Source organism: Thauera phenolivorans (assembly GCF_001696715.1).
GTDB classification, from domain to species: domain Bacteria; phylum Pseudomonadota; class Gammaproteobacteria; order Burkholderiales; family Rhodocyclaceae; genus Thauera; species Thauera phenolivorans.
Window position 1 is genome coordinate 206,319 of the sequence record NZ_MBFM01000004.1, and the last position, 52,251, is coordinate 258,569.

A 52,251-nucleotide genomic window follows, 5' to 3' on the forward strand; every position below is an offset into this window, starting at 1 on the left:
TCTTCTTCTTGATCTCGAAGGCCTGCTCGAAGTCCTTGCGGGTGGTCTCGAGACCTTCGCGCACCGCCTCCAGCTGCGAGGCCAGCGCCTCGTCCGCCATGCGGACGTCGAACCAGTGGTAGAACTCGAGGCCGTCGAGGTACTCGCCGGTGATCTCGCTGCCCTTCGCCAGGCGCTTCGGGCCGCCGTTGGCGGTCTGGCCGACGATCATGCGGCGGATACGGGCGAAGGCGTCGCGCTCGACGATGCGCATCTGGTCGGCGAGGTCGGTCTTGAAGCTGCGCAGCTGGTCGTCGATGATCGACTGCGCGCGCTTGTCGCGCTCGAGGCCTTCGCGGGTGAACACCTGCACGTCGATGACGGTGCCGGTCATGCCCGAGGGCACGCGCAGCGAGGTGTCCTTCACGTCGGACGCCTTCTCGCCGAAGATCGCGCGCAGCAGCTTCTCCTCCGGCGTGAGCTGGGTCTCGCCCTTCGGCGTGACCTTGCCCACCAGCACGTCGCCCGCCTCGACCTCGGCACCGATATACACGATGCCGGATTCGTCCAGACGCGACAGCTGAGCCTCGCCGAGCGAGGCGATGTCGCGGGTGATTTCTTCGGCGCCGAGCTTGGTGTCGCGCGCGACTACCGTCAGCTCCTCGATGTGCACCGAGGTGAAGCGGTCTTCGGCGACGACCCGCTCCGAGATCAGGATCGAGTCCTCGAAGTTGTAGCCGTTCCACGGCATGAAGCCGACCAGCATGTTCTGGCCGAGGGCCAGTTCGCCGAGGTCGGTCGAGGCGCCGTCCGCGACCACGTCACCGCGGGCGATGACGTCGCCCACCCGTACCACCGGACGCTGGTTGATGTTGGTGTTCTGGTTCGAGCGGGTGTACTTGATCAGGTTGTAGATGTCGACACCGACCTCGCCCGCCGCCGCCTCCGCGTCATGCACGCGCACGACGATGCGGCTCGAGTCCACGTAGTCGACCACGCCGCCCCGGTGCGCCTTCACCGCGGTGCCCGAGTCGACCGCCACGCGACGCTCGATCCCGGTGCCCACCAGCGGCTTCTCCGGACGCAGGCAGGGCACGGCCTGGCGCTGCATGTTGGCGCCCATCAGTGCGCGGTTGGCGTCGTCGTGTTCGAGGAAGGGAATGAGCGAGGCCGCGACCGACACGATCTGACCAGGCGCCACGTCCATGTACTGCACCATGTCCGAGGTAGCGAGCAGGAACTCACCCTTGTGACGGCAGGACACCAGGTCGCCGGCGAGCATCCCCGCATCGTCGACCTCGGCGTTCGCCTGCGCGATCACGTACTGCCCTTCCTCGATCGCCGACAGGTAGTCGACCTGGTCGGTGACCTTGCCGTCCTCGACCCGGCGGTACGGGGTCTCGAGGAAGCCGTGGCGGTTGGTGCGCGCATACACCGCGAGCGAGTTGATGAGGCCGATGTTCGGGCCTTCCGGCGTCTCGATCGGACACACCCGGCCGTAGTGGGTCGGGTGCACATCGCGCACCTCGAAGCCCGCGCGTTCGCGGGTCAGGCCGCCCGGGCCCAGCGCGGAGACGCGACGCTTGTGCGTGATCTCCGACAGCGGGTTGGTCTGGTCCATGAACTGCGACAGCTGGCTGGAGCCGAAGAACTCCTTGATCGCCGCCGAGATCGGCTTGGCGTTGATCAGGTCGTGCGGCATCAGGTTGTCGGATTCCGCCTGCGACAGCCGCTCCTTGACCGCGCGCTCGACCCGCACCAGGCCGGCGCGGAACTGGTTCTCCGCCAGTTCGCCGACCGAACGCACACGGCGGTTGCCGAGGTGGTCGATATCGTCGATCTCGCCGCGCCCGTTGCGCAGTTCGACCAGCACGCCGACCACCGCGAGGATGTCCTCGTTGGTCAGCACGCCCGGGCCTTCCTCGCCACGCGCACCCACGGTCTGGTAGAAGCGCTTGAGCCAGTCCGGCGACTTGTCGTCGATCTTTTCCGGATAGGCACGACGGTTGAACTTCATGCGACCGACCGAGGACAGGTCGTAACGCTCCTCGGAATAGAACAGGCCCTGGAACAGACCTTCCACCGCGTCCTCGGTGGGCGGCTCGCCCGGACGCATCATGCGGTAGATCGCGACCTTGGCAGCCCACTGGTCGGCGGTCTCGTCGATGCGCAGGGTCTGCGAGATGTAGCCGCCGCGGTCGAGATCGTTGATGTAGAGGGTGGTCAGCTCGGTGACGCCCGCATCCCTCAGCTTGCCGAGCAGGTCCTCGGTGATCTCTTCGTTGGCCCGAGCGAGCAATTCGCCCGTCTCGGGGTCGGCGACGTTCTTGGCGATCACGCGACCGAGGACGAAGTCGTCGGGCACGCCGATCGTGGTCACGCCCGCCTGGTCGAGCTCGCGGATGTGCTTGGAGGTGATGCGCTTGTCACGGGCGACGATCAGACGACCGTCGGCCGTGGTGATGTCGAAGCGGGCGACCTCGCCGCGCAGGCGATCGGGCACCAGCGCGAACTGCGCGCCTTCCGCCTGCAGGTGGAGGGTGTCGGTGTCGTGGAAGATCGCGAGGATTTCCTCGGGCGTCAGGCCGATCGAGCGCAGCAGGATCGTCACCGGCATCTTGCGACGACGGTCGACGCGGAAGTAGAGGTAGTCCTTCGGATCGAACTCGAAGTCGAGCCACGAGCCACGGTAGGGAATGATGCGCGCCGAGAACAGCAGCTTGCCCGAGGAATGGGTCTTGCCGCGGTCGTGCTCGAAGAACACGCCGGGCGAGCGGTGCAGCTGCGAGACGATGACGCGCTCGGTACCGTTGATGACGAAGGAACCGGTCGAGGTCATGAGCGGAATCTCGCCCATGTAGACTTCCTGCTCCTTCACCTCCTTGATCGTTTCCTTCGGCGCTTCGCGATCCATGATCACCAGGCGCACCCGGGCGCGCAGCGGCGCCGCGAAGGTGAGGCCGCGCTGCTGGCATTCCTTCACGTCGAACGCCGGCTCGCCGAGCATGTACTGGACGAACTCGAGGCGGGCGTTGCCGCTGTGGCTGACGATCGGGAAGATCGAGTTGAACGCCGCCTGCAGACCCTGGACGCGGCGCCCTTCGGGCAGCGTGTCGGCCTGCAGGAACTCGGCGAACGATTCGATCTGGGTGGCGAGCAGGAAAGGCGCATCGAGCACGGCCGCGCTTTTGGCGAAGCTCTTGCGGATACGCTTCTTCTCAGTGTAGGAATACGCCATGGATGCTCCGGCTAGGGGTCGAACGTCGGAAAGACAGAACACAGCGCCCGGTTCGGGGACTCGCATCCCCTTGCGAACGGACACTCTGGTCTGGCCTTCCTGCAGCAGCAGAAAGCACGAAAGGGCCGGCGCTCATGCGAGCGCCAGCCCTGCCGGGAAAGCGAGAATTACTTGATCTCGACCTTCGCGCCAGCGTCTTCCAGCTGCTTCTTCAGCGCTTCGGCGTCGGCCTTGTTCGCGCCTTCCTTCACCGCCTTCGGAGCGCCGTCGACCAGATCCTTGGCTTCCTTCAGGCCCAGGCCGGTGACCGCACGGACGACCTTGATGACCTCGACCTTCTTCTCGCCAGCGGCCAGCAGAACGACGTCGAACTCGGTCTTCTCTTCAGCGGCCGGAGCGGCAGCGCCACCGGCAGCCGGGGCGGCCACGGCAACCGCGGCAGCGGCGGACACGCCGAACTTCTCTTCCATGTCCTTGATGAGCTGGGACAGCTCGAGGACGGTCATGTTGCCAATCGCTTCCAGAATGTCTTCTTTCGACACAGCCATTTTCTACTCCTGAATCATGTGATGCATCCCGACCGGGATGCGGTCGAGGAAATTACGCAGTCTCTTTCGAATCGCGCAGCGCGGCAACGGTGCGGACGAACTTGCCCGGCACTTCGTTGAGGGTCTGCACGAACTTGGTCACCGGCGCCTGCATCGTCCCGAGCAGGGTGGCAAGCAGCTCATCGCGGCTCGGCATCGACGCCAGCGCCTTGACGCCGGCGGCGTCCATGACGTAGTTCGGCATCGCGCCGCCCTTGATCACCAGCTTGTCGTTGGTCTTGGCGAACTCGTTGAGCACCTTGGCCGGAGCCACCGGATCCACGGAAATACCGTAGATCAGCGGACCGACCAGGGTCGAGGCCAGACCTTCGAACGGCGTGCCTTCGACGGCACGACGCACCAGGGTGTTCTTCAGGACACGCAGGTAGACACCTTGCTGGCGGGCTTGCGCTCGCAGCGTGGTGATCTTCCCGACTTCGAGACCGCGGTACTCAGCGACGATCACCGCCTGAGCGTTCGCCAGTTCGGCAGACACTTCGGCGACAACTGCCTTCTTGTCGTCAAGATTGAGACCCAAGGTCATCTCCCACTAGTAAAACGTCCTTCCAGCCGGCGTGAACCGGCCTTGGGACAACCAGGCGACCTGTCTTCAGGAGCGGCGGACGTCTTGCGACGCCCGGAATTCCAAATCCTGTTTCGGGTAACGCCATCTGCGTTGGGCACAGCGGTATGCCGCGAATTAAGGCTTGGCCGGAAAACCGGTCTCACCCCCAACGGTCTTTGACAACCTGCCGTCCGTTGCCGGACGACAGCCCAAAGTTCATGGGCGGGACATCCCGCCCGCAACGCCTCAGGCGGCGTTGATGCTCGTCGGTTCGACGCGCACGCCCGCACCCATGGTGCTCGACAGCGCGACGCGACGCACATAGATTCCCTTCGCAGCGGCCGGGCGCGCCTTCACCAGAGCACCCACGAGGGCGTTCAGGTTCTGCTCGAGCGCCTCGACGCCGAACGACGCGCGGCCGATCGTGGCATGGATCAGTCCAGCCTTGTCGGTACGGTACTGGACCTGACCGGCCTTGGCATTCTTCACCGCGGTGGTGACGTCCATGGTCACCGTGCCGACCTTCGGGTTCGGCATCAGCCCGCGCGGGCCGAGGATCTGGCCCAGCTGGCCGACCACGCGCATCGCATCGGGGGTGGCGATGCAGACGTCGAAGTCGAGGTTGCCGGCCTTGACCTGCTCGGCAAGGTCGTCGAAGCCGACCACTTCCGCACCAGCGGCACGGGCAGCCTCCGCCTTCTCGCCCTGGGCGAAGACGGCGACACGTACGCTCTTGCCGGTACCGGCGGGCAGCACGACGGAGCCGCGAACGACCTGATCGGACTTGCGGGGATCGACGCCGAGGTTGACGGCGACGTCGATCGACTCGTCGAACTTGGCGGTCGCGCATTCCTTCACCAGGCCGAGCGCCTCGGCGGCGGTATACACGCGATTACGGTCGACCTTGGCGCGGAGCGCCTGCACACGCTTGGAAATCTTCGCCATGATCAGAGGCCCTCCACGTTCACGCCCATGCTGCGCGCGGAACCGGCGATGGTGCGCACGGCGGCTTCGAGATCGGCAGCAGTCAGATCCTTCATCTTCGTGTTGGCGATTTCCTCGACCTGAGCACGGCTGATGGTGGCGACCTTGTCAGTGTTCGGCTTGGCCGAGCCACTCTTCAGGCCGGCGGCCTTCTTGATCAGCACCGCCGCCGGCGGCGTCTTCATGATGAAGGTGAAGCTCTTGTCGGCGAAGGCGGTGATCACCACCGGAATCGGCAGACCCGGCTCCATGCCCTGAGTCTGGGCATTGAACGCCTTGCAGAATTCCATGATGTTGAGGCCGCGCTGGCCGAGCGCCGGACCGATCGGGGGGCTGGGGTTGGCCTTGCCGGCCGGCACCTGCAGCTTGATGTAGCCAATGATTTTCTTTGCCATCTAGGCTTGCTCCTGTGGAGTGCTAACGCACCGGGACAACCGGCGCTCCTCGTGCGCCCGCGTGAACGGGCGATGGCAGGCGCATCGCGCCCGCCGCACGCTCAGGTCTTCTCGACCTGAGCGAAATCCAGTTCGACCGGCGTGCCGCGACCGAAGATGGTCACCGACACCCGCAGCTTGCTCTTCTCGTAGTTCGCGTCCTCGACCGTGCCGTGGAAGTCGGTGAAAGGACCTTCCTTCACGCGGACGACCTCGCCGATCTCGAACAGCACCTTCGGACGGGGCTTCTCCACCCCCTCCTGCATCTGCTGCATGATCTTGTCGACTTCCTTGTCGGAAATTGGCGCCGGCTTGTGCGCGGTGCCGCCGACGAAGCCGGTGACCTTCGGCGTGGACTTCACCAGATGCCAGGACTCGTCGTTCATTTCCATCTCGACGAGCACGTAACCAGGGAAGAACTTGCGCTCGGTGACGCTTTTCTGGCCGCCCTTCATCTCGACGACTTCTTCCACCGGCACCAGGATCTGACCGAACAGATCCTGCATGCCAGCACGGTTGATCCGCTCGACCAACGCGCGCTGCACGGACTTCTCGAAGCCCGAATAGGCGTGCACAACGTACCAACGCTTCGTCATTTTCACTTCCAGCCCAGGACCAGGTCATAGAGGACCCACTCCAGGCTCTTGTCGGTCAGCCACAAAAAGATCGCCATCACAACGACGAAGGCGAACACGAGACCGGTCGTCTGGAAGGTCTCCTTTCGACTCGGCCACACAACCTTCTTGGTTTCGACAACCGCCTCGCGTGCAAAGTTGACGAAACGACGCCCGGGCTCGGAGAACCAGGCAACGGCGACACCCGCAGCGACGCCAGCGAGCACCGAGAGGACGCGCAGCACGAGCGCCTGCTCGGACAGCAGGTAGAAGCCGACCACGCCGGCCGCAACCAGTGCCAGGGCCAGCGCGAATTTCAACTTATCGGCCATCGGAGCGAAACTTCCGGAAAATTGTGGCAGGGGCAGAGGGAATCGAACCCCCAACCTTCGGTTTTGGAGACCGACGCTCTGCCAGTTGAGCTATACCCCTGCAGCAGAGACTACGGGATGCACCTTGGGGGGCACACCCCGCACTCGAACGATCCGCCAGGCGGATTACTCGATGATCTTGGCGACCACGCCGGCGCCGACGGTACGACCGCCTTCGCGGATCGCGAAACGCAGGCCTTCTTCCATCGCGATCGGCGCGATCAGTTTCACCGTCATCGACACGTTGTCGCCCGGCATCACCATCTCGACGCCCTCGGGCAGCGAGATCGAACCGGTCACATCGGTCGTACGGAAGTAGAACTGCGGACGATAGTTGTTGAAGAACGGGGTGTGACGACCGCCCTCTTCCTTCGACAGCACGTACACCTCGCCGGTGAAGTGGGTGTGCGGCTTGATCGAACCCGGCTTGACCAGCACCTGGCCGCGCTCGACGTCCTCACGCTTGGTGCCGCGCAGCAGCACGCCGACGTTGTCGCCCGCCTGACCCTGGTCCAGCAGCTTGCGGAACATTTCCACGCCGGTGCAGGTCGTCTTGACGGTGTCCTTGATGCCGACGATCTCGAGTTCGTCGCCAACCTTGACGATGCCGCGCTCGACCCGACCGGTCACCACGGTGCCGCGACCCGAGATCGAGAACACGTCCTCGATCGGCAGCAGGAAGGGCTTGTCGATCGCACGCTCGGGAGTCGGGATGTAGGAGTCCAGCGCCGCGGCCAGTTCCAGGATCGCCGGCTCGCCGATCGGCGACTGGTCGCCCTCGAGCGCCTTCAGCGCCGAACCCTTGACGATCGGCACGTCGTCGCCCGGGAAGTCGTACTTGGAGAGCAGCTCGCGCACTTCCATCTCGACCAGCTCGAGCAGCTCCTCGTCGTCGACCATGTCGCACTTGTTCAGGAAGACGATGATGTAGGGCACGCCCACCTGACGCGCCAGCAGGATGTGCTCGCGGGTCTGGGGCATCGGGCCGTCAGCGGCCGAGCACACCAGGATCGCGCCGTCCATCTGCGCCGCACCGGTGATCATGTTCTTGACGTAGTCGGCGTGACCCGGGCAGTCGACGTGCGCGTAGTGACGGTTCTCGGTCTCGTACTCGACGTGCGAGGTGTTGATCGTGATGCCGCGCGCCTTCTCTTCCGGAGCGCTGTCGATCGCGTCGTAGCCCTTCGCCTCGCCGCCGAACTTCTTCGACAGGATCGTGGTGATCGCGGCCGTCAGCGTGGTCTTGCCGTGGTCAACGTGACCGATCGTACCGACGTTTACGTGCGGCTTAGTCCGCTCGAACTTACCCTTAGCCATATCGACTTCCTTAAATCAGAACCAAGAAACCGGAACGGCATCAGATCAGATACCGAGCCAAGCCAGGCAGAATAGCGTGGTGCCCATGACGTGGATTGAACACGTGGCCTCTCCCTTACCAAGGGAGTGCTCTACCACTGAGCTACATGGGCCCTGAAACTTTCTGGAGCGGGTGAAGGGAATCGAACCCTCGTCGTAAGCTTGGAAGGCTTCTGCTCTACCATTGAGCTACACCCGCACTCACCGCACCGTACGACTTGCAGCTGACCGCTTCAACCGCCGCGCCGCCCGCAATCGCTGCGGCACGACTCAAAAACTGTGGTGGAGGGAGAAGGATTCGAACCTTCGAAGGCTGAGCCGGCAGATTTACAGTCTGCTCCCGTTGACCGCTTGGGTATCCCTCCACTCAGGGAAGCCCCGAACTATAGTGGCCGACCCGGCCTCTGTCAAACACTTTTTGCCCGATGCCCGCAGCGTGCCCGGGACCCCGCAGCCGCGCTCATACGCGCGACCCGTTACGGGCGATGAGCACCAGCGCCTGGGCGCGGTTGCTGACGTCCAGCGCGCGGAAGATCGCCGACATATGAACCTTCACCGTACCCTCCGAGATGCCGAGCAGATCGGCGATCTCGCGATTGGTCCGCCCCTCGGCCAGCAGTTCGAGCACCCTCGTCTGCGCCGCGGTGAGACCGTAGCGCTCGCTCACCGGCGAGGCTGGTCGGCGGCCGCCGGGAACCGGCATGCGCGGGGTGTGCACGCCACCGGCAAGGACCTCGCGCACCGCCTGCAGCAACTCCTCGCCCGAGTTGGCCTTCGACACGAAACCCGATGCGCCGCCCCTGATCGCGCGCCGCACCGAAGTCTCGTCGTCCATGGCCGACACGACGATGGTCGGCACGTCGGGGCAGCGCTTCGCGAGTACCGCCAGCAGTGAGAATCCGTTCATGTCGGGCAGCATGAGGTCGATTACCGCGAGATCGAAACCCCCGTCGCGCTCGAGCAGCGCCAGCGCCGTGTCGGCGTCCCTCGCATTGACACACTCCACGCCGCTCTCGAGCCGCGACAGGGTATGCACCATCGCCTCCCTGACCAGAGCGTGATCCTCAACGATCAAGATCTTCGTCACCTTCCTCCCCCCGACTTCCGCCGATATGCCGGCGCCAACCGCGAATAATGCCTTCATCATAGCACCCGGCATCGTGCGGCTGCCCGCCCGCAGCTATCGCCGAGCGCCGAAAGCGGCGAAAATGCCGGCCCGCACTAGCGCAGACCGATGCAATCTCCGATGCCGTCCTCAACCGTCGCCGCTCCGCCCCCAACAATCGAGCGATCGCAATGGGCGTGGCCGCTGGCGCGCGTCCTCGCGCTTTCCGCGGCTTCCGGCCTCTTGCCGGGGAGCGCGCGCGTAGTGCACGAGGCGCGGTCCGAGCGCGCCTTCCTCGGCGCGTTGCCGGTGGTGCTGTCGGCCTCCCGGCTCGCCCAGCCCGTGGGCGAGGCGCCGAGCGCGACCACCGTGATCGATCGCGACATGATAAGGGTGGCGGGCGCCCGCTCGGTCGACGAACTGATGCGTTGGGTGCCCGGCTTCCAGGTCGGCCCGCGCAGCTTCCTGAGCCTGCGACGGGTGCTCTGAGCGGCCTGCATGCGGACGAGGCGCCCGACCTTCCTGCTCTTCACCCTCGCTCTGCTGCTGATGCTGGCAGGCGCGCCGGCGCGCGCGCAGCTCGCAGTCGTCACCAGCGCGGCGAGCGGCGCCCACGCCGAGAGCCTTTCGGCCCTGCGCGCCACGCTGCAGGCGATGCTGCCCGGCACCCGCGTCGAGGCCTTCGACTGGTCCGAACTCTCGCGCGCCCGGCTCAAGGGCAGCCGCGTGGTCGTCAGCGTCGGCACCCTCGCGGCACGCGCGGTCGAGCGGATCGCGCCGTCCCAGCCCGTGCTGCACATCCTGCTGCCGGCCGCCGCCTACCACAGGCTCCCGCCGCGCCCGCCCGGCGCCGGGCCGGTTTCAGCGATCTGGCTCGACCAACCGCCAATCCGCCAGCTACGGCTGATCCGGCTGGCGCTTCCCGAATGGGATCGCGTGGCCGTGCTCGTCAGCGCCGATGGCACCCCGGGGCTCGAAGCGATCCGGGCCGAGAGCGAGCCCCTCGGACTCGAGCTTGCGAGCGCGCGCGTCGGCAGCCACGCCGAACTCTACCCGGCGCTGCGCGAGGCCCTCTCCCAGCCGGCGGTGCTGCTGGCGACGCCCGACCCGCTGATCTTCAACAACTACTCGGTGCAGAACGTCCTCCTCGCCGCCTACGGCCACAAGTCGCCCGTACTCGGCCTGTCGCCCGCCTACGTGCGCGCCGGCGCCCTGCTCGGCCTTTACTCCACCCCCGCGCAGATCGGCACCGAAGCTGCCGTCATCGTGCGCGACCTGCTCCACGGCCACGCGCTGCCGCCGGCCTCGCCGCCTTCGATCTTCGAGGTCGCCATCAACCGTGCGGTCGCGCGCGCGCTCGAGATCGAGCTGCCGCCGGCGGAGCGCCTGACCGCGGCGCTGACCGAGTGGCAGGAGGGAGCCCGATGAAGCTGCGCTGGGGCGTGCGCGCCCGCGTCATGCTCGCCGCGATCCTGCCGATGCTGGTGCTCGCGGTGGTGCTGACGGTGTCCTACACGAGCTCGCGTCTGGCCGATTTTCACAACGAGCTCGAGGCGCGCGGCAAGGCGGTCGCCCGCCAGCTCGCGGCGGCAAGCGAATTCCCGGTGTTCTCCGGCAACCACCGGTCCCTGCAGCAGCTCGCCGGCGGGGCGATGGCGGAGGAAGACGTCGCCGGCCTGCGGATCGTTGACCGCAGCGGCCGCACACTGGCCAGCGCCGGCATCCTCGATCCACTGCTCATGCCGCCGGACGGCCCGCTCGCGCCCGCCCCCTGGGTCGAGCGCCGGGGCGCGACGCTGCGCATCGTCGAGCCGATCCGGCCTCGCCCGCTCGATCTCGACGCCGATCCGACCGCATTCACGGTCGCTGCCGGCACGCAGGCCAGTGCGCCGCCGCTCGGCAGCGTTGTCCTCGATTTCTCCCTCGATCGCCTCTACGCCCGACGCACCGAGCTGCTCTGGCAGAGCGCCTCGATCGGTCTCCTCGTGCTGCTCGGCAGCCTGGTGCTGGCCAGTCATCTGAGCAAGGGCGTCAGTCGGCCGATCCGCCGGGTCGCCGACATCGTGCTCGAGATCGGCGCCGGCGAGATGCACCGGCGCGTCGAGCCACTGGGCGGCGGCAGCCTGCAGAGGCTCGCCGAAGGCGTCAATGAGATGGCCCGTCGCCTAGCCGACGCGCGCGAGGACATGGCACGCGAGATCGAACAGGCCACCGCCGAGCTGCGCACGCGCAAGAACGAGGCCGAGCGGGCGAATCTCGCCAAGTCGCGCTTCCTCGCGGCCGCCAGCCACGATCTGCGGCAGCCGATGCACGCGCTCGGGCTGTTCATCGCCGAACTGCAACAGTACCAGCTGCCGCAACCGACACGGGGCCTGGTACGTCAGATCGCCGCCTCCGCCGACGCGATGGAAAAGCTGCTCGACAGCCTGCTCGACATCTCGCGGCTCGACGCTGGCGTGCTGCGCCCGACCCTGCGCGTGTTCGCGCTCCGCCCGCTGCTGACCCGCATCGTCGCCGCCCACGAACCCGCCGCTGCCGAGCGGGGACTCCGCCTCGGCCTGCGTGCGTCCGAGGTCTGGGTGCGCAGCGATCCGCTGCTGCTCGAGCGGATCGTCTCCAACCTCATCAGCAACGCGCTGCGCTATACCCGCGAGGGCGGCGTGCTGCTCGCCTGCCGCCGCCAGGGCGACGGCCTGGTACGGATCGAGGTGCGCGACAGCGGCACCGGCATTCCCCTCGAGCGACAAGAGGTCATCTTTCAGGAGTTCGTGCAGCTCGACAACGCCGAGCGCTCGCGCGACAAGGGCCTCGGGCTCGGACTGGCGATCGTCAAGCGCCTGGCCGAGCTGCTCGACCACCGCCTCACGCTGCGCTCCGCGCCCGGCCGCGGCTCGGTATTCGCCATCGCCCTGCCGCGCACCGAACCGCTCGACGCGGGCGAGGCCGCCCCCGAGCCGCGGCCGCCCGGCGACCTCGGCGGCGTGCGCATCGCGGTGGTGGACGACGATCCGTTGGTGTGCGCCGGCACCGCCAGCCTGCTCGCCTCCTGGGGCTGCGAGGTCGAGGCGGCGGCCTCGAGCGCGGCGCTGTTCGAGCGGATCGCCAACGCAGACTGGCGGCCGGCGCTGGTGATCAGCGACCTGCGCCTGCAGGGTCCGCTCGACGGCCTGGACGTGGTCCGCGAACTGCGCGAACGGCTGGCCGAGCCGACCCTGCCAGCGGTGCTGATCACCGGCGACACCGGCGCGGACATGCTCGCCCTCACCCGCGACAGCGGGATCCCGGTGCTGCACAAGCCGGTACGTCCGGCGCGGCTGCGCGCGCTGATCAACCGCCAACTGGAGTACGCCGCCGGCGAAGACGACGATGCCTGACCGCGCAGGCGTCGCCCCGACGCAGCGACACACCCGCTGCCTGGCGCATCGGTTAAGATGATTTCACTCAACGGTCAAGGAAGAACGCCCATGGCACAGGACAGCAACGCTCAGGATCCCCTCGACTTCGTGCGCGGCATGTGGAACAGCATGGGCTTCAACCTGCCCGGAATGGTGACGCCGACGCTCGACGTGGATGAGCTCGACAAACGCATCACCGACCTCAAGGCGGTCGAGAACTGGCTGAAGATGAATCTCAACATGCTTCAGATGACCACCCAAGGCCTGGAAATGCAGCGTGCGGCGCTCGCCGCGATGAAGGCGATGAGCCAGCAGGTGCAGGGCGACGAGGGGGTCGCCAAGGCGGAGAATCCGTTCGCCGGCGCCTCGATGTGGCCCTGGAACCTGATGAAGCAGCAGGCCGAGCAGGCGGCGGCGTCCGACACCCAGCCGTCGTCGCCGGCCCCGACCGGCGGCGCACGCCGGAAGACCTCGACCGACAAGTGAGCCGGGGGGCTGAGGCCCCCGTCGTCAGATGACGCCCGCGTCGCGCAGGCCGGCGATCTCGGTCGCGTCCAGTCCGAGCGCGGCAAGCACCTCGTCGCCGTCGTCGCCCGCGCTTGCGGGCGCCGGCCGCGGCATTGCGGGTTCGAAGCCGGCCAGTCGCACCGGCGGCCCGAACTGGGTCACCCCGCCCACGTCGCGCACCATGCCGCGCGCGCGCAGCTGCGGATTCCGCAGGCTTTCCTCGAGCTGCAGCACCGGCGTCACGCAGCAGTCCACCCCGTCGAACACCGCCACCCATTCGGCCTGCGTGCGCGTGCGGAACACGGCCTGCACTTCTGCGCGTGCCCTCGCCCCTGCCTCGCCGGTGGCGAGATGGAGTGGCTTGAGGTCGGGCCGGCCGAGCGCGTCGCAGGTCATCTGCCAGAATTTTTCCTCGAGCGCGCCGACCGCCATGTAGCGTCCGTCGGCCGTCTGGTACACCCCGTAGCAGGGCACCCCGCCGGTGAGCAGGTCCTCGCCGCGCGGGCGCACGCCGCCGTGGGCGAGCACCTCGATCAGCGGAAAGATCGCATGGGCGAAGGCCGCGTCGGTCATCGACACGTCGACGAGGCGGCCGCGTCCGGTAGTCCGTGCCTCGAGCAGGGCCACGAGGATGCCGGTGACCGCCGCCATCGTGCCGCCGAGCAGATCGCCGATCTGCAGGTTCGGCACCGCCGGCGGACCGCCGGCGGTGCCGATCTGGTCGAGCACGCCGGCGTAGCCGATGTAGTTGATGTCGTGGCCGGCGCGCAGCGCATAGGGGCCCGTCTGGCCGTAGCCCGAGATACTGCAGAACACCAGGCGCGGGTTGATCTCCGCCAGCGCCTCGTAGCCGACGCCCAGCTTGTCCATGACGCCGGGCCGGAAGCCCTCGACCAGGCCGTCGGCCTTCGCGACCAGGCGCCGCAGCAAGGCCTTGCCGGCCTCCTGCTTGAGATCGAGACGCAGGCTCTTCTTGTTACGATTGACGATCTGGTACAGGTAGCTGTTCTCGCCGCCCATCGCGCCGAGCGTACGCGCGTAGTCGCCGGCGCCGGTGTCTTCGATCTTGATGACCTCGGCGCCATAGTCGGCGAGGTGCTGGGTCGCCAGCGGGCCGGGCAGCAGGCGGGTGAGGTCGAGGATGCGCAGGCCGGCGAGCGGCGCGCGGGAAGCGTCAGAAGCGATGGCGGTCATGTGCGGGACAATGCGAAAGGAAATGTCGCCCGATTATCCCCTACCGTCGCCCCGCTCGCGAGCCTGCCGCGTCCGACGCATCCCGCCTCACTCGTAGCGGCGCACGTCGTCGATCACCTTGCCGTCGTTGGCGAGCGTGCCGACGGCGAGGAAGGCGACCTCGCCGCGTAGCTTGGTGATCTCGCGCAGACTGGCGCCGATCGCCTCGGCGAGCGCCTCGCTGCCGCCGCCCGCGACCTCGCACATCAGCGTCATGCGGTCGCCGAGCCGGGGATTGTCGACCACCAGCCGCGCCCGCCCGAGCTCGGGATGACGGCGCACCACCTCGGCGACCTGGCCCGGATGCACGAACATGCCCTTGACCTTGGTCGTCTGGTCCGCCCGCCCCATCCAGCCGCGAATGCGCAGGTTGGTGCGGCCGCAGGGCGAGGCGCCGGGCAGCAGCGCGGAGAGGTCGCCGGTGCCGAAGCGGATCAGCGGGTAGTCGGGATTGAATGTGGTCACGACAACCTCGCCGACCTCGCCCGCCGCCACCGGCTCGCCGGTGCCGGGGCGGACGATCTCGAGCACGATATCCTCGTCGACCACCATGCCCTCGCCGTCCGGTGTCTCATACGCGATGAGGCCGATGTCGGCGGTGGCGTAGGCCTGGAGGGCGGTGACGCCGGCGGCGGCGAACTGATCGCGCAGGCTGGGCGGGAAGGCCTCGCCGGATACCAGCGCCTTGCGCAGGCTGATGCCGACACCGGCTTCGGTCGCCTTGTCGAGCAGGATGCGCAGGAAAGAGGGCGTGCCGACGTAAGCGTTCGGCTGCAGATCCGCGATCGCCGCGAGCTGCTGCTCGGTCTGCCCCGTGCCGGCGGGAAACACCGTGCAGCCGAGCGCATGGGCGGCGGTCTCCATCATCGAGCCGGCAGGGGTGAAGTGATAGGAGAAGGTATTGTGCACCAGGTCGCCGGCGCGAAAGCCCGCCGCATGCAGGGCCCGCGCGAGCCGGTAGTAGTCCGGACCCGCCCCTTCGGGCTCGTAGAGCGGTCCGGGCGAGGCGAACACCCGGCGGCAGCCCGCCCCCCAGCGCACGGCAGCGAAACCCCCGAAGGGGCGCGCCTGCTTCTGCCGCTCGAGCAGCTCGGACTTGCGGATCACCGGCAACCCGGCAAGCGCCTCACGGCTGGTCACCGTCTCGGGGTCGATGCCGTCGAGCAGGCCGGCGAAGGCCGGGGTGTTGGCCGTCGCATGCGCGATCTGTGCCGGCAAGCGCGCGAACAGTTCGCGCTCGCGCCCGGCATGGTCGCGCGTTTCCCTCGTGTCGTAGAAGCTCATCCCGCCTCCCTGTTGCGATCCGGTTCCGTACCCTGCGGCCCGCTCACGACAACCAGCGCTTGCGCCGGCGGTAGTGCTTGACCTCGCGGAAGCTCTTGCGCCCCTCGCCCGCCAGGCCGAGGTAGAACTCCTTGACGTCCTCGTTGGCGGCGAGCTCCTTCGCCTCGCCCTCCATGACGATGCGACCGTTCTCCATGATGTAGCCGAAGTCGGCATAGCGCAGCGCCACCATGGTGTTCTGCTCGGCGAGCAGGAAGCTCACCTTCTCCTTGGTGTTGAGGTCCTTCACGATCTCGAAGATCTCCTCGACGATCTGGGGGGCCAGCCCCATCGAGGGCTCGTCGAGCAGGATCATCTCCGGCTTCGCCATCAGGGCGCGGCCGATCGCGCACATCTGCTGCTCGCCGCCCGAGGTGTAGCCGGCCTGCGAGCTGCGTCGCGTCTTCAGACGCGGAAAGTAGTGGTACACCTTCTCGAGGTTCGCGTTGAGCTCGCCGCGCGAGATCTTGCGGGTGTAGGCGCCCGTCAGCAGGTTCTCCTCGATCGACAGGTGACCGAAGCAGTGCCGCCCCTCCATCACCTGGATCACCCCGCGCCGTACCAGCTCGTTGGGCGTCATCTGGTCGATCCGGGCGCCCTTGAATTCGATGCTGCCCTTGGTGACGTCGCCGCGCTCGGCGTGCAGCAGGTTGGAGATCGACTTCAGCGTGGTCGATTTGCCCGCGCCGTTGGCACCGAGCAGGGCGACGATGCTGCCCTGCTCCACCTGCAGCGACACGCCTTTTAGCACCAGGATCACGTGGTTGTAGATCACCTCGACGTTGTTGATCGAGAGATAGGGCGCCGCGGCCTGCGCGGCGGCTTCGGTGGCGGTGTTCATCGTCATCTTCGTCCGTGGTCTCCGTCCCGCCTCCCCGGCCCCGCCGGGAGAGGGTCTGCGCAGGGTTCGCCGGCCGCAGCGGGCGAGCCCTCGGCAGACCGCCCCGTCGCCGGGGCCTCGGTCTGCGCTGCCTGCGCCGGGCGGACTGTCCCGCCCGGCGCTTGCCGCCTCACTCCTTGCTGCAGTCGCGCGGGGTGAGCCCCTTCTCCTTGGCGTACTTCTCGGCACCTGCCTTCACCAGCGGGTTCACCACGCTCATGTCGGCCTCGTACCAGTCTGACGTGGTCTCGTACTTCTGTCCGTTCCAGGTGATGATCCGCGCCCAGCTCGAGCCCATGTGGTCGGCGCACGAAGTCTTCACCGGCCGCATCAGGTTGCCGAAGCCGAGCTCGTCGAGCCGCGCCTGGGTGATGTCCAGGTTCTCCAGGCCCCAGCGCACCTGCTCCGGCGTCACCGGCTTGCCCTTGCCGTACTTCTCCTGCGCGGTGCGGATCGCCTCGACGGTGAGCATCTGAATCATCATGCCGCGGGTATGGGCGACGGTGCCCACCTCGTCACGCGAGTTCGCCGAGCCCTGGTCCTTGTCGTACACGTGCTTGAGGATGTCGTCGTGCGCCTTGCCGCGGTCGGCCGAGCCCTGGATCGCGATCGCGTTGTAGCCTTTCGCGGCGGCGCCGATGTCCTTCACGTCGGACTCGGAGCCGGCCCACCAGATGCCGTACATCTTGTCGCGCGGGAAACCCGTCGCCTGTGCCTCGCGGATCGCGGTGGGCGTCATGATGCCCGCGGCCCACAGGATCACGTACTCGGGCCGCTCCTTGCGGATCTGCAGCCAGGTGGCCTTCTGCTCGACGCCGGGGGCGACGACCGGCAGCGCCATCAGCTCGAAGCCGTATTTCTGCGCCAGCGCCTGCAGCGCCGGGATCGGCTCCTTGCCGTAGGGCGAGTCGTGGTAGACCAGCGCCAGCTTCTTGCCCTTGAGCTTGTCGGCGCCGCCCATCTTCTTGGCGATGTCCTGGACGATGATGTCGGATGCGGTCCAGTAGGTGCCGAGCATCGGGAAGGACCACGGGAACACCGAGCCGTCGGCCGAATCCGACCGGCCATAGCCCATCGTCATCACCGGCACCTTGTCGAGCGGCGCCTTGTCCATCACCGCGTAGGTGATGCCGGTCGACTGGGTGTCGAACAGGCTGCCACCGCCGTTCTTGGCCTTGAGGCGCTCGTAGCACTCGACGCCGCGGTCGGTGTTGTAGGCGGTCTCGCATTCCTCGTAGCTGAGCTTGACGCCGTTTACCCCGCCGTCGCGCTCGTTGACCATCTTCAGATAGTCGAGCTTGCCGTTCGCCCACGGGATGCCGAGCGGCGCGAACGAGCCGGTGCGATACACCAGCAACGGGATGAACTGTTCCGCCTGCGCGGCCGCGATCGACGGCGCGGTGAGTGCGAAAGCCATGGTGCCGGCGACGGCGAGGCCACGAATGCCCTGGGCGATCCTGTTCTGCATGTCTTCATCTCCTCGATGTGGCTAGGTTGCTGCACATTTGCCGGGCACGCCGGCACTGCTTGGGGCCGGTCTGCGCCGGCTCGATCGGGTTGTGTGGGGGCTGCTCAGTAGGGGAAGGGCCACAGGCGCAGCTTCTCGCGGCCGATGCTCCACAGCCGCGCCAGCCCGTGGGGTTCGGCGATCAGGAAGATCACGATCAGCGCGCCGAACACGACGTGCTCCAGGTGCGCGGCGGTGTCGACCGACAGCGGCAAGCCGAAGAGCTCGGGCACGTTGGTCAGCACGATCGGCAGCAGCACGATGAAGGCGGCGCCGAAGAAGCTGCCGGCGATCGAACCCAGGCCGCCGATGATGATCATGAACAGCAGCTGGAAGGAGCGGTCGAGGCCGAAGGCGAGCGGCTCCCAGGCGCCGAGATGGACGAAGCCCCACAGCGCCCCGGCGACGCCGACGATGAAGGAGCTCACCGCGAAGGCGGTCAGCTTGGCGTAGGCCGGACGGATGCCGATGACGCCGGCGGCGATGTCCATGTCGCGGATCGCCATCCACTGGCGGCCGGTGCCGCTACGCACCAGGTTCTTCGCGATCACCGCGAAGACGACGACGAAGCCGAGGCAGAACAGGTACTTCTGCGCCGCGCTCTCGACCGGCAGACCGAAGAAGGACAGAGAGCCGACCGAGACCGAGCCCGAGGTCGAGTAGTTGGTCAGCGCCGGGATGCGCAGGAAGGCCCAGTCGAGGAAGAACTGCGCCGCCAGGGTCGACACCGCGAGGTAGAGGCCGCGCAGGCGCAGGCTGGGGATGCCGAACAGCACGCCGATCGCGGTCGCGCACGCGCCGCCGGCGAGGATCTGCAGCAGCAGCGGCGTCTCCGGCACGCGCACGCCGAGGTTCCACGCCGCGTAGGCGCCGACCGCCATGAAGGCGCCGGTGCCGAGCGAGATCTGGCCGCAGTAGCCGACCAGGATGTTCAGCCCGATCGCCGCCAGCGACAGGATGAGGAAGGGAATCAGCAGCGCGCGCAGCAGGTAGTCGCTCGCCAGCATCGGTACCAGCAGCGCGGCGATCGCCACGATGGCGATGATCGCCACCCGGTCCTGCTGCACCTTGAAGATGCGCTGGTCCTCGACGTAACTCGCCTTGAACTGTCCGTTTTCGCGATAGAACATGAATGGATCTCCGGGACGGGCGCGCTCAGACGCGGTCGATGTGCTTTTCGCCGAACAGGCCTTCGGGCCGGAACAGCAGGAAGACCAGGGCCAGGACGTAGGCGAACCAGACCTCGATCCCGCCGCCGACGAAGGGCCCGAGATAGACCTCGGACACCTTCTCGCCGACGCCGATGATCAGCCCGCCGATGATGGCCCCCGGCACCGAGGTGAGCCCGCCGAGGATCACCACCGGCAGCGCGCGCAGGGCCACGGTCGACAGCGAGAACTGCACGCCGAGCTTGGAGCCCCAGACGATGCCGGCGACGAGGGCGACGATGCCCGCCACCGCCCACACGACCACCCAGATCCGCCCGAGCGGGATGCCGACCGACTGGGCCGCCTGGTGATCGTCGGCCACCGCGCGCAGCGCTCGGCCGACCTTGGTGTATTGGAACAGCAACGCGAGCGTGGCGACCAGGGTGGCGGCCACGCCGGCGGCGATGAGGTCGTCGGGGTTGATCAGCATGCCGCCCTCGAACACGCCCTCGAACAGGAACAGGGGCTCCTTCGGCATGCCGACGTCGATCGTATACACCGAGCTGCCGAACACCATCTGGCCGAGGCCGTCGAGCACGTAGGTGATACCGAGCGTGGCCATCAGGAGCGTGGTCAGCTCCTGGTTCACCAGGTGACGCAGCACCAGGCGCTCGATCACGATCGCCACCGCGATCATGAAAGCCACGCTCATCAGGAAGGCGAGCACGTTGCCGAGCACCATGCTGCCGAGCGCCTCGGTGGCCCAGCCGGAGAAGCGCGCCATCGCCAGCGCGGCGACCAGCACCATCGCGCCCTGGGCGAAGTTGAACACGCCCGAGGCCTTGAAGATCAGCACGAAGCCGAGGCCGATCAAGGCATAGAGCAAGCCGGTCATCAGGCCGCCCAGAAAGGTTTCGAGAAAAAAGCCCATCGTTGTGTCCTTCCCGTCTCAGTGGCTGGTGCCGAGGTAGGCAGCGATGACGTCGGGGTTGTTCTTGACTTCGTCCGGCGCGCCGTCGCCGATCTTCTTGCCGTAGTCGAGCACCACCACGCGGTCGGAGATGTCCATCACCACGCCCATGTCGTGCTCGATGAGCACGATCGTGGTGCCGTACTCGTCGTTCACATCGAGGATGAAGCGGCACATGTCCTGCTTTTCCTCGACGTTCATGCCGGCCATCGGCTCGTCGAGCAGCAACAGCTCGGGCTCGGCGGCAAGCGCACGGCCGAGCTCGACCCGCTTCTGCAGGCCGTAGGGCAGGCGCCCCACCGGGGTGTTGCGGATGCTCTGGATCTCGAGGAAGTCGATCACCTCCTCGACCTTGATGCGGTGCGCAATCTCCTCCTTCTGCGCCGCCCCCCAGAACAGGGCGTGCTGGAAGAGGTTGCACTTCATCTTCAGGTTGCGCCCGGTCATGATGTTGTCGAGCACGGTCATGCCCTTGAACAGCGCGATGTTCTGGAAGGTGCGGGCGATGCCCTGGGCGGCCGCGACCTGCGGCTCCATCTTCTCGCGCAGCGCGCCGCGGAACAGGATCCTGCCCTCCTGCGGGTGATAGACGCCGTTGATGACGTTCAGCATCGAGCTCTTGCCGGCACCGTTGGGGCCGATGATCGAGCGGATCTCGTGCTCGCGCACATCGAAGCTGATGTCGGTCAGGGCCTTCACCCCGCCGAAGCGCAGCGAGATGTTCTGCAGGTCGAGGATCACCCCGCCGATGCGCTCGCGACCGGCGACGGGCGTTTCCAGCGTTTGCGTCATGTCGTTCATCCTCATCTCTCCGGCCTCAGGCGGCACGACGGCCGGCGTCCGGCTCGAAGGTCCTGACTTCCTCGATGCGTACGTCGGCGCTGACCGTGCCCGTGCGGCCGTCCTCGTACTTGACCTGGGTCTCGATGAACTGGCGGTCGCGCCCCGCGAACATCGCCTCGACCAGCACGCCGTAGCGCTCGGCGACGAAATTGCGCCTCACCTTGCGGGTGCGGGTCAGCTCGCCGTCGTCGGCGTCGAGTTCCTTGTGCAGGATCAGGAAGCGGCGGATCTGCGAGCCGCTCATCTTGGGGTCGGCGGCGAGGTCGGCGTTGACCTGCTCGATGCACTCGCGGATCAGCGCATAAACCGCCGGCTGCGAGGCGAGGTCGGTATAGCCGGCGTAGGCCATGCCCTTGCGCTCGGCCCAGTTGCCCACCGCCTCGAGCTCGATGTTGATGAAGGCGGTGACGCAGTCGCGGCCGCTGCCGAAGGCGACCGCCTCCTTGATGTACTGGAAGAACTTGAGCTTGTTCTCGATGAAGTTGGGCGCGAACATCGAGCCGTCGGCCAGCTTGCCGACGTCCTTGGCGCGGTCGATGATCTTGAGGTGGCCGTCCTCGTCGAAGTAGCCCGCGTCGCCGGTCATGAAGTAGCCGTCGGCGTTGATTGACTCGGCGGTGGCGTCGGGTCGCTTGTAGTAGGCCTTCAGCAGCATCGGCCCCTTGACCAGGATCTCGCCGTTGTCGGCGAGCTTGACCTCGACCTCGGGCGCCGGCTTGCCGACCGAGTCGAGCTTGATTTCGCCGTCGGGCTGCAGACAGACGTAGGCGCAGGTCTCGGTCTGGCCGTAGAACTGCTTCAGGTTGATGCCGAGCGAGCGGTAGAAGCGGAACAGGTCGGGGCCGATCGCCGCGCCGGCGGTGTAGGCGACACGGATCCGACCCATGCCGAGCACGTTTTTCAGCGGACCGTAGATCATCAGGTCGCCGATCCGGTAGTGCAGGCGGTCGACGGCGGACACCGGCTTGCCGTCGAGGATGTCGGCGCCCACGCGGCGGGCGAGCGCCATGAAGTGCTCGAACAGCTTGCGCTTGATCGCGCCGGCGTCCTCCATGCGAATCATCACCTGGGTGAGCAGGTTCTCGAACACCCGCGGCGGGGCGAAATAGTAGGTGGGGCCGATCTCGCGCAGGTCGGTCATCACGGTCTCGGCCGACTCGGGGCAGTTGATCGTGAAGCCGGCCACCATCGCCTGGGCGAAGGAGAACAGGTGGTCGCCCACCCAGGCCATCGGCAGGTAGGACAGTATTTCCTCGCGCTCGCTGAGGCGATCGACCCGGGTACCGCCGCGCGCGGCGGCGATGAAGGCGCCGTGGGTCTGACAGACGCCCTTCGGCTTGCCGGTGGTGCCCGAGGTGTACAGCATCACCGAGATGTCGTCGCCCGCCCCCTTGCCGATCTCGCCGTCGAGGAAGTCCGGATGGGCGCGATCGTAGGCGCGCCCTTCCTCCTCGAGCGCGTCCAGGCTCAGGAGCATCGCCTGCCCGTAGTCGCGCATGCCACGCACGTCGTGATAGATCGCATACTCGAGCAGCGGCACCTCGTCGCGGATCTCGAGCAGCTTGTCGACCTGCTCCTGGTCCTCGACCACCGCGAAGCGGACCTCGGCATCCTGCAGGACGTAGGTCATCTCCTGCGCCACCGCGTCCTGGTACATCATCACCGGAATGCCGCCGAGGCACTGGCAGGCGGCGACCGACCAGTACAGCCGCGGACGGTTGTCGCCGACGATCGCCAGCCGGTCGCCGCGCCGGAAGCCCCGCGCCGCCAGGCCGCAGGCGATCGCACGCACATGCTCGGCGACCTGCGCCCAGGAATAGGTCTGCCAGATGCCGTATTCCTTCTCGCGCATCGCCGGCCGTTGCGGCCGCACGCTGGCGTGATGCATCAGCAGCCGCGGAAACGTGTCCAGCGCAGCGCCGGACGCGGCCTGCCCATGAGTGTCGGCCATGCCCCTCCTCCTCCAGTCCGAACCTGTCTGTCTCCATGCCCGTCGCCTGCTTGTGCTTGTGTATCGCGGCGGGAGGGGCGCCCTCGGGGGCGCACTACAGTCCTCGTGGGGAAGGAGTTTCGCAACTCATGTTTGCGCAACTGTTTGCGAAATGTAGTGAATTGTTGCAGTTGGGACGAACGGGGAGGCGGAGAGGCGGGTGCTCAGTCTTCCAGGTAGGGACCGACGCCGAGGCCGACCGGTGCCGGCGCGGCCGCCACGAGCTTGGCGAAGATGCGCGCGAACTCGTCCTCGCGCGCCGCGTCCCGGGTACCTTCAAGCGGGTCGGCGCCGGCGCGGAAGCCGGCCGCGGCAGCCGCCCAGTCCTCCTCGGTGAAATGCCTGACCGCCAGCGGCAGGATCTCGCGCTCCTCGAGCTGGAGATGTGCATGGTAGAAATTGCGGTAGGCCTCGAAGGCATCGACGAAGCCGTAAAACCCTCCCGGCGCACCCTCGGCGTAGGCGCACAGGGCGCGCTTCAGGCTGCGGATCCGGCCCTCGCTCTCGGCATGCTCGCGCTCCAGCGTTGCCAGCGCGGCGGCGCCCTCGGCGGTGCGCAGCTTCAACGGCGCGAACAGATAGCGGTCTTCCTTGGGATGGTGGCTTTGTTCCGGATAGGCCTCGAGGTAATGGACGAGCGCCCGCATCAGCGCGAAATCCGGCGCCAGCCGGCGGGCGCCGATCTCACCCAGGATGTAGCGGACGGCGCTCAGGATCGCTTCCAGCGATCTGTGCTCGTCCATGATGATGCGCATCGCTTCCATTGCGTCCCCTCCTCCCGCGCCTCGCCCGCCGGCGGCTGGCGCTGGGCCAATGCGCAGCGGCGCAACCGTGCCGACCCCTTTCGAAGGCCGCCATTATCCACCCTCGGCCGTCGTTGTCACCGGGGATGGCGCGGCGATTCCGCTCTCCAAAAGCAAAACGGCGCCGAAGCGCCGCCTGCCGGTGAGCGTGGGGCCGTCGCCGGCCCCGCGATCACATGCTGCGCCGGTACTGGCCACCGACCTTGTAGAGCGCGTCGGTGATCTGGCCGAGCGAGCAGTAGCGCACCGCATCGACCAGCACCTCGAACACGTTGGCGTTGTCGATGACGGCCTGCTGCAGCTTGGCCTGCCACTTGGGCGCCTCGGCCTTGTTGCGGGCGTGGAAGTCGGCGAGTCGCTTGAGCTGGCCCTGCTTCTCTTCCTCGGTCGAACGCGCCAGCTCGATCTCCTGCTGGGCTTGGCCCTTCGGGTTGAGGAAGGTGTTCACGCCGATGATCGGGTAGGAGCCGTCGTGCTTCTTGTGCTCGTAGTAGAGCGACTCCTCCTGGATCTTGCCGCGCTGGTAGCCGGTCTCCATGGCGCCGAGCACGCCGCCGCGGGAGGCGATGGCCTCGAACTCCTTGAGTACCGCCTCTTCGACGAGGTCGGTGAGCTCCTCGATGATGAAGGCGCCCTGGTTGGGGTTCTCGTTCTTGGCCAGGCCCCACTCGCGGTTGATGATGAGCTGGATCGCCATCGCGCGCCGCACGGACTCCTCGGTCGGCGTGGTGATCGCCTCGTCGTAGGCGTTGGTGTGCAGCGAGTTGCAGTTGTCGTAGATCGCGATCAGCGCCTGCAGCGTGGTGCGGATGTCGTTGAAGTCCATCTCCTGCGCGTGCAGCGAGCGGCCCGAGGTCTGCACGTGGTACTTCAGCTTCTGGCTGCGCTCGTTGGCGCCGTACTTGTTCTTCATCGCCACCGCCCAGATGCGGCGGGCGACGCGGCCGATCACCGAATATTCCGGATCCATGCCGTTGCTGAAGAAGAAGGACAGGTTGGGCGCGAAGTCGTCGATGTGCATGCCGCGCGCCAGGTACGACTCGACGTAGGTGAAGCCGTTCGACAGCGTGAAGGCGAGCTGGCTGATCGGATTCGCGCCGGCCTCGGCGATGTGATAGCCCGAGATCGACACCGAGTAGAAGTTCTGCACCTTGTTATGGACGAAGTACTCCTGGATGTCGCCCATCATCTTGAGTGCGAACTCGGTGCTGAAGATGCAGGTGTTCTGGCCCTGGTCTTCCTTCAGGATGTCGGCCTGCACCGTGCCGCGAACGGTCGACAGCGTCCATGCCTTGATCTTGGCGTACTCGTCCTCGGTCGGATCGCGGCCGTTGTCGGCCTTGAACTTGGCGATCTGCTGGTCGAGCGCGGTATTGAAGAAGAAGGCGAGGATGATCGGCGCCGGGCCGTTGATCGTCATCGACACCGAGGTGGTCGGCGCGCACAGGTCGAAGCCGTCGTACAACACCTTCATGTCGTCGAGCGTGGCGATCGACACGCCCGAGTTGCCGATCTTGCCGTAGATGTCCGGACGCAGGTCGGGGTCGCAGCCGTACAGCGTGACCGAGTCGAAGGCGGTCGACAGGCGGTGCGCCGGCATGCCCTCGGACACCTTCTTGAAGCGGCGGTTGGTACGGAAGGCGTCACCCTCGCCCGCGAACATGCGGGTGGGGTCCTCGCCCTCGCGCTTGAAGGCGAACACGCCGGCGGTGTAGGGGAAGGAGCCGGGGACGTTCTCCTTCATCAGGAACTTGAGGGTCTCGCCCTCGTCCTCGAAGTTCGGCAGCGCCACCTTGCGGATCTTGCTGCCCGACAGCGACTGGCTCGTAAGCTGGGTGCGGATCTCCTTGTCACGGATCTTCACCACGTACTCGTCAGCGGCGTAGAGCGCCTTCTCGGTCGGCCACTGCTCGAGGAGCTTCTTCGCCACCGGGGTCAGCTCGCCGTCCTTCCAGTTGATCAGCTCATCGAAGTTCTGTGCAGGCTTGCCGCACTGCTCGAACAAGCCCTTGGCGATCCTCAGCGACTGGCGCTCGCGGGCGACGCGGGCCTGCTGCTCGATGTGCTTGTGATAGCCGCGCACGGCGTCGGCGATCTCGGCGAGGTAACGGGTGCGGTCGGCGGGGACGATGGCGCGCCCTTCCGAGGAGGCCCTGACCTTCGCCGCCGGCAGCTTGCTCTTGGCGACCTTCAGGCCCTTGCCCACCAGCGCGGGCAGCATCGCCTGGTAGAGCGCGGTGACGCCGTCGTCGTTGAAGCGCGCCGCCATGGTGCCGAACACCGGCATCTCGTCCGGGCTCTGGTTGAACAGCTCGCGGTTGCGCTGGTACTGCTTGGCCACGTCGCGCAGCGCGTCCTGCGCGCCCTTGCGGTCGAACTTGTTGATCGCGACGAAGTCGGCGAAGTCGAGCATGTCGATCTTCTCGAGCTGGCTCGCGGCGCCGAACTCCGGCGTCATCACGTACAGCGACAGATCGACGAAGGGCACGATCGCGGCGTTGCCCTGGCCGATGCCGGAGGTCTCGACCACCACCAGGTCGAAGCCCGCCAGCTTGCACGCGGCGATGACCTCGGGCAGCGCGGCCGAGACTTCCGAACCGGTGTCGCGGGTGGCGAGCGAGCGCATGTAGATGTTCTCGTGCTCGATCGCGTTCATGCGGATGCGGTCGCCGAGCAGCGCGCCGCCGGTGCGCTTGCGCGAGGGATCGATGGAGACGATGGCGAGCTTGAGCTTGTCGTCCTGGTCGAGGCGGAAGCGGCGCACCAGCTCGTCGGTGAGCGAGGACTTGCCGGCGCCGCCGGTGCCGGTGATGCCGAGCGTCGGCACCTTGGTCTTGGCCGCGGCGTCGATCAAGGCCTTCCTGACGTCGTCGCCGTAGCCGCCGTTCTCGAGCGCGGTGATGATCTGCGCCAGCGCGCGGCGATCGCCGGCGGCGAGCGCCTTCAGCACCTCGGCGGCCTTCTGCGGCGCGGCCTTGGTCACGTCGACGTCGCAGCGCTCGACCACGCTGTTGATCATGCCCTGCAGGCCCATCTTGGCGCCGTCTTCGGGCGAGAAGATATGGGTGACGCCGTATTCGTGGAGCTCCTTGATCTCGGCCGGCACGATCACGCCGCCGCCGCCGCCGAACACCTTGATGTTCTCGCCGCCGTTGGCCTTGAGCAGGTCGATCATGTACTTGAAGAACTCGACGTGGCCGCCCTGGTAGGAGGTGATCGCGATGCCCTGCACGTCTTCCTGGAGCGCGGCGTTGACGATCTCGCCCACCGAGCGGTTATGGCCGAGGTGGATGACCTCGGAGCCGGTCGCTTGCAGGATGCGGCGCATGATGTTGATCGAGGCGTCGTGGCCGTCGAACAACGCGGCGGCGGTGACGAAGCGCACCTTGTTCTTGGGCTTGTAGGTTTGCAGCTTGTGGGCAACGCTCAGGTCGGTCATGTCGGTCTTCCCCTCGTTATTCGGTGATCGGGATGATTCTAGAGGTGTGCGCCGCGCTTGGCCATTGTCCGAGCCGACGTTGATCGTGCAAAATCCGCCAATGCCCCGTGCCTCCCGCTCCATCCCGCAGCGCGCTGCGTCGCAAACACCCGCTGCCGCCGCGCCTGGTGCAGTGCCGCGCAGCCGCGCGACCGTGGCGATGGGTTTCGTCACCGGCATGCTCGCCGCGATCCGTCGCCGCGGCCACGACCCCGCCCCGCTGCTGGCCGCCGCCGGCATCGACCTTGCAGACCCTGCCACCCGCATTCCGGTCGCGCGCTACGCCACGCTCTACAACCTGCTCGCGGCCGAGCTCGCCGACGAGGGCTTCGGCATGTTCTCGCAGAAGATGCCGCCGGGCAGCTTCGAGTTCCTGTGCCGCGGCATGCTCGGCGCCCCCACCTTGGCCGAGGCGCTGGCGCGCGCCGCGCGCTTCCTGCGCCTGGTGCTGCCCGATCTCGCGGTCGATATCGCGCGCGAGGGCGCGCGTGCCGAGCTGCGCATCGCCGAGGTCCGTCCGTTGGCCGCTGCCGACGACGATCCGGCGCGGGTGTTCGCCTTCGAATGGCTCTTGCGCCTGCTCCACGGCGTCGCCTGCTGGTTCGCGGGGCGCGGCCTCGCCCTCGACGCGGTGCAATTTCCCTATCCACGCCCCACCCATGCCGATGACTACGCGCTCGTCTACACCGAACATTCGAGCTTCGGCGGCGGGGCCCTGGTCGCTTCCTTCCAGGCCAACCTGCTCGACCTGCCGCTGCGTCGCGACGACGCCTCGCTCGCCGGCTTCCTCGAAGGCGCCCCGGGCAAGATTTCGATGCTGTACCGGCGCGACCGCGAGATGGTGTCCCGCGTGCGCGACATCCTGCGCGCGGCCCTGCCCGCCAACACCAGCCTCGAGCAGGTCGCGGCGCAACTGCACCTTTCGCCACGCACCGTGCACCGCAGGCTGGAAGAGGAAGGCTCGGGCTTCAGAACGATCAAGGACGCCCTCCGGCGCGACATCGCGCTTGCCCGTCTGACCAAGACCCGTCAGCCGATCGCCCGGCTCGCCGCCGATCTCGGCTACGCGGACACCTCGGCCTTCTACCGCGCCTTCGTCGGCTGGTGCGGCATGTCGCCCGATCGATTCCGCAACGAACTCGCGCGCCGCGACGAGCGCACACCGCCGGCCGACGCGGGAGCCGCCCACTCTCGTTGACGTTAACGTCAGTTATTGCGGAGGATGGGGACCGTGCATCCGCCTCCGCTGCGGCAAAGCTGGCACACTAGGATCACGACTCTGGACCGAACCCACCCCCGTCGGGAGACCCGCACCGCCATGCCGCCCCACGCCGATCACGCCTCGCCGCCCGCGGCCGGGCAGACGCCCGAGCAGCGCCGGCGCTACGACCTGTTGCTCGCGGGCCTCGACCTGCTCGACCAGGCGATCGCGGTGTTCGACTCCACGCCCAAGCTGGTGACCTGGAACAAGGCGATGCTGCGTCTGCTCGACTTTCCCGAATCGATGGTCCGGGTCGGCACGCCGTTCGAGGACTTTGCCCGCTTCAACGCCGAGCGTGGCGAGTACGGCGCGGGCGACGTCGACACCCTGGTGCGCGCGCGGGTGGCAGCGGCGCGCGCCTTCCAGCCCCACTACGCCGAGCGCGCACGGCCGAACGGCAAGATCCTCGCGATCCGCGGCGTGCCCATCCCCAACCTCGGCTTCGTCTCGCTGTGGACCGACATCACCGAGCAGCGCCGCACCGAGGCCCTTATCCAGGAACAGAACGCCCTGCTCGAGGCCCGCGTCGAGGCACGCACCGCCGAGCTCCAGGCCTCCAACCAGCGCCTCGCCCAGGCCAAGGCGGAAATCGACGAGATCGCCGGTGCGTTGCGCCGCAGCGAAAACCGCCTCCAGCTGATCTTCGACTCGATCCCGGCGCTGATTGCCCATATCGACGCCGACGAGGTCTTCCATTACGCCAACCGCGCCTATGCCGACTGGTTCGGGCGCGACAAGGAGTCGCTGATCGGCCGCCCGGTGCGCGAGATCTTCGGCGAGGCGGCCTACGCCCAGATCCAGCCCCAGCTCCAGATCGCTCACCGCGGCGAGCGCGTCAGCTACGAGTACGCCCGGCGCAACGAACAGGGTCGCACGGTGCATGCGCGCAGCGTGATCGTGCCCGAGACCGACGCCGAAGGCCGCACCGCCGGCTTCTTCGTGATGTCGATCGACATCACCGAACAGAAGGCCAACCAGGCGGCGCTGGTGCAGGCGCAGAAGATGGAGGCGGTGGGTCAGCTCACCGGCGGGCTCGCACACGACTTCAACAACCTGCTGACGATCATCATCGGCAACCTGTCGGTGCTGCGGGAGCGGCTCGGCGGCGGCGCCGGCGCCGAATACGTCGAGCCCTCGCTGCAGGCCGCCCGCCGCGGCGCCGAGCTGATCAAGCACCTGCTGACCTTTTCGCGGCGCCAGGCGCTCGAACCCAGCGCGGTCGAGGTCGGTAGCCTGGTGCAGAACCTCTCCCACCTGCTGGTGCGCACCCTGGGCGAGACGATCAGGGTGCGCCTGCGCCTGCCGCCCGAACCGCTGCACGCCCTGGTCGACCCGCACCAGCTCGAGAACGCCCTGCTGAACCTCGCGCTCAATGCCCGCGACGCGATGCCCGAGGGCGGCGAGCTGACGATCGGCGTCGCGCGCCGCCGCTTCGATCGCGAGCTCGCCCGCGCCGCCGAACTGGCGCCGGGCGACTATGTGCAGATCGACCTCAGCGACACCGGCTGCGGCATCCCGGCCGAGCTCCTGACGCGGGTGTTCGAGCCCTTCGTCACCACCAAGCCCTTCGGTGGCGGCAGCGGCCTCGGGCTGTCGATGGTCTATGGCTTCGTGCGCCAGTCGGGCGGCAATGTGCGCATCCAGAGCCGCCCGGGCGAGGGCACCAACGTGCGCTTCGTGCTGCCCGCCACGCCACCGCCCGCGCCGGACACCGGGCAGAGCCCGGCCCCCTCGCCGGCCGGCCGGCTGGCTGGTCTGCCGGTGCTGCTGGTGGAGGACGAACCCGCGGTGCGCAAGGTCATCCGGCTGCAGCTCACCGCGCTCGGCCATCCGGTGCTCGAGGCCGCCAACGGGGTCGAGGCGATCGCGCTGCTGCGCGACGTCGAGGACATCGCCTTCCTGGTCAGCGACACCGTGATGCCGGGCGGCATGGACGGCCGCGAGCTCGCCCGCCAGGCCCGCGCGCTGCGCCCGCGACTGCCGATCCTGCTGATCACCGGCTATACCAGCGAACCCACGACCGCCGACGGCATCGACGACATCCCGGTGCTGCGCAAACCTTTCGACCAGCCGGCGCTCGCCGCCGCGCTGGCGGCACTGGACACGAACGAGGACCCTGAACAGCCATGAGCCCGCACCGTGCCGACCCCGCCGGAGCGAGGATCTTCGTGCTCGAGGACGAGCCCGACATCGCCCGCCTGATCTGCGCCAGCCTGTCCGAGTACGGCTTCCATTGCGAACATCTCGCCACCGGCGCCCAGCTCCTCACGCGCGCACGCCAGGCCGCGCCCGAGCTGTGCATCGTCGACCTCGGCCTGCCCGACATGGACGGCATGCAGGTGGTTCGCGAGCTGCAGGACGGCAGCCCGTGCGCGGTGCTGATCCTGACCGGCCGCAACGACGTCACCGACCGCGTGCTCGGCCTCGAGCTGGGCGCCGATGACTACATCGTCAAGCCCTTCGAGCCGCGCGAACTTGTCGCGCGGGTACGCTCGATCCTGCGCCGCTACCAGCGCGCCGCGCCCGCCGAGCCCGCCGAACGCACGATCGCGCGTTTCGCTGGCTGGAGCTTCGACACCGGCCGCCACGCGCTCACCGCACCCGACGGCCGGGAGATCGCGCTTTCGGCCGCCGAGGCCGGGTTGCTGGCGACCATGCTGCGGCGGCCGAACAAGATCCTGTCGCGCGAGCAGTTGCTCGGCGAGCGCGATGTCGACCCCTTCGACCGCAGCATCGACGTGCGCATCTCCCGCCTGCGCCGCAAGCTTGACGACGACCCGCACAACCCACGACTGATCAAGACGGTATACGGCGCGGGCTACCTGCTGTCGGCGCAGGTCGGGTGGGAATGAACGGCTGCCGCGGCGAGGACGGCGCGCAAGCGCGCGGGCGCATCGCTATAATTATGAATTCTTGATTCATCAACACGACAACAGGAAGCCACGCCATGTCCCAGCGTCCCTTCAAGATCCTCGGCATCCAGCAGATCGCCATCGGCGGCCCGAGCAAGGATAGGCTCAAGACCCTCTGGGTCGACATGCTCGGTCTCGAAGTCACCGGCAACTTCGTGTCGGAACGCGAGAACGTGGACGAAGACATCTGCGCGATGGGGGCCGGCGCATTCAAGGTCGAGGTCGACCTGATGCAGCCGCTCGACCCCGAGAAGAAGCCCGCGGTGCACACCACCCCGCTGAATCACGTCGGCCTGTGGGTCGACGACCTGCCGAAGGCGGTCGAATGGCTCGGCGCCAATGGCGTCCGCTTCGCCCCCGGCGGCATCCGCCGCGGCGCCGCCGGCTACGACATCACCTTCCTTCACCCGAAAGGAAACGATGCGTTCCCGATCGGCGGCGAAGGCGTGCTGGTCGAGCTGGTGCAGGCACCACCCGAAGTGATCGAGGCCTTCGCCCGCCTCGCCAGCGCCTGAGCGCAGCGGCGGGATAGCGCTCAGAGCTCGGCCGCGCCGAAGGTATCGCAGGCCTGCAGCTGGCCGCTCTCGAGTCCGCGACGGAACCAGCGCATGCGCTGCTCCGAGCTACCGTGGGTGAAGCTGTCGACCATCACCCGGCCGCGGGTCTGCCGCTGCATGTGGTCGTCACCGACGGCCGCAGCGGCACGCAGCCCCTCCTCGATGTCCCCCTGCTCGAGGATCTGGCGGCTACGATGGGCATGGTTCGCCCATACGCCGGAAAGGCAGTCGGCCTGCAGCTCCATCCGCACCGAAAGTTGATTGGACACCCGCTCGGACGCGCCCTGGCGCGCCTGCTGCACTTTGTCGGCGATGCCGAGCAGGTTCTGCACGTGGTGTCCGACCTCGTGTGCGATCACGTAGGCCTGGGCGAAGTCCCCGGGCGCGCCGAAGCGCTGGTGGAGCTCGCCGAAGAAGGACAGGTCGAGATAGAGCTTGCCGTCCGCCGGGCAGTAGAAGGGCCCCATCTCGGCCTGCCCGACGCCGCAGGCAGAGCGCGTCGCGCCGGTAAACAGGACCAGCTTCGGCGCCTGGTAGCGCTGGCCGCCGGCGGCGAAGATCTCGCCCCAAGTGTCCTCGGTGTCGGCCAGCACCAGCGAGGCGAAGCGCGCGAGCTCGTCCTCTGCCGCCGAACGCGGCTGTTGCAACTCGATCGCCGGCGGCGACACCACCTCCGCGGTGTTGAGCACCAGCCCGGGGTCGATGCCGAAATACATCGCGACCAGCGCCAGTACGATCGTGCCGATCCCGATCTTGCCGCCCGTGCGGATGCCCCGGCGACCCTGACCGCGGCGGTCCTCGACGTTGCTGCTCTGCCTGCCCCTGCGAAAATCCATCACGGCTCTCCCGCTGCGAGATTCTGTCGCCATCTTAACGCGCGGTGAACGCAAACGGGCCCGCCGTAGCGGACCCGCATTGCCGACTTGCTGCCCGGATCAGGCGGCGTCGGAGAGGCGCTCTTCGCGGATCGCCTCGTACTCGTCCTCCCAGAACCACTTGTCCTCACCGAAGGCCGGCTCGAGGTGGTGGAGCCAGGTGGCGCTCTCGTCGTATTTCGCGAAGAAGGGGCGCTGAACCCAGTCGGGATCGCGGCCCTGGATGAAGCGCAGCACGAAGACCTTCTCGCCGGCGATCTCGGTCACGCCCTGCACCTCGACCTTGCCGGGGCTCGCGCTCATGCTCGGGCCGCGCGCGGTACGGGCGAGGCCCGAGACCTGTTGCATCGCCTCGCGGTAGATCTCCCACGCACGCACCAGCGGCACCTCGAAGTAACGACGCGCGCCGGTGTCGCGCTCGACGAAGAAGTAATAAGGCACGATGCCGAGGCGGACCTGCATCTTCCACATCTTCGCCCATACCGCGGGATCGTCGTTGATGTGCGCGATCAGCGGCCCCTGCGCGCGGATCACCACGCCGGCGGCACGGATGCGGCGAATCGCCGCCTGCGCGATCTCGGTGTCGAGCTCCTTCCAGTGGTTGTAATGCGCCATCAGCGCGACATGCTTGCCGGCGCGCACCATGCGCGCAAGCAGGTCGATCAGTTCTTCGGCATCCTCGGCATCGAGGAAGCGGTGCGGCCAGAAAGTGAGCGCCTTGGTACCGATGCGCACGGTCTGGATGTGGTCGAAGGCCGGCTCGAGCAGGGGTTCGAGGTAATCGCGCAGGTGGCGGGTCTTCATCACCATCGGGTCGCCGCCGGTGAACAGGAGATCGGTCACCTCGGTGTGCTGGCGCAGGTAGGCATGCAGGGTGTCGGCCTCGGAGGCCGAAATGCGCAGCTCCTTGTCGCCGACGAACTGCGCCCAGCGAAAGCAGAAGCTGCAGTAGGCGTGGCAGGTCTGGCCCTGGCTGGGGAAGAACAGCACGGTCTCGCGGTACTTGTGCTGGATGCCGTCGAGGCGCTCGCCTTCGTCGTCGAGCGGGATGTTCATCTGCATCTGGTCGGCCGGATGCGGGTTGAGCGCCTGCCGGACCTCGGCGACCGCCGCCTCGAGCACCGCCTTGTCCGCGCCTTCGCGCAACAGCGCGGCGATGCGGTCGAAGTGTTCGGGCGCGAGCATGCCGCGCTGCGGGAAGGTGAGCTGGAAGATCGGGTCGGCGGGGATGTTGTCCCAGTCGATCAGCTCGTCGATGACGTACTGGTTGACGCGGAAGGGCAGCACGGAGGAGACGACCTTCATCTCGAAGCGCTGCTCGGGCGTCAGGCGCGCGAGCTGTTCGATGCGGTCGAGATCGCGTTGGGTAAAGACCTTGAACGGCACCGGCTTCGCATGCTCGGCGCCGGCCTCCGCGATCGGCCAACGGCGGGTCAGCGGCTGGACTTGAGCGCTCATGGGGAATCCTCCTGCTTGTCGGGTATGGCGTTGATTTGCGGACCTGCCCGCCGCCCACACGTCGTCCACCGCGCCCGAAGGGCCGGAAGCACGCACGCATGGTCAGGACTGGAGCCGGGACAGGAAGCGCGGCCGGTTGGGAGCCGCAACGCCCGCATGAATAGCGCCGCCGCGAACGCGGACGGCAAGGACACCGCTATCTTATGTCACGAATTATGTTTGTGCAAATGAGACAAGCGCGGCGGTGCCGAGTTCCCGAGCGCGGCGCACGAAAAAAAGCGGGCCTGCATCTGCAGGCCCGCGTGCCGTCAGGCATCCGCCGCGAGGCGACGGATCTCCCTCCCCGACGTCAAAACCGGATCATTCGAACTCGATGATCACCTCGTCCACCGACAGGCTGGCGCCCGGGCTGGCGACGATCTTCTTCACCTTGCCATCGTTGTCGGCCTTGAGGACGTTCTCCATCTTCATCGCCTCAATCACCGCGAGCTTCTCGCCCGCCTTCACTTCCTGCCCTTCGGCCACCGCGATCTCTCGCAGCAGGCCGGGCATCGGCGACAGCAGGAACTTCGACAGATCCGGCGGCAGCTTCTCGGGCATCAGCGACAGCAGGTGGGCCGCGCGCTTGGTCATCACCACCGGCTCGACCTGCAGGCCGAAGTGAGAGATGCGATAGCGCAGGCCGCGCCGCTCGAGCTGCAGGCAGACCTTCTCGCCATTGACCGTGCCCTCGAACACCAGGTCGCCGAAGCGCCATTCCGACAGGATACAGTAGGCCTTGTCCTCGCTGCGCATGACCATGCCGCCGTCGACCTTCTCGACCGAGAACGGGTAGAACTTGCCCCCCATCACCACCACCCACTCGGTGGCGACATTGCGGCCATGGCCCGGCAGCTGGCCCTCGATCTGCACCGCGCGCTCGATGTAGCGCAGACGGGCGAAGGCGGCGAGCGCCGCGAGCAGGGTCGGATCGGCGTGCGGCACCATCGAGGCGTCGAAGCCGTGCGGGTACTCCTCGGCGATGAAGCCGGTGTTGAAGTGGCCCGAGCAGAAGCGCGGATGCTGCAGCAGCGCCGCCTGGAAGGGGATGTTCGAGCTGATGCCGCGGATCACGAAGGCATTGAGCGCATCGCGCATGCGCTCGATCGCTTCCTGGCGGTCCTTGCCGTGCACGATCAGCTTGGCGATCATCGAATCGTAGAACATCGAGATCTCGCCGCCCTCATAGACGCCGGTGTCGACCCGCACCTGGCCGGGAATTTCTTCCGGCGGCTGGAACTTCACCAGGCGGCCGGTGGAGGGCAGGAAGCCGCGGAACGGATCCTCGGCGTTGATCCGGCATTCGATCGACCAGCCGTCGAGCCGGATGTCGTCCTGCGCGAACGCCAGCTTCTCTCCCGCGGCGACGCGGATCATCTGCTCCACCAGGTCGATGCCGGTGATGTTCTCGGTCACCGGGTGCTCGACCTGCAGGCGGGTGTTCATCTCGAGGAAGTAGAAGCTCTTGTCGGCGCCGACGACGAACTCGACCGTGCCGGCCGACTGGTAGTCCACCGCCTTGGCCAGCGCCACCGCCTGCTCGCCCATCGCCTTGCGCGTGGCCGGGTCGAGGAAGGGGCTCGGCGCCTCTTCGATGACCTTCTGGTGGCGGCGCTGGATCGAGCACTCGCGCTCGTGCAGGTACACCACGTTGCCATGCGCGTCGCCCAGCACCTGGATCTCGATGTGGCGCGGCTCGACGACGAATTTCTCGATGAAGACGCGATCGTCGCCGAAGCTGTTGCGCGCCTCGTTGACGCAGGAGGCGAAGCCCTCGTGCGCCTCCTTGTCGTTGTAGGCCACGCGCAGGCCCTTGCCGCCACCGCCGGCCGAAGCCTTGATCATCACCGGATAGCCGATCGTGCGGGCGATCTCGACCGCCTCGTCGGGTCCGGCAATCGCGTCGTTGTAGCCGGGAATGGTGTTGACGCCGGCTTCCATCGCCAGCTTCTTGGACTCGATCTTGTCGCCCATCTTGCCGACCGAGTAGTGCTTCGGTCCGATGAAGACGATGCCTTCGTCTTCCAGCCGGCGCGAGAACTCCTCGTTCTCCGACAGGAAACCGTAGCCGGGGTGCACCGCTTCGGCGCCGGTCTGCTTGCAGGCGGCGATGATCTTGTCCATCACCAGATAGGACTCTTTCGACGGCGCCGGGCCGATGCAGACCGCTTCGTCGGCGAGGTCGACATGCAGCGCGTTCCTGTCCGCCTCCGAGTACACCGCTACCGTCTGGATGCCCATCTTGCGGGCGGACTTGATGACGCGGCAGGCTATTTCACCGCGGTTGGCAATCAGAATCTTCTTGAACATATTGGGTTTCCTCGTGCGCCGATCAGAGCGGGATGTTGCCGTGCTTGCGCCACGGGTTCTCGAGTTCCTTGTTGCGCAGCATCGCCAGCGAACGGCACACGCGCTTGCGGGTGTTGTGCGGCATGATCACGTCGTCGATGAAGCCGCGGTGCGCCGCCACGAAGGGGTTGGCGAAGCGTTCCTTGTACTCCGCCTCGCGCATGGCGAGCTTCTCGGGGTCGTTCTTCTCCTCGCGGAAGATGATCTCGACCGCGCCCTTGGCGCCCATCACCGCGATCTCGGCGCTCGGCCACGCGAGGTTGACGTCGCCGCGCAGGTGCTTGGAGCTCATCACGTCGTAGGCGCCGCCATAGGCCTTGCGGGTGATGACGGTGACCTTGGGCACGGTGCACTCGGCGTAGGCGTAGAGCAGCTTGGCGCCGTGCTTGATGATGCCGCCGTATTCCTGCGAGGTGCCCGGCATGAAGCCCGGCACGTCGACCAGGGTCACCACCGGAATGTTGAAGGCGTCGCAGAAGCGCACGAAGCGCGCCGCCTTGATCGAGCTCTTGATGTCGAGGCAGCCGGCCAGCACCAGCGGCTGGTTGGCGACGATGCCCACCGGCGAGCCTTCCATGCGCCCCAGGCCGATGATGATGTTCTTGGCGTAGTCCGGCTGCAGCTCGAAGAAGTCGCCGTCGTCGACCATCTTGACGATCAGCTCCTTCATGTCGTACGGCTGGTTGGGGTTGTCCGGCACCAGGGTGTCGAGCGACATCTCGATGCGGTCGGCCGGATCGTAGGACGGCATCACCGGCGGCTTCTCGCGGTTGCTCGCGGGCAGGAAGCCGACCAGGCGACGGGTCATCATCAGCGCCTCGACGTCGTTCTCGAAGGCGAGGTCGGCAACGCCCGACTTGGTGTTGTGGGTGATCGCGCCACCCAGTTCCTCGGCGGTGACCTCCTCGTGGGTCACCGTCTTCACCACCTCGGGGCCGGTCACGAACATGTACGACGAATCCTTCACCATGAAGATGAAGTCGGTCATCGCCGGGCTGTACACCGCGCCGCCGGCGCAGGGGCCCATGATCAGCGAGATCTGCGGGATGACGCCCGAGGCGAGCACGTTGCGCTGGAACACGTCGGCGTAGCCGCCGAGCGAGTCCACGCCTTCCTGGATGCGGGCGCCGCCCGAGTCGTTGAGGCCGATCACCGGCGCGCCGACCTTCATCGCATGGTCCATGACCTTGCAGATCTTCTCCGCATGGGTCTCGGACAGCGAACCGCCGAACACGGTGAAGTCCTGCGAGAAGATGAACACCAGCCGGCCGTTGATGGTGCCGTAGCCGGTCACCACGCCGTCACCGGGCACGTGCTCGGCATCCATGCCGAAGTCGGTGCAGCGGTGCTCCTTGTACATGTCCCATTCCTCGAAGCTGTCGTCGTCGAGGAGCAGTTCGATGCGCTCGCGCGCGGTGAGCTTGCCCTTGCGATGCTGGGCGTCGATGCGCTTCTGGCCGCCGCCGAGGCGAGCCTGCTCGCGCTTCTCCTTCAGCTGGCGAATGATCTCTTGCATTGATGATCTCCTTGAGTATTGCCGCATTGCCCGCCCGCGACGCGGACGGACCAGTGATTCGGTTCAAAGATGGGCGAGCAGGCGCTGCGCCGCGGCCGAAGGCGTGCTCTCGCCCCCCTCCACCGCGCGGCTGAGCGCGGGCAACTCCGCGCGCACCCGCGGGTTGGCGCGGAAGCGGCTGCGCAGCCCGGCATCGATCAGGTCCCACATCCATGCGAGCGCCTGGTGACGGCGCTTGGCCTCGAACTCGCCGCTCGCGGTCAGCGCGGCACGATAGTCGCAGACCGCGCGCCAGAACTCGGCGACCCCCTCCTTCTTCAGCGCCGACAGGGTCAGCACCGGCACCGTCCAGTTCGGGCTCGCCGGACGCAGCATGTGGAGCGCGGTCTTGAGCTGCGACTTGGCCCGTACCGCCGCGGCCGGGTCGATGTCGGCCTTGTTCACCACGATCAGGTCGGCAAGCTCCATGATTCCTTTCTTGATCCCCTGCAGGTCGTCGCCGGCGTTGGGCAGCTGCAGCAGGCAGAAGATGTCGCTCATGCTCGCCACCGCGGTCTCGCTCTGACCGACGCCGACGGTCTCGACGATGATGACGTCGAAACCGGCCGCCTCGCACACCAGCATCGTTTCGCGCGTCTTCTCGGCCACCCCGCCGAGGCTGCAGGCCGACGGGCTGGGGCGGATGAAGGCCGCCGGGTTCTGGCTGAGCAGCTCCATCCGCGTCTTGTCACCGAGGATCGAGCCGCCGGTCACCGACGAGGACGGATCCACCGCGAGCACCGCGACCCGCAGGCCCTGCTCGATCAGATACAGCCCGAGCGCCTCGATGAAGGTCGACTTGCCGACCCCGGGCACACCCGAGATGCCCACCCGCATCGCCCGCCCGGTGTGCGGCAGCAGCGCCTCGAGCACCCCGTGCGCGCGCGCCTGGTGGTCCTCGCGCTGCGATTCGATCAGGGTGATGGTCTTCGCCAGCGGACGCAGCCGGCGTGCGAGCACGCCGTCGACCAGGCCCTGGTCCGCGGCGTCGAGGGGGTAAGAAGTGGCTGGAAGCATGGTGTCTGTCACTCGACATCTTGCCCGGTCCGACCTGCTGGCGCCGCGTGCGCCGCGATGCTCACGGGGCGCACGGTGCGCCCAGGCGCGCGCCCGCGATCGCGGCCGAGGCCGCGCCTGCAGGGGACCGGGGCGCTATCGTCAGGCGGCCTTGCGCGCGGCGCGGATCTGCTTGAGCACTTCGCGCGCGGCCTTCGGAATCGGCGTGCCTGGGCCGAAGATGCCCTTCGCGCCCGCCTTATAGAGCGCGTCGTAGTCCTGTGCCGGGATCACCCCGCCGACGAAGACGATCACGTCGTCGGCACCGAGCGCTTTCAGGCCCTTGATCACCGCCGGCACCAGCGTCTTGTGGCCGGCCGCGAGGCTGGAGCAGCCCACCGCATGCACGTCGTTCTCCACCGCGTGGCGTGCCGCCTCCTCCGGGGTCTGGAAGAGGGGGCCGACGTCGATGTCGAAGCCGAGGTCGGCGAAGGCCGAGGCGACCACCTTGGCGCCGCGATCGTGCCCGTCCTGGCCGAGCTTGGCGATCATCACGCGCGGCCGGCGGCCTTCCTCCGCGACGAAGGTCTCGATCTCGGCCTTGAGCGCCTTCCAGTCCTCGTCGTTCTCCACCACCGCGCCGTACACCCCGGACACCGCCTGCGGGTTGGCGCGATAGCGGCCGAACACCACCTCGAGCGCGTCTGACACCTCGCCCATCGTGGCGCGCGCGCGCATCGCGTCGACCGTCAGCGCGAGCAGGTTGCCCTCGCCGCCCTTCGCGCATGCGGTGAGCGCGGCGAGCGCGGCATCGACCGCCGCCTGGTCGCGGGTGGCGCGGATGCGGGCGAGACGCTCGATCTGCGCCTCGCGCACGACGTGGTTGTCGATGTCGAGGATCTCGATCGGGTCTTCCTTGGCCAGCCTGTACTTGTTGACGCCGACGATGACGTCCTTGCCCGAGTCGATGCGCGCCTGCTTGTCGGCGGCGCACTCCTCGACCTTCATCTTCGCCCAGCCCGACTCGACCGCCTTGGTCATGCCGCCCATGGCCTCGATCTCCTCGATCAGCGACCACGCCTTGTCGGCCATGTCCTGGGTGAGCTTCTCCATCATGTAGGAGCCGGCCCAGGGATCGACCACGTTGCAGATGTGGGTCTCTTCCTGGATGACGATCTGGGTGTTGCGCGCGATGCGGGCGGAGAACTCGGTGGGCAGGGCGATCGCCTCGTCGAGCGCGTTGGTGTGCAGCGACTGGGTGCCGCCGAACACCGCCGCCATCGCCTCGATCGTGGTGCGGATCACGTTGTTGTAGGGATCCTGCTCGGTGAGCGACCAGCCCGAGGTCTGGCTGTGGGTGCGCAGCATCATAGACTTCGGGTTCTTCGGCTCGAACTGCTTCATGATCCGCCACCACAGCAGGCGCGCGGCGCGCATCTTGGCGATCTCGAGGTAGAAGTTCATCCCCACCGCCCAGAAGAACGACAGGCGGCCGGCGAAGGTATCGACGTCCATCCCCGCCTTCAGGCCGGTGCGGACGTACTCGAGGCCGTCGGCCAGCGTGAACGCCAGCTCGATCGCCTGGTTCGCGCCCGCCTCCTGGATGTGGTAACCCGAGATCGAGATGCTGTTGAACCTCGGCATGTGGGCCGAGGTGTACTTGAAGATGTCCGCGATGATCCGCATCGAGGGTTCGGGCGGATAGATGTAGGTGTTGCGGACCATGAACTCCTTGAGGATGTCGTTCTGGATGGTCCCCGACAGCTGCTCCTGCTTCACCCCCTGCTCTTCCGCGGCGACGATGTAGCCGGCGAGGATCGGCAGCACCGCGCCGTTCATCGTCATCGACACCGAGACCGTGTCGAGCGGGATGTCGTCGAACAGGATCTTCATGTCCTCGACCGAATCGATCGCCACGCCGGCCTTGCCGACGTCGCCGGTGACGCGCGGGTGGTCGGAGTCGTAGCCGCGATGGGTGGCGAGGTCGAAGGCCACCGAGACGCCCTGGCCGCCGGCGGCGAGCGCCTTGCGGTAGAAGGCGTTGGATTCCTCGGCGGTGGAGAAGCCGGCGTACTGGCGGATCGTCCACGGCTTGACTGCGTACATCGTCGGCTGCGGGCCGCGGAGGTAGGGCTCGAAGCCGGGCAGGGTGTCGGTGTGGGGAAGGTCTGCGATGTCGGCCGCGGTGTACAGCGGTTTCACCGCGAGGCCTTCGGGCGTGATCCAGTTCAGGTTATCGACCTCGCCCCCGGGCGCGTGCTTGGCTGCTGCCTTCTTCCAGGCCCCGAGGTCGGGCCGCGGATACTCGGGCAGTTTGGCATTCGACATGACTCATCCTCTCTCGACACTTGGGCCACCGGCAGGCGCCCCGGCTGTTTGGGTGGCGGACGCAGCGGTCCGGATTCCGGCTCCGACGACGAGACCGTCCGCGGCATCGGCTGCGGACGGTCGCCGGCGGTCCGCGACGCGGCGTAGCCCCTCTCCTGTACCTCGCGACGCTGCGCGAAGTCCTCCTATGCTACGCCTCGTCAGGGAACTTGACTTGTTGCTCGGGCGAAATAATACTTTATCCATAATTATGAATGCAACGAGGAAAAACGTCCGCCGCCCGGCTCGCCCGCTTCGACGCGACCCGGGCGGCGTGCGTATCCGCCAATGAACGCCTCATCCCGCATCGCCCCGCTGGCCCTGTACCAGGAAGTCGCCGAACGCCTGCGCGAACGAATCTTCTCGCACGAGCTGCCGCCCGGCACCTGGGTGGACGAGCAGGCCCTCGCCCTGCAGTACGGCATCTCGCGCACGCCGCTGCGCGAGGCGCTGAAGGTGCTCGCCTCGGAGGGGCTGGTGAAGCTCAAGCCGCGTCGCGGCTGCTACGTGACCGAGATCTCCGCGCGCGATCTCGACGAGGTGTTCGTGGTGATGGCCCTGCTCGAGGGAGAGTGCGCCGCCACCGCCGCCCGCACCGCCGACGCTGCCGCGCTGCAGCACCTGCAGGAGATCCACGCCGAACTCGAGGCCGCCGCCGCCGCGCCGGACATCAACCGCTACTTCGAGGCCAACCAGGCCTTTCACGTCGCGCTGCAGCAGATCGCCGACAACCGCTGGTTGATCCACGTCGTGGAGGACCTGCGCAAGGTGATCAAGCTTTCGCGCCACCATTCGCTGTCGGCCGAGGGGCGCCTCGAGGCCTCGCTGGCCGAGCACCGCGAGATCCTCGACGCCCTCCTCGCCCGCGACGCCGGCCGCGCCGAGGCGCTGATGCGCAGCCACATCCGCAGCGGCCGCGAGGCGCTCGCCCGCATCGACGACGGCCGCGAACGCGCCGGCTGAGCCCGCGGCGGCCGCTCACTCCGCGGTTTCGGGCCGCTCCTCCGCCCGCGTCGCCAGCACCTGGTCGATGCGGTAGCTGTCGATGTCGACCACCTCGAACTTGTAGCCGGCGTAGATGACGAAATCGGTTCGCCGCGGCACCTTGCGCAGGGTATACATGAGGAAGCCGGCGATCGTCTCGTAGTTCTCGAAGCCCTCGAACTCGGCGATCTCGAGCGCGCTCATGACGTCCTCGATCGGGGTCGAGCCGTCGATCAGCCAGGAATGGTCGTCGCGGCGCACGATCATGTCCTCCTGATAGGGCGCGGACAGGCCGCCCATCACGGTGTTCATGACGTCCTGCAGGGTCAGCAGGCCGACCACCAGGGCGTACTCGTTGACCGCCAGGGCGAAGTCCTCCTTGGCATCGCGGAAGCGCTCGAGCGCCTCGAACAGGCTCAGCGTGTCGGGCAGCACCAGCGCGTTGCGCACGATCGGCTCGGTGCGCAGGCCGAGCGGCTTGCCCTCCAGGATGCGCGGCAGGATGTCCTTCGAGTCCACATAGCCGATGAGTTGGTCGATGCCGTCGCGGCACACCGGGTACTTGCCATGGGGATGCGCGGCGATCTTGCGCCGGATGCTCTCCTCGCTCTCACCCAGGGTCAGGAAGACGATGCTGTCGCGGTTGGTCATCGCCGAGGGCACGATGCGCTCGTCGAGTTCGAACACCTTGCTGATCATCTGCTGCTCCTGCTTGAGCAGCATCCCCGACTGGGCGCCGGCATCGGCCATCGCCATGATGTCCTCGGCGGTGATCTGCTCGATCCGCACGGTGGGCAGCCGCGTCACGCGGAACAGCCAGTTCGCCAGCCCGTTGAAGATCCACACCAGCGGCCCGAACAGCCACATGCAGGCCTGCATCGGCCGCACCACCGCCACCGCGATGCGCTCCGGCGCGGCCATGCCGATGCGCTTGGGCATGAGGTCGGCGAAGAGCACGAAGACCGAGGTCACGAGCGCGAAGGCGATCAGGAAGCTGGCGGTGTCGAGGCGGGGCCCGTCGTAGAAGGGCTGCAGCGCGTTGCGCACGTAGGGCGTCAGCGACTGTTCGCCGACCACGCCGCCCAGGATGGCCACGGCGTTGAGGCCGATCTGCACCACGGTGAAGAAGTAGCCGGGGCTGTCCTGCAGGGCGAGCACCCGCGCCGCGTTTTCGTCGCCGCCCTCGGCGAGCACGCGCAGCTTGGTCTTGCGCGAGGCGGCGAGGGAGATTTCGGAGATCGAGAAGAAGGCGCTGATGACGATCAGCAGGAAGATGATGAACAGGTGTTCGGCGAACGCCACGACGAGCCTCTGGCGAAAGACGGGCACGCGGCCCGGGCGAGCGGGAGTCTACACCACGACATGGAAAAGCCCCCGGGGCCGCGGAGGCGCCAGGGGCTCGTCTTCGACCCGCGGCCCGCCGGGCGGCGGGCTCGGGATCGATCAGTGCGAGGAAGCGGTCGCCGCGCCGACGCCGGTCTGCGCCCGCACGTACTGGTCCTCGAAGGCGTCCTTCTCGGCCGCCGCCCGAGCGCTGCTGTCGAGTACCGAGAACAGCCAGGTCATGAAGAAGGCGATCGGCATCGAGAACAGCGCCGGCTGGGTGTAGGGGAAGATCGGCGAGGCGTTGCCCAGCACGTCGACCCACACCGACTTCGACAGCACGACGAAGGTCACCGCGCTGAACAGGCCGGAGTAGCCGCCCACCAGCGCGCCCTTGGTGGTGAGGCCCTTCCAGTACATCGACAGGATCAGCACCGGGAAGTTGGCCGAGGCCGCCACGCCGAAGGCGAGCGCCACCATGAAGGCGATGTTCATCTTCTCGAACGCCATGCCGAGCAGCACCGCGACGATGCCCAGACCGATGGTGGCGAACTTCGACACCCTGAGCTCGGTCGCCTCGTCGGCCTTGCCCTTCATGATCACCCGCGAGTAGATGTCGTGCGAGATCGCCGAGGCACCGGCCAGCGCCAGGCCCGCCACCACCGCGAGGATGGTCGCGAACGCCACCGCCGACAGGAAGCCGAGCAGCAGGTTGCCGCCGACCGCGTTGGCGAGGTGCATGGCGATCATGTTGCCGCCGCCGATCACCGGGCCGCCGATCTGGCCGCCCTCGAAGAACTGCGGATTCTGGCCGACGATGATGATCGCGCACAGGCCCATGATGGCGATGACGTTGAAGAAGTAGGCGACGATGCCCGAGGCGTAGAGCACCGACTTGCGCGCTTCCTTGGCGTCGGTCACGGTGAAGAAGCGCATCAGGATGTGCGGCAGGCCGGCGGTGCCGAACATCAGGCCGAGGCCGAGCGAGATCGCGGTCACCGGGTCGGCGAGCAGGCTGCCCGGGGCGAGCAGTCGGTCGCCGAGCTTGTGCACCTCCATCGCGCGGGTCGTCAGTTCGTCGAAGCTGAAGCCGAACTGGCTGAAGGCGAGCACGCCCACCGCGGTGCCGCCGATCAGCAGCATGCAGGCCTTGATGATCTGCACCCAGGTGGTGGCGACCATGCCGCCGAAGGTCACATACACCATCATCAGCGCGCCGACGACGACGAGCGCGATGTTGTAGTCGAGACCGAACAGCAGCTTGATCAGCTGGCCGGCACCGACCATCTGCGCCACCAGGTAGAAGCACACCACGGTGAGCGAGCTGATCGCCGCCATGGTGCGCACCTTGCCCTGGTCGAGGCGGTAGGCGGTGATGTCGGCGAAGGTGAACTTGCCCAGGTTGCGCAGGCGCTCGGCCATCAGGAACAGAATCACCGGCCAGCCGACGAAGAAGGCCAGCATGTAGATGTAGGCGTCGACGCCCTGCACGTACATCATCGCGGTCAGACCGAGCAGGGTGGCCGCCGACATGTAGTCGCCGGCGATCGCCAGGCCGTTCTGGAAGCCGGTGATGCCGCCGCCCGCGGTGTAGAAATCGGAGGTCGACTTGGTGCGGCTCGCCGCCCAGTAGGTGATGCCCAGGGTCATCAGCACGAACACGAAGAACATGCCGATCGCGCTGAGGTTCAGCGGCTGCTTCTCGGCGGCGTCCATCGCCGGACCGGCGGCGAACACGGCGGCCGGCGCGAGCAGCGCCAGGCCGGCGGCGAGACGGGAAAGTCTGGTGGTGCGCATCACTTCTCCTCCTTCCAGGCAGCCTTCACGATCTCGTTGTTGATGTCGTCGAATTCGCCGTTGGCGCGACGGACATACACGAGGGTGAGAACCCAGAAGACGATGAACTGGACCAGGCCGGCGAGGATGCCGAAGGTGAGGTTGCTGCCTTCGAACAGGCGCATCGCGATCACGTCGGGCGCGAAGGCCACGAGCAGCACGAAACCGTAGAAGACGACGAGCACGATGATCGCCAGCGTGGTGGCGAAGCTCGTGCGCTTGCGCACGAGCTCATCGAAGCGCGGATTGCGCCTGATGTGGGCGTAAACTGAACTGGACATTTTCTCCCTCCTCTTGGAAATGCAACGTTCGGGTACGTCGACACCTCCACCCTCCTCGACGCCGGCCTTTCCGTCTGTCGCGGTCCGTTCCGGCGGGCGAGATCATACCCCAGTCCATAAGCTCCATACGTGTAAGTATGGGAAATTTTTATCGTTTCCCGAAGCAACCAATCCATGAAGACCAGAATCGATCTCGAGTTCAGCGACAGCGGCGTCGCAACCGTGTCGCTGTGCAATCCGGCCAAGCTCAATGCGGTGAATGCGGCGATGTGGCGTGGCCTGTCGGCGGCGATGCGGCGCATCGCCGAGACGCCCGAATTGCGCTGCGTGATCGTGCGCGGCGCGGGCGAGGACGCCTTTGCCGCCGGCGGCGACATCGAGGAGTTCGTCAGCGTGCGCGCCACGGTGGACGACGCCCTGCACTACCACGACGAACTGGTGGCGAACGCGCTGAACGCGGTTCGTGACTGCACGATCCCCACGGTGGCCGCCATCCGCGGCGCCTGCGTCGGCGGCGGGCTGGAGATCGCCGGCTGCTGCGACATCCGCATCGCGGGCGAGTCGGCGCGCTTCGGCGCGCCGATCAACCGCCTCGGCTTCTCGATGTATCCGGGGGAGATGGCCGGCCTGCTGGCGCTCGTGGGACCGGCGGTGGTGCTCGAGATCCTGCTCGAGGGGCGCATCCTCGACGCGCGCGACGCCTTGCACAAAGGCCTGCTGAGCCGGGTGGTCGACGACGAGATGGTGTTCGAGGAGGCCGCCGCCTGCGCCGCGCGCATCTGCGCCGGCGCCCCGCTGGTGGCCCGCTGGCACAAGCAGTGGGTGAGACGCCTGACGAGCGGCGCGCCGCTGACGGACGCGGAAAAGCGCGAGGCCTTCGCCTTCCTCGACACCGAGGACTACCGCGAAGGCCTGGACGCCTTCCTCGCAAAGCGCAAGCCGGAATTCAAGGGCCGCTGAGCGGCCTGCCGCGCCAGACGCGACGACGCCCGCGCGCGGCGGGCGCCCCGGGCGGCGAGCCTGACGCCCTCAGCGTGCGCTGCCCGCCGCGCGCATCGCCTCGGCGAATACCGCATCCTTGTCGATCTGCAGCGGCTGCGGCGCCTCCGGCGGGCACACCGACCGCGGGTCGATGCCGCTGCGGTCCTGACCGAGCGAGGCGGCGGTCGGCAGATCCTCGCGCGCGACCTCGAGCGCCGGCATCAGCCGGCCGATGCCCGCCAGCGTGCGCGCCTCGGCGATGCGCTGGTCGTAGGCCGCGTTCACATAGGCGCGCCGCGCCTGGAAGTACTCGTTCTCGGTGTCGAGCAGATCGAGCAGGGTGCGCTGGCCGATGTCGAACTGGCGCCGGTAGGCCTCGCGCGCCTTGGCGATCGACAGCTGGTGCTGGTCGAGGTAACCGAGCTGCTCTTTCAGCCGCTGGGAGTCGTGCCATGCGATCGACAGGCTCTGGCGCAGGTCGCGGCAGGCCTTCTCGCGCAGGTCCTTCGCCAGGTTGAGGCCCTCGGCCGCCTGGCGCAGGCGCGCGTCGTCGGCGCCGCCGCGGAACAGGTTGTAGCTCGCCACCAGTTCCACGACGCTCTCGCGCGTGTTGCCCGGCACGCCGTCGAGGTTGCGATCGAGCGCATGACGGGCGCGCAGGTCGAGCCGCGGATGGTAGGCGGCGCGGCGCGCCTCGACCTCGGCCTGCCCGGCGCGCACGCTTTCCACCGCGGCGTTGAGCAGCGGACTCGACGCGAACGCCTCGCGCAGTGCCGCATCCGCGCCGGTCGGCAGGCCATCGCTGCCCAGCCGCTCGCCCATCGGCGGCAGCGCCTCGGCGGGGCCCTCGCCGACCACGCGCAGATAGCGGGCGCTGACGTCGTGTAGGTTGGAGATCTCGGTCAGCAGGTTCGACTCGGCGAGCGCGAGGCGGCCGCTCGCCTGCTCGAGGTCCACCCGGCGGCCCACGCCGGCCTCGGCGCGCTCGGCGATCTGGTCGTGTACCTGGCGGTGCTCCACGTAGTTGTCCTGCGCCAGCCGCACCAGCTCGCGGTAGCGCCGCACGTCGGCATAGGCGCGGACGGCCTCCAGCGCGGCGCCCTCGGCGGCATCGACCAGCTCGTAGTAGCGCACCAGGCGGGCATAGCCGAGGCGCGACACCTCGCTGCGGGTGAAGAAGCCGTCGTAGACCATCTGGTTGAGCGACAGCGTCGCGTTGCGGTGGGTGAAGCTGTCGACCCGCTCGTTCGGCGTCTTCAGGCGTTCGCTACCCACGCTGCCGTAGACGTCGAGCTCGGGCAGATAGCCGCCGCGGGCGGCATCGCGCTCGGCCTCGGCGGCGCGGAAGGCGTGCCAGCGCGACTGCACTTCGGGATTGCTCACCACCGCCTTGCGTGCCGCCTCGCGCAACGCCTCGGGGGTGGCGGCCGCCACCGGCCCCGCCTGGAGGGCGGACAGCACGGCGAGACAGACAAGGGTGCGAAGGGTTTTCATGACTGCTCCAGGATGATAAGGGCCGGGACGGAGCGCGCTCGCGATGCGCCCGCGCGCCGGCCGGTAGCTATGCGGAAATGGTAGCGAGCGCCCCCGCCGGGCGCCGCGAACTAGCTAACGGAGGCGCCCACAAAGGCGGCGGCCGCGTCGCGCATGCGCCGCGCCGAGGACTAGCGCACGGCGGCGCGAGGAAGGATTTCCGATAATGCGGGCCACGCCAGTACAGGCCTTCGATGTCAAGCATCCGCCCTCCCCCGCCGCGCCGCTTCCTCACCGCCCTGCGTCGGCTCGCCGGCGCGCTGTGCGTCGGCGCGTGCGCGGCCGCGCGGGCGATGCCGGACGCCGGGGACGTGGAACGCCTGACGCAGGCGCGCCACGACGCGATGGGTGCGAGCAGGGTGGCCGACTGGCGGCGCCTGATCGCGGAGGCGGGCGGCTTGTCCGCAGGCGAGCGACTGGAGCGGGTGAACACCTTCCTCAACCGGCAACTGCGCTTCGACGATGACAAGGTGATCTGGCGCCAGCCCGACTACTGGGCGACGCCGATCGAAACCCTCGGCCTGGGGGCGGGCGACTGCGAGGACTTCGCCATCGCCAAGTACGTGAGCCTGCGCCTGCTCGGCATCCCGGCCGCACAGCTGCGCCTGATCTACGTGCGTGCGCGGATCGGCGGCCCGCGCAGCGGCCACTCCCAGGCCCACATGGTGGTGGGCTACTTTCCCGCGCCCGGCGCCGAGCCGCTGTTGCTCGACAACCTGATCGGCGAAATCCGCCCGGCGAGCCGGCGGCCCGACCTCTTCCCGGTCTTCAGCTTCAACGGCGAAGGCCTGTGGGTGGGCGGCGAGGTGGCCGCCGATCCGAGCGCCCGCCTGTCGCGCTGGCGTGATGTCCTCGATCGCATGCAGCGCGAAGGCCTGCAGTTCAACCCCTGATGCAAGTTCCCAAGGCACGTCCATCATGACCCTGACCAAACAGCTCTGGATCGCCATCACCCTCGTCACCACGGTCGCCCTCGGCGGCAGCCTCGCGGTGAGCCTGGAAAACGCGCGCCACTACCTGGAGCAGGAACTCCGGGTGAAGAACATCGACAATGCCGGCGCGCTCGCGCTGTCGCTGTCGCAGCTCGACAAGGACCCGGTGACGGTCGAGCTGCTGATCGCGGCGCAGTTCGACACCGGCCACTACCGCCGGATCCGCCTCGTCGACCCCGAGGGCAGCATCCTGGTCGAACGCAGCCGCCCCGCAACACCGGCAGAGGTGCCCGCCTGGTTCGTGGACCTGGTGCCGATCGCGACCCAACCGGGCCTCGCCCAGGTGCAGGACGGCTGGCAGCAGTACGGCACGCTCACGGTCGACAGCCATGACCGCTACGCCTACGCCTCGCTGTGGGCGGGCGCCGGGCGCCTGCTCGCATGGCTGTTCGGCCTCGCGCTGGCGTGCGGGGCGATCGGCACCCTCGCCCTGCACCGCATCACCCGCCCGCTGAAGGCGATGGTCGGCCAGGCCCGCGACATCGGCGAGCGCCGCTTCACCACCATCGCGGAACCGGCGACCGCCGAGTTCCGCAGCGTGGTGCGCGCAATGAACACCCTTGCAGAACACATCCACAAGCTGCTCGACGAGGAGGCGCAGCGGCTCGAAGCGCTGCGCCGCCAGACCGAGCACGATGAACTCACTGGCCTGTCCAACCGCGCCCAGTTCCTGCGCCAGCTCGACAGCGCGCTCGCGCGCGACGACGACGCGGCCGGCGGCAGCCTGGTGCTGGTGCGCGTGGCCGGTCTCGATGCGCTCAACCGCCGGCTCGGCCGCAAGGCGGTGGATGAGGCGCTGGCACGGCTGGCCGCGCAGCTCGCGGCGAGCGCCGAGACACGTGCCGACGCCAACTGCGGCCGTCTCAACGCGAGCGACTTCGCCCTCCTGGCGGCCGGCGCCGGCGAGGCGGCCGCCCTCGCCGACGCGCTGCGTGGCCGACTGCAGGAGGCGCTCGGCGCCGAGGCCGCGGAGAGCCTGCGCCTCGCCGCCTGCGCCTACCTGCCGGGCGAGACCCCGGGGATGGTGCTGGCGCGCGCGGACGCGGTGCTCGCCGCCGCCGAGCTCGGCTTCGGCCGCACGGTCGACGCCGGCCCGACCGACGCCCTGCTGCCGTACGCCAGCGCGGACGCCTGGCGCGCCGGAATCGGCGCGGCGCTGGACGCCGACCACCTCGAGCTCGCCGCCTTCCCTGTGCTGCGCGAAGACGGCAGCCTGCTGCACGAGGAGGCGCCGGTGCGCCTGCTGCTGGAAGGCCGCTGGCGCACCGCGGCGCAGTTCCTGCCGTGGGCGGCCCGGCTCGACCTGCTGCCGGCGATCGACGCCCGCGTCATTCGCGCCGCGCTGCAGCAGCTGGAGCAGCACCGCAGCCGCCAGCTCGCGATCAACCTGTCGGCCGCCGCGCTGCGCGACGCCGGCTTTCGCGCCACCCTGCACGAGGCCCTGCGCCATCGCCCCGGGCTCGCCCGCCGGCTGTGGATCGAGGTGCAGGAGGCGGCCGCGCTGCGCCACCAGGTGGAGTTCCGCAGCCTCTGCCTCGCGCTGCGCCCGCTCGGCTGCCGCATCGGCCTCGACCACGGCGGCAAGGAGTTCTCGCGCTTCGCCGGCCTGCACGAACTCGGGCTCGACTACCTGAAGATCGACGCCGCCTTCGTGCGCGGCATCGACACCTCGGCGGGCAACCAGTCCTTCGTGCGCAGCCTGTGCTCGCTGACCCACGCGCTCGGCCTGCTCGCGATCGCCGAAGGCGTGTGCAGCGAAGCGGAGCGACGCTGCCTGGTCGGGCTCGGGGTGGACGGCATCACCGGGCCGGCGGCACGCAGGATGGCGAAAAGCCCGCTCCCGCTGAACTGAGGGAATCAGCCGCAGTTGCCGCCCGAGCAGCAATCGCCCGCGCGAACCGGCTGCAGGGTCGGCTGCGCGAGCCCCGCCCAGCGTGCGAGCTCGCCGCGCGTGGGATAGCGCCCCGTCAGCGCCATCTCGCCATCGACCAGAACCAGCGGCAGCGCGTCCTGCCCGGCGTGCTCGAGAAAGCTCTTGACGACGGCGTTCTGCGCGAACTCGAGCGGCTGCTGCGCGAGGTCGAAGCGTTCGATCGGCGCCCCCTGCTGACTCGACCAGTCGACGTCGGCCGTGAAGTCGACCAGCGCCGGGTCGATCCTGGTGCCGCTCTGCGCGGGCTCGAACACTTGTATGCTTTTCATGCGGGGTCTCCGTTGTCCGCCACCATGGCGGGTCTGCGCAAGCCTAATCGGTCCGGTCTCGGCCGACCTTCGCACGGATCAAGTCCGCCGCCCGCGCGGCACTTCGGTCAATCGACGATCAGCTTGCCGTCGTTGAGCAGCTTGCCGACCAACGCGGCCGAATCGCCGCTGCCGGCGTAGGCGAACAGGTCGACCCCCTCGAGCACGATCACCTGGTCGGGGGTCCCGACCAGGCTGCCGTCGTCCGCGTGGGCGAACCCGCCGGCGCCGCTGACCTTGAGCACGGTCGAGGCCGCAGCGGGATCCGCCTCGAAGTGCAGGTAGCGCTCCAGGCTGCTCTCCGCCACCGTCCCCGGCAGCAGATCGGCCAGGTCGAGCACGTCGCCCTGCGCCAGGCTGAAGTCCCTCACCGTGTCGGTCGCGGGTGCCGCACCGGTATC

Annotated in this window: 43 protein-coding genes and 4 tRNA genes; 12 read left to right on the forward strand and 35 right to left on the reverse strand. The window is 67.8% G+C overall.

Translation table 11 applies throughout. The annotated features are described in order from the left end of the window. From rpoB to BB334_RS10970, 13 genes are all read right to left on the reverse strand, one after another. Window positions 1-3,217, reverse strand: a 3,217-nt coding sequence (rpoB, locus tag BB334_RS10910) for a DNA-directed RNA polymerase subunit beta (RefSeq protein ID WP_068808920.1), incomplete at its 3' end; no start/stop codon positions are given. Between the two features lie 167 nt (window positions 3,218-3,384). Then, entirely contained in the window at window positions 3,385-3,765 is a 381-nt protein-coding gene (rplL, locus tag BB334_RS10915) for a 50S ribosomal protein L7/L12 (protein WP_068808465.1), read from the reverse strand. A gap of 52 nt (window positions 3,766-3,817) precedes the next feature. Continuing rightward, the gene (gene rplJ / locus BB334_RS10920) at window positions 3,818-4,342 is read right to left on the reverse strand and encodes a 50S ribosomal protein L10 (protein WP_068808921.1); all 525 of its coding nucleotides are present in this window, start codon (window positions 4,340-4,342) and stop codon (window positions 3,818-3,820) included. A 273-nt stretch (window positions 4,343-4,615) separates the two neighbouring features. Continuing rightward, window positions 4,616-5,314 (reverse strand): 50S ribosomal protein L1, encoded by a 699-nt coding sequence (rplA, locus tag BB334_RS10925; protein ID WP_068808468.1) that lies wholly within the window; start codon window positions 5,312-5,314, stop codon window positions 4,616-4,618. Between the two features lie 2 nt (window positions 5,315-5,316). Continuing rightward, a complete protein-coding gene (rplK, locus tag BB334_RS10930; protein WP_068808470.1) occupies window positions 5,317-5,748 on the reverse strand; it encodes a 50S ribosomal protein L11 in 432 nt (143 codons plus the stop codon). Between the two features lie 101 nt (window positions 5,749-5,849). Continuing rightward, window positions 5,850-6,383, reverse strand: a complete 534-nt coding sequence (gene nusG, locus BB334_RS10935; RefSeq protein ID WP_068808472.1) for a transcription termination/antitermination protein NusG — start codon at window positions 6,381-6,383, stop codon at window positions 5,850-5,852. Between the two features lie 2 nt (window positions 6,384-6,385). Continuing rightward, window positions 6,386-6,733, reverse strand: a complete 348-nt coding sequence (secE, locus tag BB334_RS10940) for a preprotein translocase subunit SecE (protein WP_068808474.1) — start codon at window positions 6,731-6,733, stop codon at window positions 6,386-6,388. A 24-nt stretch (window positions 6,734-6,757) separates the two neighbouring features. Beyond that, window positions 6,758-6,833, reverse strand: a tRNA-Trp gene (locus BB334_RS10945). A gap of 65 nt (window positions 6,834-6,898) precedes the next feature. Beyond that, window positions 6,899-8,089 carry an elongation factor Tu gene (tuf, locus tag BB334_RS10950; protein WP_068808475.1) on the reverse strand — a complete coding sequence of 397 codons (1,191 nt, stop codon included), beginning with the start codon at window positions 8,087-8,089 and terminating at the stop codon, window positions 6,899-6,901. Window positions 8,090-8,166: 77 nt separating this feature from the next. Then, a tRNA-Thr gene (locus BB334_RS10955) sits at window positions 8,167-8,241 on the reverse strand. 12 nt (window positions 8,242-8,253) lie between these two features. Further along, window positions 8,254-8,327: transfer RNA gene (locus tag BB334_RS10960), tRNA-Gly, on the reverse strand. Window positions 8,328-8,408: 81 nt separating this feature from the next. Further along, window positions 8,409-8,493: transfer RNA gene (locus BB334_RS10965), tRNA-Tyr, on the reverse strand. A gap of 95 nt (window positions 8,494-8,588) precedes the next feature. Next, entirely contained in the window at window positions 8,589-9,215 is a 627-nt protein-coding gene (locus tag BB334_RS10970; protein WP_068808479.1) for a response regulator transcription factor, read from the reverse strand. A 282-nt stretch (window positions 9,216-9,497) separates the two neighbouring features. Here BB334_RS10970 and BB334_RS10975 point away from each other — a divergent pair, with 282 nt between their 5' ends. From BB334_RS10975 to BB334_RS10990, 4 genes are all read left to right on the forward strand, one after another. Next, complete coding sequence (locus BB334_RS10975; protein WP_068808481.1) at window positions 9,498-9,722, forward strand: TonB-dependent receptor plug domain-containing protein; 225 nt, start codon at window positions 9,498-9,500, stop codon at window positions 9,720-9,722. Between the two features lie 9 nt (window positions 9,723-9,731). Further along, window positions 9,732-10,661: an ABC transporter substrate-binding protein gene (locus BB334_RS10980; RefSeq protein ID WP_068808483.1), complete on the forward strand. Its 930-nt coding sequence runs from the start codon at window positions 9,732-9,734 to the stop codon at window positions 10,659-10,661. Further along, complete coding sequence (locus BB334_RS10985) at window positions 10,658-12,607, forward strand: hybrid sensor histidine kinase/response regulator (RefSeq protein WP_068808485.1); 1,950 nt, start codon at window positions 10,658-10,660, stop codon at window positions 12,605-12,607. Before BB334_RS10980 ends, BB334_RS10985 begins: the two co-directional genes overlap by 4 nt. A 90-nt stretch (window positions 12,608-12,697) precedes the next feature. Further along, a complete protein-coding gene (locus BB334_RS10990; protein ID WP_068808488.1) occupies window positions 12,698-13,114 on the forward strand; it encodes a PhaM family polyhydroxyalkanoate granule multifunctional regulatory protein in 417 nt (138 codons plus the stop codon). A 24-nt stretch (window positions 13,115-13,138) separates the two neighbouring features. On the opposite strand, the gene BB334_RS10995 is transcribed toward BB334_RS10990, so the two are convergent. The 10 genes from BB334_RS10995 to icmF form a co-directional block, all read right to left on the reverse strand. Then, window positions 13,139-14,329: a CaiB/BaiF CoA transferase family protein gene (locus BB334_RS10995; protein ID WP_068808494.1), complete on the reverse strand. Its 1,191-nt coding sequence runs from the start codon at window positions 14,327-14,329 to the stop codon at window positions 13,139-13,141. A gap of 87 nt (window positions 14,330-14,416) precedes the next feature. Next, window positions 14,417-15,652, reverse strand: a complete 1,236-nt coding sequence (locus tag BB334_RS11000) for a phenylacetate--CoA ligase family protein (RefSeq protein WP_068808497.1) — start codon at window positions 15,650-15,652, stop codon at window positions 14,417-14,419. A gap of 43 nt (window positions 15,653-15,695) precedes the next feature. After that, on the reverse strand, window positions 15,696-16,538 hold the full coding sequence (locus BB334_RS11005; protein WP_068808500.1) for an ABC transporter ATP-binding protein: 843 nt from the start codon (window positions 16,536-16,538) through the stop codon (window positions 15,696-15,698). A gap of 163 nt (window positions 16,539-16,701) precedes the next feature. After that, complete coding sequence (locus tag BB334_RS11010; protein ID WP_068808503.1) at window positions 16,702-18,039, reverse strand: ABC transporter substrate-binding protein; 1,338 nt, start codon at window positions 18,037-18,039, stop codon at window positions 16,702-16,704. 104 nt (window positions 18,040-18,143) lie between these two features. Next, on the reverse strand, window positions 18,144-19,208 hold the full coding sequence (locus BB334_RS11015; RefSeq protein ID WP_068808506.1) for a branched-chain amino acid ABC transporter permease: 1,065 nt from the start codon (window positions 19,206-19,208) through the stop codon (window positions 18,144-18,146). A gap of 25 nt (window positions 19,209-19,233) precedes the next feature. Continuing rightward, a complete protein-coding gene (locus BB334_RS11020) occupies window positions 19,234-20,157 on the reverse strand; it encodes a branched-chain amino acid ABC transporter permease (RefSeq protein ID WP_068808509.1) in 924 nt (307 codons plus the stop codon). Between the two features lie 18 nt (window positions 20,158-20,175). Next, complete coding sequence (locus BB334_RS11025) at window positions 20,176-21,003, reverse strand: ABC transporter ATP-binding protein (protein WP_083200395.1); 828 nt, start codon at window positions 21,001-21,003, stop codon at window positions 20,176-20,178. 10 nt (window positions 21,004-21,013) lie between these two features. Continuing rightward, window positions 21,014-22,990 carry an AMP-dependent synthetase/ligase gene (locus BB334_RS11030; protein ID WP_068808513.1) on the reverse strand — a complete coding sequence of 659 codons (1,977 nt, stop codon included), beginning with the start codon at window positions 22,988-22,990 and terminating at the stop codon, window positions 21,014-21,016. Between the two features lie 203 nt (window positions 22,991-23,193). Next, window positions 23,194-23,793, reverse strand: a complete 600-nt coding sequence (locus BB334_RS11035) for a hemerythrin domain-containing protein (protein WP_068808515.1) — start codon at window positions 23,791-23,793, stop codon at window positions 23,194-23,196. Between the two features lie 211 nt (window positions 23,794-24,004). Then, window positions 24,005-27,271 carry a fused isobutyryl-CoA mutase/GTPase IcmF gene (gene icmF / locus BB334_RS11040; RefSeq protein ID WP_068808518.1) on the reverse strand — a complete coding sequence of 1,089 codons (3,267 nt, stop codon included), beginning with the start codon at window positions 27,269-27,271 and terminating at the stop codon, window positions 24,005-24,007. A gap of 199 nt (window positions 27,272-27,470) precedes the next feature. Here icmF and BB334_RS11045 point away from each other — a divergent pair, with 199 nt between their 5' ends. The 4 genes from BB334_RS11045 to BB334_RS11060 all read left to right on the forward strand — a co-directional run bounded on the left by BB334_RS11045 (window position 27,471) and on the right by BB334_RS11060 (window position 31,998). Next, window positions 27,471-28,508 (forward strand): AraC family transcriptional regulator, encoded by a 1,038-nt coding sequence (locus BB334_RS11045; protein ID WP_198531239.1) that lies wholly within the window; start codon window positions 27,471-27,473, stop codon window positions 28,506-28,508. Between the two features lie 120 nt (window positions 28,509-28,628). Further along, window positions 28,629-30,701 carry a PAS-domain containing protein gene (locus BB334_RS11050; RefSeq protein WP_068808524.1) on the forward strand — a complete coding sequence of 691 codons (2,073 nt, stop codon included), beginning with the start codon at window positions 28,629-28,631 and terminating at the stop codon, window positions 30,699-30,701. Then, complete coding sequence (locus BB334_RS11055; protein WP_068808528.1) at window positions 30,698-31,423, forward strand: response regulator transcription factor; 726 nt, start codon at window positions 30,698-30,700, stop codon at window positions 31,421-31,423. Before BB334_RS11050 ends, BB334_RS11055 begins: the two co-directional genes overlap by 4 nt. A gap of 95 nt (window positions 31,424-31,518) precedes the next feature. Then, window positions 31,519-31,998: a VOC family protein gene (locus BB334_RS11060; RefSeq protein WP_068808529.1), complete on the forward strand. Its 480-nt coding sequence runs from the start codon at window positions 31,519-31,521 to the stop codon at window positions 31,996-31,998. 20 nt (window positions 31,999-32,018) lie between these two features. Here the strand turns inward: BB334_RS11060 and ypfJ are convergent, their stop codons facing one another. From ypfJ to scpA, 6 genes are all read right to left on the reverse strand, one after another. Further along, window positions 32,019-32,876: a KPN_02809 family neutral zinc metallopeptidase gene (ypfJ, locus tag BB334_RS11065; RefSeq protein ID WP_068808532.1), complete on the reverse strand. Its 858-nt coding sequence runs from the start codon at window positions 32,874-32,876 to the stop codon at window positions 32,019-32,021. Window positions 32,877-32,975: 99 nt separating this feature from the next. Next, complete coding sequence (locus tag BB334_RS11070) at window positions 32,976-34,373, reverse strand: KamA family radical SAM protein (protein ID WP_083200397.1); 1,398 nt, start codon at window positions 34,371-34,373, stop codon at window positions 32,976-32,978. A 360-nt stretch (window positions 34,374-34,733) separates the two neighbouring features. After that, complete coding sequence (accC, locus tag BB334_RS11075; RefSeq protein ID WP_068808534.1) at window positions 34,734-36,722, reverse strand: acetyl-CoA carboxylase biotin carboxylase subunit; 1,989 nt, start codon at window positions 36,720-36,722, stop codon at window positions 34,734-34,736. A gap of 22 nt (window positions 36,723-36,744) precedes the next feature. After that, the gene (locus tag BB334_RS11080; protein WP_068808538.1) at window positions 36,745-38,277 is read right to left on the reverse strand and encodes an acyl-CoA carboxylase subunit beta; all 1,533 of its coding nucleotides are present in this window, start codon (window positions 38,275-38,277) and stop codon (window positions 36,745-36,747) included. Window positions 38,278-38,340: 63 nt separating this feature from the next. After that, complete coding sequence (gene meaB / locus BB334_RS11085) at window positions 38,341-39,333, reverse strand: methylmalonyl Co-A mutase-associated GTPase MeaB (RefSeq protein ID WP_068808541.1); 993 nt, start codon at window positions 39,331-39,333, stop codon at window positions 38,341-38,343. A gap of 141 nt (window positions 39,334-39,474) precedes the next feature. Beyond that, window positions 39,475-41,640, reverse strand: coding sequence for a methylmalonyl-CoA mutase (scpA, locus tag BB334_RS11090; RefSeq protein WP_068808542.1), 2,166 nt, complete (start codon window positions 41,638-41,640; stop codon window positions 39,475-39,477). Between the two features lie 327 nt (window positions 41,641-41,967). On the opposite strand from scpA, the gene BB334_RS11095 reads away from it, so the two are divergent. Further along, on the forward strand, window positions 41,968-42,642 hold the full coding sequence (locus BB334_RS11095) for a GntR family transcriptional regulator (protein WP_068808545.1): 675 nt from the start codon (window positions 41,968-41,970) through the stop codon (window positions 42,640-42,642). Between the two features lie 15 nt (window positions 42,643-42,657). On the opposite strand, the gene BB334_RS11100 is transcribed toward BB334_RS11095, so the two are convergent. The 3 genes from BB334_RS11100 to BB334_RS11110 form a co-directional block, all read right to left on the reverse strand. Then, a complete protein-coding gene (locus BB334_RS11100; protein ID WP_068808547.1) occupies window positions 42,658-43,965 on the reverse strand; it encodes a hemolysin family protein in 1,308 nt (435 codons plus the stop codon). A 141-nt stretch (window positions 43,966-44,106) separates the two neighbouring features. After that, the gene (locus BB334_RS11105) at window positions 44,107-45,783 is read right to left on the reverse strand and encodes a cation acetate symporter (RefSeq protein ID WP_068808554.1); all 1,677 of its coding nucleotides are present in this window, start codon (window positions 45,781-45,783) and stop codon (window positions 44,107-44,109) included. Then, window positions 45,783-46,103 (reverse strand): DUF485 domain-containing protein, encoded by a 321-nt coding sequence (locus BB334_RS11110; protein ID WP_068808556.1) that lies wholly within the window; start codon window positions 46,101-46,103, stop codon window positions 45,783-45,785. The genes BB334_RS11105 and BB334_RS11110 overlap by 1 nt, the downstream gene beginning before the upstream one ends. 174 nt (window positions 46,104-46,277) lie before the next feature. Between BB334_RS11110 and BB334_RS11115 the strand changes: the two genes are divergently transcribed. Next, complete coding sequence (locus tag BB334_RS11115) at window positions 46,278-47,063, forward strand: enoyl-CoA hydratase/isomerase family protein (RefSeq protein ID WP_068808558.1); 786 nt, start codon at window positions 46,278-46,280, stop codon at window positions 47,061-47,063. 69 nt (window positions 47,064-47,132) lie between these two features. On the opposite strand, the gene BB334_RS11120 is transcribed toward BB334_RS11115, so the two are convergent. Continuing rightward, on the reverse strand, window positions 47,133-48,578 hold the full coding sequence (locus BB334_RS11120) for a TolC family outer membrane protein (protein ID WP_068808560.1): 1,446 nt from the start codon (window positions 48,576-48,578) through the stop codon (window positions 47,133-47,135). Between the two features lie 233 nt (window positions 48,579-48,811). On the opposite strand from BB334_RS11120, the gene BB334_RS11125 reads away from it, so the two are divergent. Together BB334_RS11125 and BB334_RS11130 are read left to right on the forward strand one after the other, a co-directional pair. After that, window positions 48,812-49,510, forward strand: a complete 699-nt coding sequence (locus BB334_RS11125; RefSeq protein WP_068808563.1) for a transglutaminase-like cysteine peptidase — start codon at window positions 48,812-48,814, stop codon at window positions 49,508-49,510. Window positions 49,511-49,535: 25 nt separating this feature from the next. Beyond that, complete coding sequence (locus BB334_RS11130; protein WP_068808565.1) at window positions 49,536-51,461, forward strand: bifunctional diguanylate cyclase/phosphodiesterase; 1,926 nt, start codon at window positions 49,536-49,538, stop codon at window positions 51,459-51,461. 5 nt (window positions 51,462-51,466) lie between these two features. Here BB334_RS11130 and BB334_RS11135 read toward each other — a convergent pair whose 3' ends face one another. Beyond that, window positions 51,467-51,811: an arsenic metallochaperone ArsD family protein gene (locus tag BB334_RS11135; RefSeq protein WP_068808566.1), complete on the reverse strand. Its 345-nt coding sequence runs from the start codon at window positions 51,809-51,811 to the stop codon at window positions 51,467-51,469. Window positions 51,812-51,918: 107 nt separating this feature from the next. Next, a partial coding sequence (locus tag BB334_RS11140; RefSeq protein WP_158014407.1) for a type I secretion C-terminal target domain-containing protein occupies window positions 51,919-52,251 on the reverse strand: 333 nt, incomplete at its 5' end.

Bases quoted from the DNA above. Each gene is read 5' to 3' on its own strand.
- BB334_RS11045 (WP_198531239.1), top strand. From the start codon at position 27,471: ATGGGTTTCGTCACCGGCATGCTCGCCGCGATCCGTCGCCGCGGCCAC.
- BB334_RS11000 (WP_068808497.1), bottom strand. From the start codon at position 15,652: ATGAGCTTCTACGACACGAGGGAAACGCGCGACCATGCCGGGCGCGAG.
- rplA (WP_068808468.1), bottom strand. From the start codon at position 5,314: ATGGCGAAGATTTCCAAGCGTGTGCAGGCGCTCCGCGCCAAGGTCGAC.
- BB334_RS10995 (WP_068808494.1), bottom strand. From the start codon at position 14,329: ATGACCGCCATCGCTTCTGACGCTTCCCGCGCGCCGCTCGCCGGCCTG.
- BB334_RS10980 (WP_068808483.1), top strand. From the start codon at position 9,732: ATGCGGACGAGGCGCCCGACCTTCCTGCTCTTCACCCTCGCTCTGCTG.
- BB334_RS11125 (WP_068808563.1), top strand. From the start codon at position 48,812: ATGTCAAGCATCCGCCCTCCCCCGCCGCGCCGCTTCCTCACCGCCCTG.
- BB334_RS11005 (WP_068808500.1), bottom strand. From the start codon at position 16,538: ATGACGATGAACACCGCCACCGAAGCCGCCGCGCAGGCCGCGGCGCCC.
- BB334_RS11010 (WP_068808503.1), bottom strand. From the start codon at position 18,039: ATGCAGAACAGGATCGCCCAGGGCATTCGTGGCCTCGCCGTCGCCGGC.
- meaB (WP_068808541.1), bottom strand. From the start codon at position 39,333: ATGCTTCCAGCCACTTCTTACCCCCTCGACGCCGCGGACCAGGGCCTG.
- nusG (WP_068808472.1), bottom strand. From the start codon at position 6,383: ATGACGAAGCGTTGGTACGTTGTGCACGCCTATTCGGGCTTCGAGAAG.
- BB334_RS11030 (WP_068808513.1), bottom strand. From the start codon at position 22,990: ATGGCCGACACTCATGGGCAGGCCGCGTCCGGCGCTGCGCTGGACACG.
- tuf (WP_068808475.1), bottom strand. From the start codon at position 8,089: ATGGCTAAGGGTAAGTTCGAGCGGACTAAGCCGCACGTAAACGTCGGT.
- BB334_RS11105 (WP_068808554.1), bottom strand. From the start codon at position 45,783: ATGCGCACCACCAGACTTTCCCGTCTCGCCGCCGGCCTGGCGCTGCTC.
- icmF (WP_068808518.1), bottom strand. From the start codon at position 27,271: ATGACCGACCTGAGCGTTGCCCACAAGCTGCAAACCTACAAGCCCAAG.
- BB334_RS11130 (WP_068808565.1), top strand. From the start codon at position 49,536: ATGACCCTGACCAAACAGCTCTGGATCGCCATCACCCTCGTCACCACG.
- BB334_RS11135 (WP_068808566.1), bottom strand. From the start codon at position 51,811: ATGAAAAGCATACAAGTGTTCGAGCCCGCGCAGAGCGGCACCAGGATC.
- rplK (WP_068808470.1), bottom strand. From the start codon at position 5,748: ATGGCAAAGAAAATCATTGGCTACATCAAGCTGCAGGTGCCGGCCGGC.
- accC (WP_068808534.1), bottom strand. From the start codon at position 36,722: ATGTTCAAGAAGATTCTGATTGCCAACCGCGGTGAAATAGCCTGCCGC.
- BB334_RS10990 (WP_068808488.1), top strand. From the start codon at position 12,698: ATGGCACAGGACAGCAACGCTCAGGATCCCCTCGACTTCGTGCGCGGC.
- BB334_RS11120 (WP_068808560.1), bottom strand. From the start codon at position 48,578: ATGAAAACCCTTCGCACCCTTGTCTGTCTCGCCGTGCTGTCCGCCCTC.
- BB334_RS11110 (WP_068808556.1), bottom strand. From the start codon at position 46,103: ATGTCCAGTTCAGTTTACGCCCACATCAGGCGCAATCCGCGCTTCGAT.
- BB334_RS11055 (WP_068808528.1), top strand. From the start codon at position 30,698: ATGAGCCCGCACCGTGCCGACCCCGCCGGAGCGAGGATCTTCGTGCTC.
- BB334_RS11070 (WP_083200397.1), bottom strand. From the start codon at position 34,373: ATGAGCGCTCAAGTCCAGCCGCTGACCCGCCGTTGGCCGATCGCGGAG.
- ypfJ (WP_068808532.1), bottom strand. From the start codon at position 32,876: ATGGATTTTCGCAGGGGCAGGCAGAGCAGCAACGTCGAGGACCGCCGC.
- BB334_RS11095 (WP_068808545.1), top strand. From the start codon at position 41,968: ATGAACGCCTCATCCCGCATCGCCCCGCTGGCCCTGTACCAGGAAGTC.
- BB334_RS11060 (WP_068808529.1), top strand. From the start codon at position 31,519: ATGTCCCAGCGTCCCTTCAAGATCCTCGGCATCCAGCAGATCGCCATC.
- BB334_RS10985 (WP_068808485.1), top strand. From the start codon at position 10,658: ATGAAGCTGCGCTGGGGCGTGCGCGCCCGCGTCATGCTCGCCGCGATC.
- BB334_RS11025 (WP_083200395.1), bottom strand. From the start codon at position 21,003: ATGAGGATGAACGACATGACGCAAACGCTGGAAACGCCCGTCGCCGGT.
- BB334_RS11115 (WP_068808558.1), top strand. From the start codon at position 46,278: ATGAAGACCAGAATCGATCTCGAGTTCAGCGACAGCGGCGTCGCAACC.
- BB334_RS11015 (WP_068808506.1), bottom strand. From the start codon at position 19,208: ATGTTCTATCGCGAAAACGGACAGTTCAAGGCGAGTTACGTCGAGGAC.
- BB334_RS11020 (WP_068808509.1), bottom strand. From the start codon at position 20,157: ATGGGCTTTTTTCTCGAAACCTTTCTGGGCGGCCTGATGACCGGCTTG.
- scpA (WP_068808542.1), bottom strand. From the start codon at position 41,640: ATGTCGAATGCCAAACTGCCCGAGTATCCGCGGCCCGACCTCGGGGCC.
- BB334_RS11035 (WP_068808515.1), bottom strand. From the start codon at position 23,793: ATGGAAGCGATGCGCATCATCATGGACGAGCACAGATCGCTGGAAGCG.
- BB334_RS11080 (WP_068808538.1), bottom strand. From the start codon at position 38,277: ATGCAAGAGATCATTCGCCAGCTGAAGGAGAAGCGCGAGCAGGCTCGC.
- BB334_RS11050 (WP_068808524.1), top strand. From the start codon at position 28,629: ATGCCGCCCCACGCCGATCACGCCTCGCCGCCCGCGGCCGGGCAGACG.
- rplL (WP_068808465.1), bottom strand. From the start codon at position 3,765: ATGGCTGTGTCGAAAGAAGACATTCTGGAAGCGATTGGCAACATGACC.
- secE (WP_068808474.1), bottom strand. From the start codon at position 6,733: ATGGCCGATAAGTTGAAATTCGCGCTGGCCCTGGCACTGGTTGCGGCC.